This is a genomic window from Alteromonas sp. AWM4_230, assembly GCF_056158305.1.
On record NZ_JBSWTB010000001.1, the window covers coordinates 2,296,275 to 2,353,945 of the forward strand.

At 44.0% G+C, this 57,671-nt stretch carries 43 protein-coding genes and 2 pseudogenes (2 of these 45 cut by a window edge); 19 read left to right on the forward strand and 26 right to left on the reverse strand.

What is annotated here, in order from left to right:
• The 3 genes from ACXACS_RS09785 to ACXACS_RS09795 form a co-directional block, all read left to right on the forward strand.
• Positions 1 to 3,868, forward strand: partial view of an ExeM/NucH family extracellular endonuclease gene (locus ACXACS_RS09785; protein WP_474809245.1) — the 3' portion only. It extends 185 nt beyond the left edge of the window; the window shows 3,868 of its 4,053 coding nt (coding positions 186–4,053); the start codon falls outside the window, past its left edge; its stop codon occupies positions 3,866 to 3,868.
• Entirely contained in the window at positions 3,858 to 4,454 is a 597-nt protein-coding gene (locus tag ACXACS_RS09790; protein ID WP_474806149.1) for a PEP-CTERM sorting domain-containing protein, read from the forward strand. Before ACXACS_RS09785 ends, ACXACS_RS09790 begins: the two co-directional genes overlap by 11 nt.
• Positions 4,455 to 4,569: 115 nt before the next feature.
• Entirely contained in the window at positions 4,570 to 5,457 is an 888-nt protein-coding gene (locus ACXACS_RS09795) for a WYL domain-containing protein (RefSeq protein WP_269918113.1), read from the forward strand.
• 64 nt (positions 5,458 to 5,521) lie between these two features.
• Here the strand turns inward: ACXACS_RS09795 and ACXACS_RS09800 are convergent, their stop codons facing one another.
• From ACXACS_RS09800 to ACXACS_RS09815, 4 genes are all read right to left on the reverse strand, one after another.
• Positions 5,522 to 7,645 carry a response regulator gene (locus ACXACS_RS09800; protein WP_474806151.1) on the reverse strand — a complete coding sequence of 708 codons (2,124 nt, stop codon included), beginning with the start codon at positions 7,643 to 7,645 and terminating at the stop codon, positions 5,522 to 5,524.
• Positions 7,646 to 7,734: 89 nt separating this feature from the next.
• The gene (locus ACXACS_RS09805; protein ID WP_474806153.1) at positions 7,735 to 8,925 is read right to left on the reverse strand and encodes a pectinesterase family protein; all 1,191 of its coding nucleotides are present in this window, start codon (positions 8,923 to 8,925) and stop codon (positions 7,735 to 7,737) included.
• Between the two features lie 10 nt (positions 8,926 to 8,935).
• Positions 8,936 to 10,402, reverse strand: a complete 1,467-nt coding sequence (locus tag ACXACS_RS09810; protein ID WP_474806155.1) for a glycoside hydrolase family 28 protein — start codon at positions 10,400 to 10,402, stop codon at positions 8,936 to 8,938.
• A gap of 32 nt (positions 10,403 to 10,434) precedes the next feature.
• On the reverse strand, positions 10,435 to 11,640 hold the full coding sequence (locus tag ACXACS_RS09815; RefSeq protein ID WP_474806157.1) for a glycoside hydrolase family 88/105 protein: 1,206 nt from the start codon (positions 11,638 to 11,640) through the stop codon (positions 10,435 to 10,437).
• A gap of 678 nt (positions 11,641 to 12,318) precedes the next feature.
• On the opposite strand from ACXACS_RS09815, the gene ACXACS_RS09820 reads away from it, so the two are divergent.
• Both ACXACS_RS09820 and ACXACS_RS09825 read left to right on the forward strand, forming a co-directional pair.
• A complete protein-coding gene (locus ACXACS_RS09820) occupies positions 12,319 to 15,018 on the forward strand; it encodes a TonB-dependent receptor (RefSeq protein ID WP_474806158.1) in 2,700 nt (899 codons plus the stop codon).
• A 203-nt stretch (positions 15,019 to 15,221) separates the two neighbouring features.
• Positions 15,222 to 16,157 (forward strand): rhamnogalacturonan acetylesterase, encoded by a 936-nt coding sequence (locus ACXACS_RS09825; RefSeq protein ID WP_474806160.1) that lies wholly within the window; start codon positions 15,222 to 15,224, stop codon positions 16,155 to 16,157.
• A 174-nt stretch (positions 16,158 to 16,331) separates the two neighbouring features.
• Here ACXACS_RS09825 and ACXACS_RS09830 read toward each other — a convergent pair whose 3' ends face one another.
• The 11 genes and pseudogenes from ACXACS_RS09830 to ACXACS_RS09880 form a co-directional block, all read right to left on the reverse strand.
• Entirely contained in the window at positions 16,332 to 17,303 is a 972-nt protein-coding gene (locus tag ACXACS_RS09830) for a sugar kinase (RefSeq protein ID WP_474806162.1), read from the reverse strand.
• Positions 17,300 to 17,938, reverse strand: coding sequence for a bifunctional 4-hydroxy-2-oxoglutarate aldolase/2-dehydro-3-deoxy-phosphogluconate aldolase (gene eda, locus ACXACS_RS09835; protein ID WP_474806164.1), 639 nt, complete (start codon positions 17,936 to 17,938; stop codon positions 17,300 to 17,302). The genes ACXACS_RS09830 and eda overlap by 4 nt, the downstream gene beginning before the upstream one ends.
• Positions 17,938 to 19,479 carry a mannitol dehydrogenase family protein gene (locus tag ACXACS_RS09840; protein ID WP_474806166.1) on the reverse strand — a complete coding sequence of 514 codons (1,542 nt, stop codon included), beginning with the start codon at positions 19,477 to 19,479 and terminating at the stop codon, positions 17,938 to 17,940. Before ACXACS_RS09840 ends, eda begins: the two co-directional genes overlap by 1 nt.
• Before the next feature lie 2 nt (positions 19,480 to 19,481).
• Positions 19,482 to 20,897 carry a glucuronate isomerase gene (gene uxaC / locus ACXACS_RS09845; protein ID WP_474806168.1) on the reverse strand — a complete coding sequence of 472 codons (1,416 nt, stop codon included), beginning with the start codon at positions 20,895 to 20,897 and terminating at the stop codon, positions 19,482 to 19,484.
• An 11-nt stretch (positions 20,898 to 20,908) separates the two neighbouring features.
• The gene (locus tag ACXACS_RS09850) at positions 20,909 to 22,399 is read right to left on the reverse strand and encodes a UxaA family hydrolase (RefSeq protein WP_474806170.1); all 1,491 of its coding nucleotides are present in this window, start codon (positions 22,397 to 22,399) and stop codon (positions 20,909 to 20,911) included.
• A 195-nt stretch (positions 22,400 to 22,594) separates the two neighbouring features.
• On the reverse strand, positions 22,595 to 23,611 hold the full coding sequence (locus tag ACXACS_RS09855; protein WP_474806172.1) for a LacI family DNA-binding transcriptional regulator: 1,017 nt from the start codon (positions 23,609 to 23,611) through the stop codon (positions 22,595 to 22,597).
• Positions 23,612 to 23,758: 147 nt separating this feature from the next.
• A pseudogene (locus tag ACXACS_RS09860) lies at positions 23,759 to 25,053 on the reverse strand (TRAP transporter large permease).
• Positions 25,053 to 25,538: a TRAP transporter small permease gene (locus ACXACS_RS09865; protein ID WP_474806174.1), complete on the reverse strand. Its 486-nt coding sequence runs from the start codon at positions 25,536 to 25,538 to the stop codon at positions 25,053 to 25,055. The pseudogene ACXACS_RS09860 and the gene ACXACS_RS09865 overlap by 1 nt, the downstream one beginning before the upstream one ends.
• Positions 25,539 to 25,540: 2 nt before the next feature.
• Positions 25,541 to 26,524 carry a TRAP transporter substrate-binding protein gene (locus ACXACS_RS09870; RefSeq protein ID WP_474806176.1) on the reverse strand — a complete coding sequence of 328 codons (984 nt, stop codon included), beginning with the start codon at positions 26,522 to 26,524 and terminating at the stop codon, positions 25,541 to 25,543.
• A 31-nt stretch (positions 26,525 to 26,555) separates the two neighbouring features.
• Complete coding sequence (gene kduI / locus ACXACS_RS09875; RefSeq protein WP_474806178.1) at positions 26,556 to 27,401, reverse strand: 5-dehydro-4-deoxy-D-glucuronate isomerase; 846 nt, start codon at positions 27,399 to 27,401, stop codon at positions 26,556 to 26,558.
• Positions 27,402 to 27,530: 129 nt separating this feature from the next.
• Positions 27,531 to 28,289: a glucose 1-dehydrogenase gene (locus tag ACXACS_RS09880; RefSeq protein WP_474806180.1), complete on the reverse strand. Its 759-nt coding sequence runs from the start codon at positions 28,287 to 28,289 to the stop codon at positions 27,531 to 27,533.
• Between the two features lie 174 nt (positions 28,290 to 28,463).
• Here ACXACS_RS09880 and ACXACS_RS09885 point away from each other — a divergent pair, with 174 nt between their 5' ends.
• The 4 genes from ACXACS_RS09885 to ACXACS_RS09900 all read left to right on the forward strand — a co-directional run bounded on the left by ACXACS_RS09885 (position 28,464) and on the right by ACXACS_RS09900 (position 33,867).
• Positions 28,464 to 29,528, forward strand: a complete 1,065-nt coding sequence (locus ACXACS_RS09885) for a DUF4861 family protein (protein WP_474806182.1) — start codon at positions 28,464 to 28,466, stop codon at positions 29,526 to 29,528.
• A gap of 19 nt (positions 29,529 to 29,547) precedes the next feature.
• Positions 29,548 to 29,697 (forward strand): DUF4861 family protein, encoded by a 150-nt coding sequence (locus ACXACS_RS09890; RefSeq protein ID WP_474806184.1) that lies wholly within the window; start codon positions 29,548 to 29,550, stop codon positions 29,695 to 29,697.
• Between the two features lie 506 nt (positions 29,698 to 30,203).
• The gene (locus tag ACXACS_RS09895; RefSeq protein ID WP_474806186.1) at positions 30,204 to 32,060 is read left to right on the forward strand and encodes an alkaline phosphatase PhoX; all 1,857 of its coding nucleotides are present in this window, start codon (positions 30,204 to 30,206) and stop codon (positions 32,058 to 32,060) included.
• Positions 32,061 to 32,124: 64 nt separating this feature from the next.
• Entirely contained in the window at positions 32,125 to 33,867 is a 1,743-nt protein-coding gene (locus ACXACS_RS09900; RefSeq protein ID WP_474806188.1) for a hypothetical protein, read from the forward strand.
• A 34-nt stretch (positions 33,868 to 33,901) separates the two neighbouring features.
• Here the strand turns inward: ACXACS_RS09900 and ACXACS_RS09905 are convergent, their stop codons facing one another.
• The 5 genes from ACXACS_RS09905 to ACXACS_RS09925 all read right to left on the reverse strand — a co-directional run bounded on the left by ACXACS_RS09905 (position 33,902) and on the right by ACXACS_RS09925 (position 38,676).
• Positions 33,902 to 34,495: a DUF1989 domain-containing protein gene (locus tag ACXACS_RS09905; protein WP_474806189.1), complete on the reverse strand. Its 594-nt coding sequence runs from the start codon at positions 34,493 to 34,495 to the stop codon at positions 33,902 to 33,904.
• A gap of 24 nt (positions 34,496 to 34,519) precedes the next feature.
• Positions 34,520 to 35,185, reverse strand: a complete 666-nt coding sequence (gene gntA, locus ACXACS_RS09910) for a guanitoxin biosynthesis heme-dependent pre-guanitoxin N-hydroxylase GntA (RefSeq protein WP_474806191.1) — start codon at positions 35,183 to 35,185, stop codon at positions 34,520 to 34,522.
• A 47-nt stretch (positions 35,186 to 35,232) separates the two neighbouring features.
• Positions 35,233 to 36,213: a glycosyltransferase family 2 protein gene (locus ACXACS_RS09915; RefSeq protein ID WP_474806193.1), complete on the reverse strand. Its 981-nt coding sequence runs from the start codon at positions 36,211 to 36,213 to the stop codon at positions 35,233 to 35,235.
• A gap of 331 nt (positions 36,214 to 36,544) precedes the next feature.
• Positions 36,545 to 37,237 (reverse strand): response regulator, encoded by a 693-nt coding sequence (locus ACXACS_RS09920; protein WP_474806195.1) that lies wholly within the window; start codon positions 37,235 to 37,237, stop codon positions 36,545 to 36,547.
• Entirely contained in the window at positions 37,237 to 38,676 is a 1,440-nt protein-coding gene (locus ACXACS_RS09925) for an ATP-binding protein (protein ID WP_474806197.1), read from the reverse strand. The genes ACXACS_RS09920 and ACXACS_RS09925 overlap by 1 nt, the downstream gene beginning before the upstream one ends.
• A gap of 217 nt (positions 38,677 to 38,893) precedes the next feature.
• Here ACXACS_RS09925 and ACXACS_RS09930 point away from each other — a divergent pair, with 217 nt between their 5' ends.
• Positions 38,894 to 39,130 (forward strand): hypothetical protein, encoded by a 237-nt coding sequence (locus ACXACS_RS09930; RefSeq protein ID WP_474806199.1) that lies wholly within the window; start codon positions 38,894 to 38,896, stop codon positions 39,128 to 39,130.
• A 298-nt stretch (positions 39,131 to 39,428) separates the two neighbouring features.
• Positions 39,429 to 39,977, forward strand: a complete 549-nt coding sequence (locus ACXACS_RS09935; protein ID WP_474806201.1) for a hypothetical protein — start codon at positions 39,429 to 39,431, stop codon at positions 39,975 to 39,977.
• A 16-nt stretch (positions 39,978 to 39,993) separates the two neighbouring features.
• On the opposite strand, the gene ACXACS_RS09940 is transcribed toward ACXACS_RS09935, so the two are convergent.
• Positions 39,994 to 40,977: an endonuclease/exonuclease/phosphatase family protein gene (locus tag ACXACS_RS09940; protein ID WP_474806203.1), complete on the reverse strand. Its 984-nt coding sequence runs from the start codon at positions 40,975 to 40,977 to the stop codon at positions 39,994 to 39,996.
• A gap of 434 nt (positions 40,978 to 41,411) precedes the next feature.
• On the opposite strand from ACXACS_RS09940, the gene ACXACS_RS09945 reads away from it, so the two are divergent.
• Positions 41,412 to 42,011: a BON domain-containing protein gene (locus ACXACS_RS09945; protein WP_474806205.1), complete on the forward strand. Its 600-nt coding sequence runs from the start codon at positions 41,412 to 41,414 to the stop codon at positions 42,009 to 42,011.
• Positions 42,012 to 42,631: 620 nt separating this feature from the next.
• Here the strand turns inward: ACXACS_RS09945 and ACXACS_RS09950 are convergent.
• A pseudogene (locus tag ACXACS_RS09950) lies at positions 42,632 to 43,726 on the reverse strand (polysaccharide lyase family 7 protein); the annotation flags it as partial.
• Between the two features lie 669 nt (positions 43,727 to 44,395).
• On the opposite strand from ACXACS_RS09950, the gene ACXACS_RS09955 reads away from it, so the two are divergent.
• Positions 44,396 to 44,773 carry a hypothetical protein gene (locus tag ACXACS_RS09955; RefSeq protein WP_474806206.1) on the forward strand — a complete coding sequence of 126 codons (378 nt, stop codon included), beginning with the start codon at positions 44,396 to 44,398 and terminating at the stop codon, positions 44,771 to 44,773.
• A gap of 130 nt (positions 44,774 to 44,903) precedes the next feature.
• On the opposite strand, the gene pyk is transcribed toward ACXACS_RS09955, so the two are convergent.
• Together pyk and ACXACS_RS09965 are read right to left on the reverse strand one after the other, a co-directional pair.
• On the reverse strand, positions 44,904 to 46,340 hold the full coding sequence (gene pyk / locus ACXACS_RS09960) for a pyruvate kinase (RefSeq protein WP_474806208.1): 1,437 nt from the start codon (positions 46,338 to 46,340) through the stop codon (positions 44,904 to 44,906).
• 238 nt (positions 46,341 to 46,578) lie between these two features.
• On the reverse strand, positions 46,579 to 47,430 hold the full coding sequence (locus ACXACS_RS09965; protein WP_474806210.1) for a MurR/RpiR family transcriptional regulator: 852 nt from the start codon (positions 47,428 to 47,430) through the stop codon (positions 46,579 to 46,581).
• 284 nt (positions 47,431 to 47,714) lie between these two features.
• Here ACXACS_RS09965 and zwf point away from each other — a divergent pair, with 284 nt between their 5' ends.
• Genes zwf through ACXACS_RS09990 form a run of 5 tightly spaced genes read left to right on the forward strand, consistent with a single transcriptional unit; the run spans position 47,715 to position 53,339 of the window.
• Positions 47,715 to 49,208, forward strand: coding sequence for a glucose-6-phosphate dehydrogenase (gene zwf / locus ACXACS_RS09970; protein WP_458730979.1), 1,494 nt, complete (start codon positions 47,715 to 47,717; stop codon positions 49,206 to 49,208).
• Position 49,209: 1 nt separating this feature from the next.
• Positions 49,210 to 49,902: a 6-phosphogluconolactonase gene (pgl, locus tag ACXACS_RS09975; protein WP_474806212.1), complete on the forward strand. Its 693-nt coding sequence runs from the start codon at positions 49,210 to 49,212 to the stop codon at positions 49,900 to 49,902.
• 9 nt (positions 49,903 to 49,911) lie between these two features.
• On the forward strand, positions 49,912 to 51,738 hold the full coding sequence (gene edd / locus ACXACS_RS09980) for a phosphogluconate dehydratase (protein WP_474806214.1): 1,827 nt from the start codon (positions 49,912 to 49,914) through the stop codon (positions 51,736 to 51,738).
• A complete protein-coding gene (locus ACXACS_RS09985) occupies positions 51,738 to 52,691 on the forward strand; it encodes a glucokinase (RefSeq protein ID WP_269918098.1) in 954 nt (317 codons plus the stop codon). Before edd ends, ACXACS_RS09985 begins: the two co-directional genes overlap by 1 nt.
• A 3-nt stretch (positions 52,692 to 52,694) precedes the next feature.
• The gene (locus ACXACS_RS09990) at positions 52,695 to 53,339 is read left to right on the forward strand and encodes a bifunctional 4-hydroxy-2-oxoglutarate aldolase/2-dehydro-3-deoxy-phosphogluconate aldolase (protein ID WP_474806216.1); all 645 of its coding nucleotides are present in this window, start codon (positions 52,695 to 52,697) and stop codon (positions 53,337 to 53,339) included.
• Between the two features lie 125 nt (positions 53,340 to 53,464).
• Here the strand turns inward: ACXACS_RS09990 and ACXACS_RS09995 are convergent, their stop codons facing one another.
• Positions 53,465 to 54,316 (reverse strand): D-hexose-6-phosphate mutarotase, encoded by an 852-nt coding sequence (locus ACXACS_RS09995; RefSeq protein WP_474806218.1) that lies wholly within the window; start codon positions 54,314 to 54,316, stop codon positions 53,465 to 53,467.
• A 175-nt stretch (positions 54,317 to 54,491) separates the two neighbouring features.
• The gene (gene gap, locus ACXACS_RS10000; protein ID WP_179983752.1) at positions 54,492 to 55,487 is read right to left on the reverse strand and encodes a type I glyceraldehyde-3-phosphate dehydrogenase; all 996 of its coding nucleotides are present in this window, start codon (positions 55,485 to 55,487) and stop codon (positions 54,492 to 54,494) included.
• Positions 55,488 to 55,723: 236 nt separating this feature from the next.
• Here gap and malQ point away from each other — a divergent pair, with 236 nt between their 5' ends.
• A protein-coding gene (gene malQ, locus ACXACS_RS10005; protein WP_474806220.1) for a 4-alpha-glucanotransferase crosses the window boundary here: on the forward strand, positions 55,724 to 57,671 show its 5' portion. It continues 251 nt past the right edge of the window; only the first 1,948 of its 2,199 coding nucleotides appear in the window; its start codon is at positions 55,724 to 55,726; its stop codon lies off the right edge, out of view.

A 57,671-nucleotide genomic window follows, 5' to 3' on the forward strand; every position in this document is an offset into this window, starting at 1 on the left:
TGGGGCCGTTCTAAGCCTTGAAGGCGTAGAGCGTTGGTCAATTGACGTTTCCGCAGGTGCATTAACTGCAACTTCAGATTGGTTTCGTGTAGAAAATGGCGCTATGCAAGCCCGCGATGTGGATGGCGAAGTGGTTTGGTTGAGTGAATCAATCGATATCGCTAGTGCCGGTGAAGTCACAATTAATGCAGCACTTTCTCAAAGTGGAACGTTTGAAGCGTCAGACTACATCGATATATTTTACTCACTGGATGGCGGCGCGTTTGAGCTTATAACACTTACCGAAGGGGCATCGAATACCGTAGAAGATGACTTTGATAGTGCTACGGTAAATGAGACAATTGGCAGCGGAAGCTCGTTAGTATTAAAAGTAGCTATGGCTAATAATGCTGGTACTGAATACCTGAATTTAGACAGTATTTCAGTGAGCGGCTCAGATGCCACCGATGGTGGTGACAACGGCGATGGCGGCGATAACCCCGATAACGGTGGTGAACCTTCGAACGAACTTCTTTTCTTAAGCGGTACTTGCTTTAACTGCCCAGATTTAGAAGCAATTAATTTAGCGAGTGATTTTGTAGCATCGGACTACTATGCCGCTTTAGATGCCGCTATTGCTAACGGCGATAGTGCACAAACACTGAAAGAAACAGCGCATAACATCATTGAAAATGGTCATCGCACACTTTCATATTCTGAGGTGTGGACTGCGCTTACCTATACCGATGAAGACCCTGCAGATACCGACAATGTTATCCTATTTTATAAAGGGATATCACAAGGTAAGTTTACCAACGGAAGCGGTAGCCAAAGCTCTAACCAAGAAAATTGGAACCGCGAACATGTTTGGGCAAAAAGCCACGGTTTTTCAAGTACAAGCTTAACTGCATACAGCGATATTCTTCATCTGCGTCCCACAGATATTTCGGTTAATAGCTCTCGTGGCAATTTAGATTTTGACTTCAGCGATAGCGCACTTGCCGAAGCGCCTGAAAACCGTGTTGATAGCGATTCTTTCGAGCCGCGCGATGCAGTGAAGGGTGACGTAGCTCGCTCTATGCTTTATATGGATGTGCGTTACGACGGTAACACCGCAGGTGATACCGAAGAAGATTTAGTATTGTTAAACCGCTTAACGTCTACCGACGAAGCTGCATTTGGTAAGCTTTGTGTGCTGCTTCAGTGGCACGAGAGCGATCCAGTCGATGAATTTGAGCGCCGCCGTAACGAGCGTGTGTTTGAATTCCAAGGGAACCGTAACCCGTTTATTGATAAGCCTGAACTTGCTTCACTTATTTATAACGACAGCTGCGACGGTACAGGTGGTGATACCGGCGGTGACACAGGTGGTGATACAGGTGGTGATACCGGCGGTGACACAGGTGGTGATACAGGTGGTGATACCGGTGGTGATACAGGCGGCGATACAGGTGGTGATATTGGGCCGTCAACCAATAGTGTTTACATTTCAGAGTATATTGAGGGTGGTAGCTTTAATAAAGCGATAGAGCTTTTCAATAGCTCGACTCAACCTGTGAGCTTGTCTGGCTACGAGTTAGTTTTACTTTCAAACGGTGATACTGCCGACGCTGACCGTAAAGTACTAACGCTTGAGGGCGAAATTCCTGCAGGTGGCGTAGCAACATTCGCTCACGCCGACGCTGATGCCTTACTTACAACTGGCTCTACACTCAGCAGTTTCGTAATGAACTTCAACGGCGACGATTACGTTGAGCTTGTCTACAACGGTCAAGTTGTAGATGCATTAGGTACTTTTGGCGTTAAGACTAATTGGGGTAAAGATGTCACGTTAGTACGTAAGAGTTCAGTGACAGGCGGAAACCCTAATCGAAACCCTGCTTTTACTCTTGATGAGTGGGATAGCTTTGCAAAAGATACGCTAAGTAATTTTGGTTCTCACAACGGTTCAGTAAGCGAGCCAACAGACCCAACAGATCCGACGGACCCTACAGACCCAACCGATCCAATTGCTGAAGTAGTACTTATCAGCGCAATTCAAGGCGACGGTGAAGAATCAGCGCTTGTCGGCACGGATGTGATTGTTGAAGCAGTAGTCACCAAAGTTGTACCTGCCATGAGCGGTTTCTTTGTTCAGGAAGAAGCAAGTGATTCAGACGATAACCCGGCAACTTCTGAAGGTTTGTTCGTTTACGCAGGCTCATTTAACCTGCCAGAAGCAGGGGATGCGGTGCGTTTGCAAGGTACAGTAGGCGAGCGCTTTGGTGTAACCCAATTAACCCTGTCTGCAGAACTCGAGGTTACGGGTGTAGGTAGTAATGTGCTTTACACACCTGTTGCTATGCCATTTAGCCTTGATACTGATTTAGAAGCACTAGAGGGCATGCATATTAGTTTTGAGCAAACCCTTAAAGTTTCTGATATCTACAATCTTGGACGTTATGGTCAGTTCAACGTGTCTTCAGAACGCTTATTCATTCCTACTAATCAGTTTGTAGCGGGTTCACAAGAAGCGTTGGCACTAGCCGAAATCAATGCACGAAATACCTTATTGGTTGATGACGGAGAAACATCACAGAATTTGGATGATATTCCTTTCCCTGTAGGTGGTTTATCGCACAACAACCCTCTACGTTTGGGCAACAGTATCGAAGCTTTGGAAGGTGTTTTACATTACGCCTTTGGTGCTTACAACCTTATTCCTGTTGGTGATATTCAAACCGTAGGCACTAACCCACGAATTGCTGCACCACAGCTCAATGCTATCGGTGATGTAAAAGTGGCTAGCTTTAATGTGCTTAACTACTTCAATGGCCCGGAATTCCCCACATCTCGTGGCGCAGATTCAGTTGCTGAATTCGAGCGTCAGAAAGCGAAAACCATTGCAGCTATTGTAGCTATGAATGCTGACGTACTTGGCCTTGTTGAAATTGAAAACGATGGTTACAGCAGTGAATCGGCGATTGCGACATTGGTTGACAGCGTTAACGCTGAACTCGGCAGCGATGAGTACAGCTATGTTGCATTAGAGTCTCAACTAGGCGGTGATGAAATTGCTGTAGGTATTATCTATAAACCAGCAGTAGTTTCGCTACAGGGTAACCCTGTGACTTCATCTGACGCGCCATTTGACTATGGCAACCGTCAACCTTTACTACAAAGTTTTAGCGTGAACAGTAATGGCGAAGACTTTACCCTAGCGATAAACCACTTTAAGTCAAAAGGAAGCTGTGGCAGTGCTACAGGCAATAATGCTGATTTAGGTGACGGTCAAGGCTGTTGGAACGAACTTCGTACCCAAGCAGCACAAGGCCTAATTTCTCTTGTTGAACAAAACAGTGATGTCTTGTCTGACCGCGTTGTCGTAATGGGTGATTTGAATGCCTATGCGAAAGAGGAACCTATCCTTGCGCTTGAAGAGGCTGGCTACAGCAACTTGGTTAACTTCTTTGATGGCGATAGTGCATATTCGTATAGCTTCGGCGGCGAAGTAGGTTACTTAGATCACGCTTTATCAAGCCCTTCATTAACTGAATATGTGGTAGATGCAACGGTATGGCACATTAATGCCGATGAACCTCGCGTGTTCGACTATAACGTTGAATATAAGACTGAAACCCAGCTTTCTAGTTACTACGGCGCTGATGCGTATCGCTCGTCAGATCACGACCCAGTAGTGGTAGTGCTTAACTTTCCAGAAGAAGTAACAGTTGGAGATTTTGATGGTGATAACGATGTGGATTACAACGATATCATTGCTTTCTATCAACTGTTTTTACAAGGGCAAGCGACGGGTGAAAACTACGATTTTAACGGCGACGGCCAGATTAGCTTCTTCGATATTCAGGCATTAATGGCGATGTGTACACGCGCTAACTGTGCAATTTAATTTTAGGAAAATAACAATGAAAAAATTCTTTTTACTATTAATGGCTGCCGCTACTTTCAATGCAAATGCAGCACTAATTTCGATTACAACAGATAAAGATACTTATAACGTTGGCGAGACAATTACGGCAACTGTGAGAGCTTCAAAGTTGTCAGAAAGTGGCGCTCAGACATATTTCTTCGGGTATGATATAGCTGTTTTTTTTGATTCGCTGTTTGTTAGTTTTGACCCAACTACGGTTACGGATCTAGGTGCTATTGGGGTGCCACTTTTTGGTCCCTCAAATGATAGTTCATCTAATTCAGCGTCATTAAGTAGCGCTACTTTTGGCCCTGTGGAGCTTTTTCAAGCTGGCAAAACTGAGGTAGACATTTTCTCCTTTGTTTTAGTGGCGTTAAGTAGCGGAACGGTAGACCTTTCATTTGCTAAAGCTGAATTATCAAATAACATTGGGTTTAACCTTCTCCTCGAGGCCCCCAGAGGCACTAGCTTCGAAATCGCTCAAGTACCCGCACCAGGCACCTTTGCGCTATCGCTTCTTGCGTTAGGCGGTATATTTTTCACTCGTAAGCGTGCGAAATCATAGACCTTAAATACTAAAAGTTTGAGCCCAGCCAAGTGCTGGGCTTTTTTATGTCTTTTGCTATTTACATGCGGCTTTAAATAAACCACACTGAATAAAAATACAATAAGTTCGCACCATGTTAGAAACCATTTCTTTTTCTCAACGCCAACGACTGGCGTATATTGATTTCTGCCTTTTGTTTAAAGGGGCTATTCATCGCCAAGATTTAATTAATCGTTTTGAAGTGGGTTTGTCGGCCGGCTCTCGTGACTTTACGCTGTATAAAGAACTCGCGCCCGATAACTTAATTTACGATCCAAGGGAAAAGCGTTATTTTCAAACAGAAAGCTTCGTTCCGGTTTTCGAACACGATGCAAAACGTACCTTGGTAAAGCTTGCCAACGATATATCAGACGGGTTCGATGCTATTGGCGATGTACACTTTCCGGTAGAAAGTGCGTCTTCGCTGAACGTACCTGATATTTTTGTGGTAGCGAAAGTAGTACAAGCCATAGTAAACAAAAAGGCGATGAGCGTTATTTACACGTCGCTGTCTAGCGGCAGTGGCGCACGTGAACTCGTGCCTCATAGTATTGTTGATAACGGTCAGCGCTGGCATGTGCGCGCCTTCGATAGAAAATCACAAAGTTTTCGCGATTTTGTGCTTACAAGAATTAGTAAGGTAACGGTTAAAACAGAACCTGAAACTCACGAATGCATTGAGCACGATGAAGAGTGGGGAAGGCTTATCTCACTTGAAATTGTGCCCCACCCGAAAAATATTAAATACTCTACAGCTATAGAGCTCGACTACGCTATGGAAGAGGGCGTATTGACTTTAGAAGTGCGCGCAGCTATGGCAGGGTATTTGTTAAGGCGTTGGAACGTTGACTGTACGAAGCATGCCAGTTTACGCACCGGTGAATACCAGCTTTGGCTTAGAAATCAGCAGAGCCTAGCAGACACTGATAACCTTGCCATTGCCCCAGGCTATGTAGGCGAGCAAGAGGCTTATACCGCTTAGAGACCGTTTATTTTCGTTAATATTGATGTTTGGTAAACCTAGCCCATAAGTACAAGCGTCTTTATTAACTGATGTATCTTTTAATCGTAGCGAGTAGGGTGTCTTTATCCAATGGTTTCGCTAGGAAATCATCCATGCCCGCATCTAAGCACTCTTCTTTATCTTCTGCAAATGCATTTGCGGTCAGTGCGATTATAGGAGTGTTAGTTTCCAGTGTTTTTCTCAAAATAATTGAGGCTTCAATACCGCCCATAATCGGCATGTTACAATCCATAAGTATCAGGTCGAAGTTGTGTCGTTTACATATTTCAACGGCATCTTGGCCGTTCTTAACATGCAGATATTTGTACCCTTCAGTTTGCAATATAGCTTTGACAATCTCAGCGTTAATTTCGTTGTCTTCGGCCAATAGTATCCGTTTCTTTTTGTTGAGTTCTTGAATCTCTTGGCGGCTAACAGGCTTTGTTTCAATCAACTTACTTAAATCATTTTCCAGTTCACGTCGGTTGATTGGTTTTGCATGAGTTTTCCAAATACTTTCGAGTATTTCGTGTTCGTCTTCCAATCTTTCTAGCTCAGCCGAAATTAATATTACTTTAGGAAATTTGGGCGGTTTTAAATTTTTAAGATGGTGAAGTAAATCTACGCCGCTCATTCCTGGCATAGAAAGGTCAAGAATTATGACATCAAAACTAAAAGGTTCGTCATCTAAAAATGCTTTTGCACTTTCATAGCTACAGGGCTTAATCGACATAGACGCAACGATGTGCTCAAAGTATTCGCGACTGGTTTGTAAATCGTCAATGATCGCACAGCGTAAGTTAGCATTAGGAACAATATCAATGTCTGGTAGCAGTGCCTCTTTAGCCGGTAACGTAAAGCTGAAAGTACTGCCTTGACCTGAGAATGAGACCACATTTATGTCACCACCCATTAAGTTAGCTAGCTGTTTTGCGATACTTAGCCCTAGCCCTGTGCCACCAAATTCTCGTGTTGTAGATTGGTCAGCTTGTTCAAATTTTTTAAAAATGTTCTCTAGCTTAGAAGAGGGAATGCCAATGCCTGTATCGATAACATCAAAGATAAGGCGATTGCCATTTTCATGTTTAGCGTGTGTCACTTTTAGCGTTACCGAGCCTTCGGCCGTAAACTTAATCGCGTTGCTTAGCAGGTTGTGTAAGATTTGCGCTATTCGCGTTATATCACCTTGAATAACATGGGGAAGATTAGCGTCTTTTAAATAGTGAAATTCGAGCCCTTTACGCTGGCAATAAACCCGTTGTAACGACACCACATCGTCTAGTACTTGCAATAAATCAACAGGGGCCCGTTCTATTTTTATTTTGCCGGCTTCAATCTTTGATATGTCGAGAATGTCATTAATCAAAACTAACAGCTGCCGTCCGGCTGTTTTAGCCTTTCTTAAGTACAAGTTACTTTTTTCCGGATTATCGATCGCCAGCTCTATCATGCCAAATAAACCATTCATAGGCGTACGTAGCTCATGGCTCATGCTTGAAAGGAATTCTGATTTTGCTTTACTGGCTTTCTCGGCTTTTTCTGCGGCATTTTGTGCTAATTCTTTCGAGTGCTCTAGCGCGTTGATAGAGCGTTTAACCTGACGCTCCATAGGAAAGAAAATAAGCGCGGCTTCTATAATCAGTAGAGCAAGTGCCGCCAGCCACAGGTACATTTCAATAGTAAGGACGGTATCTACACGTGATGTTGCGTTCTGTTCGAATTGGTTCACAACATTGTCTAGCTGCTGTAGAAGCGACGTAAGCTCTCGAACTGGCATAAGGGGAGACGTTTCGCAACGTGCATTTGTTAACAAGGTCTCAGCTCTATCGACAAAGTTTTTGACTTTTGAATCAAGCTGTCCTTGTTGAAAATAAGTGTTAAACGTTTGAGTAGGCAGATGTTCCAACGAAACAAGATACTTATGATTTTGTTTGAATTTAGCAAGATCTTGTTTTAAGTAGCCTAATTCTTGATTGTCTTTACATAATGTCGATGAGGCAGCTAGCATCGCTATGCGTTGCGATAGCATACGCTGCTGGCCTGCAATATTAATAATTTCTCCATCTTGCTTTTGTTCTTTAATCAATCCTGAAAGAATTAAAAAAGACAAGGTAATTAGCGATGCGGTTAGCGCTAAAGCAACGATATATCGAAAACGTATGGACATAAGGTAAAGAAATGCACAGTGGTAACTAAAAGATAATAGATGCCAAGTGGTTACGCAATGTGCTGAGCAAATTACTTTTTTAAGTGACCCTATTCATCATCGCTTGGAAAATCGTTTGGCTCCCAGCCACGCAATACCGCGTCCTTAGTGTAAAACTCTGCTTCTTTATCGTTTAGAAAATGGGAGCCAATTGCAGGTGATGCGGCTTCTTTAGGTGCACCACCTCCAAAAGATTGGTATTCGGAAAACCGTGCTTCTGTGTGGGGACTAAATGGTCTCTTTGTACCTTTTGGTGTAGTCCCTCCCATAGTAGTCCATCGAGTTGGAGTAATATGAGTGTCCATATAGGTATTAATAAAGGTCGCTTTGCCTACAGCGAAAGGGTTTGCATAACGGCCATCTGAAAAGGTGGTTGTTGGGTGCCAAGGCCTTCCCAGTGCCACGCTTTCATCTGGAACATCGTTTTCTCTTTCAAGCCTACAGTTATTGAAAGTAAGTCCATATGGGCGCTGTAAATGGGTGCTTGGGGCGGTTATGTAGCCCGTTAGTCCTTCGCTGTCACCACCTGAATGACGTGCTCGTGAGACAATTGAAACGCTCTCAAAAAATGCTGTGCCCTCACCAAAAATGAAGTCAATATGTCCTGCTATTGTTCCGCCTTCAATCAAAGCGCGGTCACCTTTTAAATAGAGGGTGTCTTGATAACCCCAGAGTGCCACATTTTTAAGGTAAGTGCGATCTGAGTTCACATCTGTTTTAAGCGCTACTGCCTGCGTACCTGATAATCGAGTAGGGTCATCTTTTGCTTTGACCTCGTTACCGGGATAATCAAAGTCATTGGTGATTGTAATATTTTCGATAGTGATGTTATCACCTAAAATCTCTACCGTGGCAGTACGGCGGGTTCCCCATTTTTCTTCAGAGTTCTCTGCGACCTTTTGACCTGCATATCGATTGAAAACGACAGTCGTTGTTTCTTGCGACTGGCCTACCAAGTGGACATTATCAGCGTTAATGACGACACGCTCTCGATAAATGCCTTCGTTAATAAAGACGGTCCATACTTTATCTTTTTGTGGCTCGTGAGACTCGATATAAGCAACAGCTTGGGACACAGAGTTAAAATGAGGCAAAGCGTCCTTACTTACGTCCCTGTCATGTGATTTGGCGACCACTACATCCGTCGTTGCTGGCATTGCCGCGCTCAATCCACTGAAAAGTATACCTGTTAGCGACACAAAGGCTAAACTAAGACTGACACGTGCTTTATCAAATTCCATAGTATTTATTCTACAACCCACGCTCGTTAAACGGTTGATTATTAATAAACACATTATTTATAGAAAGGTGCGCCACATTTTCGATAACAGCATCTTTGAGCGCACGTTTTATCGTTATGTTATTTAACCTTAAGCCGGAAATGGGCGTATGGTCATACCCGCGAAGTACAAAGGCTCGGTTAGCAGAAGCAACGTTCAAGTTCTCTATGGTGATATCTTCTAACAGAGGAGGGAAGTTGCCTGCATCACCTTCTTCGTAAAAGAAATTCACGACAACGGCGTCTTTCACTGTCCCAATATCGATATTGCGATAGTTGAGGTTTTTTAGGTGACCACCCCGAATACTGTTGGTTTTAATTCTAATGCCGCGGTCTAAATCAGGACTACTCATGGTGCAATACTGCGCATAGAGATTCTCTACACCACCGGATATTTCACTGCCGATTACAACACCGCCATGGCCCGCCTTCATCTCGCAATGTTCTATGACAATATTACTGCAGGGAACATTGACCCTTCTGCCGTCTGCATTACGTCCAGATTTAATGGCGATGCAATCGTCGCCTGTATCAAACGTACAGTTAGATATAAGCACGTTTGTGCAGCTTTCAGGGTCACACCCGTCGGAATTTGGGCCGAAACTTTTACAGTACACGTCGTTAACGGTGACGTTCTTGCAAAGCACAGGGTTAACTAACCAAAATGGAGAGCGCAGCATGGTAACACCCTCAATAAGTACATTTTCACAGCGGTAAGGTTGTATAAACGGAGGGCGCAGGTAGTTATCTTCAAAAACGCGATCACTAACGGGTGTCCCATTTTCTACCATTTGCTGAAGCGTATCTCTGGTGTATCTTTGGTTTTCAACCGGATCATCACCCCATGTTGAAGCCTTCCACTTACCTTTCCACGGCCACCAGTTGTTTTTTGCTGCACTACCGTCAAGCGTACCTTTGCCGGTAATTGCGATATTGCTTTGCTCAAACGCATAAATAAGAGGGGAGTAACCCATCAACTCCATACCCTCCCAGCGAGTAAAAACGTAAGGTTTGTAGTCATCAGGATTGGTAGAAAATCGAATTGTTGCGCCTGACACAATATGCAAGTTTATATTCGACTGTAGGTGAATAGGGCCTTTGCATAGCCAGTTGCCTTTTGGCACAACCACTTTGCCACCACCTTGGCGTGCGACTTGGTCGATAGCTGCGTGTAACGCTTGCTTGAAGTCACTGTTATAGTCTTTTAGAAAATCAGCAATGTTAACTTTGCGCTTTGCAAAGGTGGGGCGCTTTATCATCTTTTTTATAAGGTTTGCTTCGGCGTCCCACTGGCGTTGAGTCCTTCCTGTTTCGGTCACACTTGCACATCCAGATAGAAATGTAGGAACACTTACAGCCATCCCAGAAGCTGCTACAGTGGTGGCGAGACCGGACTTTAAAAAATGTCGTCTGGTGCTCATTGACTTAGGTTGGGCCATCATAGACTCCTTGCATTACGATATAGTGCTTTCTACTTATTTAGGTAGTGTGCGGCCAGAATAAATGGGCCTACACCTTTCGCGTCGTTTGCTCTGATTGGTTCGCTCATGTAGTAGTCGAATGAACCATCTCTATATGGATTTCCACCAAGGCCAGCAACAGCGCAAACCTGTTCAAGGCTGATTACGTTAGTTTCCGGATTAACCGAAATCATTTGATCAAGAAGTCCAGCAAACCCTTTTTCTGCGTGAGCCTTGTATTCCTCAGGAAGATACTTGAGGCTTGCACCTTTAGCCATAGCGTAGGTCAGCATTGCTGTACCTGATGCTTCAAGATAGTTTCCTTCACGGCTGCCCAAGTCAGTAACCTGATACCAGGTGCCGGAATTATGTTGATAGGTAAGCGTGGCATCAATAAACGCTTTAAAGCGCGCCTGTAGCCACGGTGTTTTTGGGTGCTCTGCAGGAACAACTTCTAGCACATCCACCATGGCCATCGCATACCAACCTAGCGAACGTGACCAGTGATGTTGAGAAAGACCTGTTTCTTTGTCAGCCCACTTCTGCTTTTTAGAAGCGTCCCAGCCATGCAAGGGAAGGCCGGTAGTTTCATCGTAAAGGTGTTCTTCAATGAGTTCAAATTGCAAAAATACATCGTCTAGCTCTTTCATATCACCGTATTTAACAATGTACTCGGCATAAAAAGGTGCACCCATGTATAGGCCGTCAAGCCACATTTGGTCAGGATAGCGTTTCTTGTGCCAAAAACCGCCTTGCTCTGTACGCGGGTGGTCAGTGAGTTGAGTTCTTAAAAGATCGGCTGCCTTTTTGTATTTAGGGTTGCCAGTTTCTTCATAAAGAAAAAATAACACCTTACCCGGGTTAACCATATCAATATTGAACTTGTTGATATCGTATGTCTTAATACTTCCGTCATCTTGAACCAGCATGTCGTAGTAGCCTTTTACATAAGACAGAAGGCGAGGCTCTTTAGTATCTTGATACACTTCTGTTATCGCGAGAAGGTTGAGACCATGAACGTAATCCCATTGTGGCGTCTCGTCCCAATCGATTTGCCAAGCTTCAGGAAAGCGCACCATTTCAGACTCTATCATTCTCATAGACCACGATTGCGTGTTATCAAGAGGCATTTTCACCCAATCATTTGCATCAGCAGCCGAAGAAACAAACGCCGTGCAAGCTATAACGGAAGCGACGCGTAGAATACCTTTTAGCATAACAAACCCTTATTTTTATAACATTGTAAATACACTCTGTGCTACCGGTAGCATAATGATTTTTATTTGCCTGTATGTCAACGAAATTATTTATATTTTTTAACTTTTATTTTACGTCAAGTGGAAGCTGTGATTTTTAACTAAGTATATGTATATATGAGGTTAAATCTAATTTTCTCCCTTCATTTGGCTTAGGTCTAGATTGCCTTTTGCGATCAATATTATCTTCTGAACTTATACATATAATAAATTTTTTCAATAAAATAGTTGCCACCGGTAGCATAACTAATTAGGATGTAAATCAAATGTAAAGCTTGAGTGTTTTTTCGGGGTTTACATTATTGCCGAAGGGAAGTTTTTGCGTTGATAAAAAATAGAGCTGTACCCTGCAATGCTTCTTATTCATGGTTTTGGTGGTTACAAAACCACTGTAGAGAATTAATTAGAATTGACGCGTTTTCGCTTCCTTAACAGCCAAAGCGTGCTATTGGTTAATATAGATTATTGGCGGCAATGACCTCCAAAATGTTATCCGGTGGCATAAAGGGAAGTGAAATGGTTAAATACGGTAAATGTTGAATTTGTGTTAATTTGAAAGGTCCACACGCGTTTCAGAAGCATTTTCACTTTTTCTTAGTATGTGCGTCGCTTATAAATATAAAAACCGGAGAAACAACAATGTTACCAAAGAAAAAGCAACTCGCTGTTCTTGTCACGTTAGCGTTGTCAGGCGCGCATATTCATGCGCAAGAAGCCACAGACGAACAAGCCAGTGAAACCGAAGCGCAAAATATGGAAGTCATTGAAGTATCAGGCTTTCGTGGATCACTCAATAAATCACTGATGGAAAAGCGAACATCAGTTAACAGTAAAGAATCAATTGTTGCGCAAGACATTGGTAAATTCCCGGACTTAAATATTGCAGAGTCTATTCAGCGCGTTCCAGGCGTAGCGATTTCTCGTGAGGGTGGAGAAGGACGTCAAATTACCTTGCGCGGTTTAAGTCCATCATTTACCCGTACAACGCTTAATGGCATGGAAGTACCAGCAAGTACAGATGGAACAGATTCAGGCGGTGGCGTAAACGGTGGACGTGGCTTTGATTTTAATATTTTCGCTTCTGAACTGTTTAATCGTGTAGATATTCAGAAGTCGCCTACAGCTTCAATGGAAGAAGGCGGTATTGCAGGTACCGTTGATTTGTACTCCGCAAAACCGTTCGATTATGACGGCTTTAAATTCGTATCGTCCCTTCAGGGTGGCTATAACAGCATTACTGAAGAGACCGATCCTCGCGCAGCTTTCATGATCAGTAACCGTTTCGCTGACGATAAGGTGGGCGTGCTTTTCTCGGCCGCTTTCTCAGAGCGCACAGTAAGGCAAGAAGGCTTCGGTACCGTTCGTTGGACAACACCGGTTCGCGATGGCGGCGGTATTTTTGCAGATACGTCTGATACTGTGGTGAACGGCACGCCAGACGTGGGCAATTGCGAGTTTCAAGGCGAATCTGTTGATCCCATCAACTGCTTGTGGACGCCGCGCCTTCCACGACCTGATTACTTTGGTAATGACCAAGAGCGTACCGGTTTTACGGGTTCTATCCAGTGGGCTGCCACTGATAATTTCACTTTAACCTTAGACGGTTTGGTATCTAAACTAGATAACACCCGTACTATGTACAATTTCTTCCATATGTTTAGAAGTACGTTTTCAGAGATTACACCCACTTCTATTACAGTACATCCTAATGGCAAACAGGTTCTAGCCGGAAGTTACGACGGTATCAAGTCACGTATAGAGAGTCGTTTGCAGGAATCAACCACTGACTTTAGCCAATTTGTTATCTCAGGCGAGTGGTTTATTGGTGAAAATATTAAATTAGATATGATGGCCGGCACTGCAGAATCTGATGCTCGTTCAGAGCAGTATCGTTACAACATGACGCTGTTAGAAGAAACCAGCTACGGTTTTGATTTTAGTAATAACATTAACGCTCCGCAGCTCACTTATGGTTATGACGTTAACGATGCAAGTAACTATAATCTTTCAGATGGCCGTTTACGCGCTACTGATGTATTGCGCGAAAACGATACGGTTAAGTTTGATGCCACTTACCTTGGCGACGAAGTAACTATCAAGGCGGGCTTCGCCTACAACGACCGCGTGGTAACCTACAGTGAAGAGCAAATAAATGGCTTCCCAGATCAAGATTCGGCGGTCGGCTTTGCTGAAATGATGCCGGTAGACGATTTCGGTAGTGGCTTTGATGGTCCTCTAGACCCATTTCTTGTTGCTGACTTTGACGCAATAAATAGTCAGCTTCTAGACGTAGTTTGGACACCGCGCTCTGCACAAAGCTGGCAAGTAGGCGAAGAAACTTCTGCTGCTTATATTGAGATGGACACGAGTTATGAGATTGGCGATATGCTGCTTCGCGCTAACTACGGTGTACGCTATGTGAAAACAACCACCACCTCTGAAGGCTTTATTCAAGGCGAAACGGTACAAATTGAAAATGACTACAATAACTTTTTGCCGGCAGTTAACTTAGCACTTGAGGCCACTGATGACGTTGTTGTACGCCTTGGTCTAACCCAGTCAATGACGCGCCCAAGCTTGAACTCATTAAACCCTGGTAACCCTAGCTTTGATTATATTAACGGCTCGGTAAGCGTGGGTAACCCGTTCCTTGACCCGTTCACTTCAGACAACGTGGATTTTGGTGTTGAATGGTACTTCGACGACGAAGCGCTACTGGCAGCAACCGTGTTCTACAAGGACATTGATAACTGGATTGTTCGCGCATCTGAAGAGCGTCTAGTTGATAGTGCCTACTACGACTTTATCGATAACGATGCACAGTTTGACCCTGTAATTGCGCTAGACCCTCGTACTATTCCATATGAGCATAGTAGCCCAATTAACGCTGAGGACAGAAGTGTAAGCGGTTATGAGCTTATTTATCAGCAGCCGTTAAGTTTCTTACCAGGCCTGTTCGAAAACATGGGTATTGTGTCGAACTACACACACGTTAACGCAGACGACATCGAAGGTATGAGTGAAACATCGTACAACTTTACGGTGTATTACGAAACAGACCAATACGGCGCGCGTGTGTCAGTTAACAAACGTGACGATTACCTGACAGACTTTACTGGTAGCAATGGTAACGTTGCACACGGCACGACAGGGCCAACGCAGGTAGATTTCTCGTCATTTTATAACGTAAACGACGAACTCACGTTAACCTTTGAAGTAATTAACCTAACTGACGAGTACGAGCGTTTGTTTACCACGGGTGATGGCTCATTGGATTTGGTTCGTGAATACAACCATACGGGCCGTCAGTTCTTCTTGGGCGCGCGTTATACTATGTAAAATAACAGACTGGCCAAGCATATTGGTGAGCCTAAGATAATAATTAAATGTTGTGTTCCGTGAAGACGGGTGTGTTTGGCCATCGTAATGATGGCCTTTTTTATTTGTGACAAGGCGACATTGCGGATTGTTCCTGAATGCGTCTATCTGCTTTATCACTTAATTGGAGCGCAACTCTACTAATATTGAGAAGGAGAAAAGGTGTGAGAAATTCAAGTAACTCCACCACAGGAAAAATATTCAACGCGCTTCGCTACAGTTTTGCAAGCGTTATTTCTGTAGCCAGTAGTTTTGCATTGGCAGGCCAAGAAAGTACGACGGCTCTTCAAAACAGCTACGTGCCTCATTCGAGCACTTTTGTTCTCGCTAGCTCAAATGCCCACATTGCTAAGGAACAAAGTGCCGGAATTGTAGAGAACGAAGGAAGTGCAAAAGCTCCACCCCACAAAAAGCCAGTTACCCTGCATCTGGTCGGCGACTCAACCATGTCAGACAAGCCTATGTTGTCATATCCAGAACGTGGGTGGGGGCAATTACTTCCTGAATTCATGCTGCCAAATCTAAATATCAAAAACCACGCGGCTAACGGCAGGAGCACGAAGCGATTTGTTGACGAAGGGCGTTGGCAGCTTCTGTTATCTGAACTCTCTGAAGGTGACTTTGTGGTAGTTCAGTTTGGTCATAACGATCAAAAGCAGTCGGATCCTGCACGCTATGCCGACCCGGAAAATGCTTACCCAGCTTACTTGAATCAGTTTGTTCAGGATGTTGAAGCAAAAGGGGCATCAGTGATTATCGCAAGTAGTATTTGCAGGCGTCATTTCACTGAGGAAGGTGTATTAAAACGGACGTTGCTGGCGTATGCCGATGCAGCGAAGAAAGTGGCAGCACAAAATAACGTGCCATTTATCCCTATGAACGCTTTAACTTGCGATTTTCTTGCTCAGGTAGGCGAGCCTAACAGCAACCATTACTTCATTAAGGTGCCCGCCGACCTATATGCGCGCTACCCCGAAGGTAAAACTGATGATACTCACTTGAATGTAGTAGGCGCGGCTAAAATGGCGCAGATATTCGTTCGAGAGTTAAAAGCAACAGCACATCCATTAGCAAAATACGTTTATCGAGACACCCTATAAAATAATATAAACGAAGCGGCGCGCCAGTATACCTAGTATGCCGCGCCTATTTAAACTAACGCACTGCAACCTATCTTAGCTAACTTGCTGAGGCATCGTCATCAATTTTGTATGTGGCGAGTGATTAGTGAGGAGGAGGGAAGACAAAAGAGAAGAGGGAATGTCACATACCGACTATAGCGACGGTATGTGATTAGTAAAGGCATCACTTGATATAATGGCACCGGGGTAGGTTATTACGGTGGCTGCCACTTTTGCCCCGTAGCTCGCGCTCTCAACAGGCTTTCTACCTGCTAGTCGAGCCGCCATATAACCGCCATTAAATGCATCGCCAGCAGCCGTCGTATCAACCACCTGTTCAACACGCTCAACAGGCACAATACATTGTTCATGTTGACGGAGTATATGAACGCCAACTGCCCCGTTTTTCATAACGATTTCTTCAATCTGTTTGTTGGCTAAATAGCTAAATATTTCATCAGCATTAGTGTGGCCAAACAGCATTAAATGGTCGTCAGCACCTGGGAACGCTAAATCTGCTTCAGCATAAGCCTTACCCGTCCAGTACTTGGCATCTTCTTGAGATGACCAAAGGCGAGCTCGATAATTAGGATCAAAGGCAATCTTACTGCCTTTGGCCTTGAGGGATGAAATTAGTTCCAAAAGTGTAGCGCGCTGTTCGTCATCTAAAATAGCAATAGAGATACCGCTCAAGTAAAACCAGTCACACGTAAATTCAGCGCCGTTCATTATATTAAGCGTCTGTGTTGCTGCAGATTGGTTACGCCAATAGGCAAAGGTTCTTTCACCTTCATTGTCGTTGCGGATCATATACAAACCGAGATTACGCGACGACGAGCGAAATACTAAATCAGTGTTTATTTCGTGCTCACCCATTTTAAACAGCAGCTCATCGCTTAAAAAGTCTGCGCCTATAGCCGTTAAGTAACTAATGGAAGATGAAGGCAAGCAGCGTTTTAAATAAACCGCAGTGTTGTACGTGTCGCCAGCAAAGCTTTTCGCCATCAGATTATTATCTGCGTTTTCATCGCGCGTACTAACTGATGACTCACGCTGAGTGCTTCGAAGCTCTACCATGCACTCGCCAAAAATAACCATTCTTTGTTTGGTATCAACGATGCTCATGCCGCAGCCTCATCAAATAATGTGAGGCTTTGTTGGCATGCCAAAGTTATAGCTTGCCAATTTTTTGCTTCAATGGCTACCTTCGGTATCATCCATGTACCGCCTACAGCTCGAACATTGCCAAGCGCAAGATATTCATTGGCGTTGTCGCCATTAATGCCGCCGGTAGGGCAGAAGCAAACATCGCTAAATACGCTTGAAATAGCGTTAAGAAAAGGTGTTCCGCCGCTAAGACTCGCAGGAAAGAACTTCATCTCACGAATGCCTTTTTGATGCGCCAAAAGAATATCGGCAGGCGTAGCGACGCCCGGCAAAAAAGGGGCATTAGACGCAATCAGTGTATCGAGCAATGTCTCTGAGCTTGTGGGCGTTATCAAAAATTGCGCGCCTGCATCTAATGCCTCGAATACGTGGGTGCGATTTAACAATGTGCCCATACCCACAACGAGTTCAGGAAACTGTTTTCTAATGGCTGACAGGGCTTCAAATGCTGCGTCGCTGCGTTTCACTACTTCTATGTTGCACAGGCCGCTATTTGCAATTGCTTCTGCTAGGTGAAGCCCTTCGTCAACAGAATTAGGCTGAATAATAGGGAGCAATGGGGCGCCTTTAAGCATGGAAAAGGTACTTTTCATCACGCGGTTCCTTTTAGTGAATCTAGCGAACTTTCTGGTAACGTAGTGGGAGCAGAACTTTGCTGACTTTCGTTGCTGTTTTCGTGCGATAAAATGTTAAGCAGCTGATTAACTTTTTCGAGCACTTTTTCTTTGAACGTAGTGTTTACCGACAGTTCGGCGAACATGGTTTCAAGAGATAGCAATTTTTTTGCAAGTTCTATTGCCTGAAAGTCTACCGATTTTGCTGTAGCCCTTAACATACTATCTAGCGGGTCGGTGATAGTTTCGTTTAAACGTGCCTTGTTGTTTACAAATAGGCACCAGGCCGCAACGGCACTGCAGAGCAAATCAATATTTCGTTTTGCTTTTAGGTTATCGCGTACTGTGTCGAGAATTCGAAATGGGATTTTCTGTGACCCATCCCAAGCAATTTGCGACAACAGGTGGCGAATATGCTTATTCTCATAGCGCTTAACAATGTCTTGTGCGTAAGCGTTCAGATCGAAGTCTTGTGTTCCGCTATCGGCATTCTCGTTATCACTGGATAGAGACGGCACAATTTCTTCTTTCAACATGGTTTGAATCAGTTGCTTTATGGCTGGGGTACGCATTGCGTCGAATACGGTTTCCTTGCCAAGCAATAACCCTATGTAGGCCAGTGTTGAATGTGTGCCGTTTAGAATGCGAAGCTTAGCTTTTTCAAAGAAGCTCACATCATGAGTAAAAGTAACGCCAACTTTATCCCAAGCAGGTCGTGGGCCAGAAAAATTATCTTCAACCACCCATTGAGTAAATGCCTCTCGCTGAATAGGCCAGTTATCAGTTAAACCCAGTTCAGCGGCAACGTTGGCTTTAAAGCTGTCTTCAGTTGCTGGCGTAATACTGTCAACCATAGTGCAGGGGAAGGCGATGTTCTCGCTGATCCATTGGCCGAGTGATTCATCCGTTTTATTGGCGAACTCGGTCACCGCTTTTTGCAGCTTTTTACCGTTGTCTGACACGTTGTCACAGCTGATAATGGTAATATCTGCATAGCCTGCCTGCTTACGTTGTGCTAGCGCTTGCACAATTAGGCCAACTGCACTTACCGGTGTTTCTGGCGTGACTAAATCAGCTTTAATATCCGGGTGATCAGTATCTAGATGACCTTGCGCATTAAGGCAATAGCCCTTTTCTGTCACGGTAAGCGTCACAATTTTAGTTTGCTTGTTTACCAGCGCAGCAACAATGTCTTCACGATCATGTGCTAATGTTGAAAGGGTTTTTATTGCGCCGATAATGTGGGTTTCAGGCTCGTTATCAACAATACACAACGCATAGAGATTGTCTTGTGTACTCAACGCTTCTTTAAGTGATGCGCTGCGCATTGATACACCGTGAATGCGCCAGTCACCGCCATAAGCCAGCGCCTTTTCGGTATAATACGCTTGGTGCGCACGGTGAAAGGCGCCTGGACCAATATGCACAATGCCACAACCGGTTGCTTCCAGGTCGTAATTTGGTTTACTTACGCTGTCACTTAAAAGAGGTAGCGTTGAAATTGATAACGGCTTTGTCATGATTACCCCAGTTTGTACGCTTGTTTAGCAAAATCATAAGTGAGTTTTCTTGCAATGCTGGCCGCTTCTGTTTCACTAATGCGGTGTTCCACAACTAGCTGTGCAAGGAAGCGACAATCAATACGTCTGGCAACATCATGACGCGCAGGGATAGACAAGAACGCGCGTGTATCGTCGTTAAAACCAACTGTATTGAAGAAACCTGCGGTTTCTGTCACTTGCTGTCTAAAGCGCAACATGCCTTCAGGGCTATCATGGAACCACCAAGAAGGACCGAGTTTCAGGCAAGGGTAGTGGCCTGCAAGTGGCGCTAATTCGCGGCTGTACGTGGTTTCATCTAAGGTGAACAAAATTATGTCGAGGTTAGGCTCGTTACCGTATTTACCGAGTAACGGACGAAGCGCTTTAACAAAATCTGTTTGCATTGGAATGTCGTGGCCTTTATCGCGACCAAACTGTGTAAACAGCTGACTATTGTGGTTTCTAAACGAACCAGGGTGAATTTGCATCACCATGCCGTCTTCTACGCTCATTCCCGCTAATTCGGTAAGCATTTGCGCTCTAAATAGCTCTTGCTCTTCAGCGTTACTATTTCCACTTCTTACTTTATCGAATAAAGCAATACACTCAGCTTCACTTAAATCAGCTGTGTTCGCCGTTGGGTGTCCGTGATCAGTTGCTGTGGCGCCGTGCTCTCTAAAGACGGCGCGTCGTGCACGAATTGCATTCAGGTAGCCCTGCCAGCTTGCAGTATCTTCACCGGTTAATTCACCTAGTTTCTCAATATTTGAAGTAATATCTTCTCGTGATGCATCAACTACATCATCAGGCCTAAAGGTAGTAATAACCCGCTTTGCCCACGGTGTATCTTTAATCGCCGCGTGATGGGGAAGGGCATCAAGCGCACCTTCGGTGGTAGCAATCACTTCAATATTGAAGCGGTCCATCAGTGCACGGGGTTTAAAGTCATCCCCTTGAAGCTGCGCAGTGATGTGGTCGTAATAATGCGTTGCGTTGTCGCTACACAACATCTCTCGCAAACCAAATACATCGTGAAATACAGTGTCTAACCACAAACGGGACGGTGTGGCAGCAAATAGATGATAGTTATCTGCCAGAAGTTTCCAGATTTTACGTGGATCTTTTTCTGTTTCGCCGCCGTCCCAACGTGGCACACCGATATCGGTTAATTTAATACCTTGGCTATACAGCATTCTGAACACATAGTGATCAGGGGTGATAAACAGCTCGGTTGCATTGGTGAAATTATTGTTTTGTGCAAACCAACGTGGGTCAGTATGGCCATGTGGACTTATGATAGGGAGATTTCGAATTTCCTTATACAGCGCCTTTGCAACACTTCGGGTTGCCTCATCGGCAGGAAAAAGTCTATCTTCATGTAATAATATCGGTTCCATAACGCTCTCTTTTAGAGGGTGACGCCACGTTTCCAAATAGCAATCTCATGGCTGCCATTCTTCTCGTTGCAGGTTTGTTGACCAGATGCCACTGCCAAACAATGTTGGAGTAGCGCTTCGGCACACTTATCGATAGAGACGCCTTCTAGAACTTGTCCAGCGTTAAAATCTATCCAATGTGGCTTCTTATTAGCGATATCTGAATTTGACGATATCTTGACTGTGGGTACAGGAAAACCAAGGGGCGTGCCTCGGCCTGTGGTGAATAAAACGATATGTGCCCCCGATGCTGCCAACGCCGTTGAACTAACGGCATCGTTACCAGGTGCTTGTAATAAACTTAAGCCTTTATCTTGCTTGGGCTCGCCATACTGCAAAATGGACTGAATAGTAGACGTTCCACCTTTTTGAACTGCACCGAGAGACTTTTCCTCTAGCGTGGTTAAACCGCCTGCCTTATTACCTGGAGACGGGTTTTCGTAAATAGGTTGGTTGTGGGCGATAAAGTAGTTCTTAAACTCATCAATCAGCGAGTTAAACGCCTCGAATACGTCTTTGTTTTTAGCGCGATTCATTAAGAGCTGTTCGGCGCCAAACATTTCTGGCGTTTCGGTTAAAATGACCGAGCCACCTAGATTACACATTAAATCAGTAACACGCCCTACTGTTGGATTGGCAGTAATACCGCTAAAAGCGTCGCTACCACCGCACTTCATGCCCAACGTTAATTCGCTAGCGTCGATGGGCTCACGTTTGTCATTAGCCATTACTTTTAACAAGTCATAAACCGCATCGACGCCTTCTTCTAATTCATCTACCACTTCTTGTGCGTTATAGAAGCGAATGCGATTTTCAGGTTTATCAACGTGAGGCAGTAAACTCTTAAGCTGATTGTTTTCGCAACCCAAGCCTACAATTAACACCGCACCAGCGTTCGGGTGAGATGCGAGAGAGGATAAGATAGTGCGCGTGTCATCTAAATCATCGCCCAGCTGCGAACAGCCAAAAGGGTGGGTGAATGCGCGGAAGCCTTCGCATTCGCTGGCGAAACGACGGTTACATTCATCAGCAATTCGGTCCGCAGTACGGTTTACACAACCCACGGTATTTATGATCCACACCTCATTGCGAATACCCACTTTTCCATTTTCTCTTCTGTAGCCCATGAACTGTAACCCAGAAGTAAGATGGTTTTGTTTTGAAGCGGTATTTGACGGCGCGTAAACGTATTGTTCAGTGCCTTTTAACTTAGTCTTTGCGTTATGGCTGTGAACATGTTCACCAGCATTAATTCGGCTTGTTGCAGCACCAATGCTGAAACCATATTTTACGATGTCGCCACCGTCTGACAGGGTAACTAAGGCAACCTTATGGCCAGCAGGAATGTCTTGGCTAACTGTAATGTCATATTCAGCGATGTAAGTGCCAGCCACGATAGGGCAGGTTGCAACCGCAACGTTATCGTTATTATGCACTTTAACTAGTTGTGTTTTAACGTCCATCACATGTCCTGCTTTGTCATCTTGAGCTCTGTGAGTTTCTATCGAGCCGTTTAATACTGAATAGTCACTTGAGCAGCTTTTTAACGTTGAGCATTATCTTTATTAAATAGGCTCATTAACATTCTTATTTAATATGTGCCACCGGTGGCATAATAGGTCGAAAATGAAGTGTTAGCAACACTTCATTGCAAAAAGTTACAATTTTTTGATTGAGTCTCGGATAATTAAGTGGGGCTTTACTAAGTAGGTTTCAGTTTCACTCACTTCACTGCCTTCTATGTGTGCAATGATTTTACGCGCTGCGATAGCTGCCATATCACCAACCGGCCGTTGAACCGTAGTAAGGGCAGGGATCACGCGAGCGGCGAGCAAGTTGTCGTCAAACCCTGCGACGGAGAGCTCGTCTGGCACGGTAATGCCCATTTCATGAGCCACTTTCAATACGCCTGCTGCCATTTCATCGTTGTTCGCAAATATAGCTTTAACTCGCGGGGACTGGATGAGCAATTGGCGTGCGCACTCAATTCCGCTTTCGAAGCTGTTTTTACCCTCAATTACCCTGCTTTTAGGTACATCGACACCCAGGCCGTTAAGCGTTTCAACAAAGCCTTCCAAACGCTCTTTTGAGGAATAGTATTGTTGTGGACCGCTGATAATACCAATATCTTTATGGCCCAGTGATACCATATAACGGGCTAGGTCGCAAAGCGCAGCTCTGTCGTCACTGACTACGATATTTTGATGGTCATCTAAATCTACTGACGCCATTCGAACATAGTTAATGCTCTTTTGCTGCAGTGCGTCTGCTAAAAGCTTAGACTCGGATACCGGTGGCAGTATGATGACGCCATCAATGTTCGAACGACGTACAAAATTGACGCAGTCTTCTACAAAACCATCTGCGTTGTAGCGGCAAGGGTGAACGACTAATTCGTAGCCCTTTTGAGAACATATGCTTAACACGCCTCTTTGTACTTGGTCGATATACAAGGCATCGGGGTTGTCATAAATCAAGCCTATCAAATAAGAGCGGCTAGTACTTAAACCTCGCGCTTGCTTGTCGGGGGCAAAGCCCGTTTCTTGAATGACAGCTTCAATGCGCTCACGTGTTGCTTTACCTACATTGGTTGCGCCGTTAATCACACGCGACACGGTACGCTTTGATACCCCTGCAAGGGCTGCAACATCATTGATAGTCGGGCGCTTGTTCATAGTTCTCTATTCTTTCTGCGCTAAGTCGTTGTTATTTCCTATATTACCACACAATTTGTAGCAATATGTTCTTGTTATTTATTCTTGAAGGGTAGTGCGGTCATAATAAATGCAACCACATCTACCCAGTTTTATAATTTAACGTTACTAGAACCCTAACGCTCGTGGCAATGCTTCGCTAAACCAAGAAACATAGGTAACTAACATGAGAACCACGAACATAGCCACATACAAAGGAATGAGCGGTCTTATGATGTTCTCAAGTTTGGTTTTAGCAATAGCACAGGTAATAAAAAGTACCGCACCTACGGGGGGGAGCATAATCCAATAGATAGGTTGAGTACTAGCATGATGCCAAACTGCAACTCGCTCATACCAAGCTCTAGCGCCACTGGTAAAAATATGGGCGTAAAAATAAGTACGGCAGGTGTCATATCCAAGAATGCACCAACCACAATGAGTAACAAGTTGATAAGAAGAAGAATGAGTAATGGGTTATCGCTTATCGATAACAGTGCATTACTTAAAGTTTGCGGGATATTTTCAAACGATAAAAGCCATGACATCGCGGTTGAAGCCGCGATAAGCAGCATTACAATTGCTGTTGTTTCCGCTGCTTTTAAGAATATATCGGGTAAGGCTTTCGCTTCTACTTCTTTATAAAACACCACAGCTAACAGCAATGAGTAAACTACCGCAATGGCACCAGCTTCAGTAGCGGTAAAAACGCCGCCTACAATGCCGCCAATCACTAAGAATATAAGAAATAGAGAGGGAAGTGCGGCAACGGTTTTTTCGACAACTAGTTTAAAAGGAAGTCGTGGCGATAGCGGGTATCCCTTCATTTTTGCGTAGATAAAGCACACTAGCATTAGCGCTAAACCCACCATAATGCCTGGGATATAGCCAGCCATAAAAAGGGCGGCGATGGATACGCCACCGCTAGCGATTGCGTATACAATTAAGATATTACTTGGTGGAATTAACATGCCTGTGGTTGATGCAGCTGCAGTGACTGCGGCACTAAAATTCGGCTCGTAGCCCGCTTTTTTCATTTCGGGCAACATGAAGCTGCCAATAGCAGACGTAGTCGCTACTGCAGACCCTGAAATTGCACCAAAAAGCATGCAAGAAACAACATTCACCAAGGCTAAACCACCGGGAAGCGCACCAATAAGCGCCATTGCACATTCAATTAATCGCTTGGCTATCCCGCCGCGTCCCATGATAAGGCCAGATAAAACAAAAAATGGGATTGCCAATAGTGCAAAGCTATTCAGGCCACCTGCCATACGCTGCGCAATGGTGATAGTAGCAGGGGCGATATCCATGCTCATTACCATAGCAAGCAACGTGGCGACACCAATACTGATTGAAATTGGCACATTTAAAAGAAGAAGTACGAAAAAAGCGACGACTAAGATAATACCGGTCAGTTCCATTACGCTGTTCCCTTATTGTTGTTTCGCCAAAGCGTTGTAATGTTGACCAGTGCGTAGGCAATAATGAGGCCACCAGACAGGGGAAGCACGCTATAAATAAGGCCCATTTTAATGCCAAGTGCCGCCGAGATTTGTTCCAATTCTAAGGTGAGAGATACAAGCTCAGAGCCGCCGTATACCATCACTAAAACACAAAAAATAATGACGATAATTTCAACGCAGGTAAGTAAAAGGCGTTTCACTTTACGTGATTGACGCTCAACAATCAGGTTGAAACCTAAATGCGCGTTTTGACGATACGCATAAGCCGCACCTAAAATACCGATCCAAATAAGTATGAACCTAGATAATTCTTCGGTGATTGAAGCGGGGTCTTTAAGTACGTAACGAGAGACCACTTGCCAAATCACGGTAAGTAAAATACTTACCATGGCAACTATAAGTGTGCCGGCTAAGGCTTTATCGATAAGGCGTATTATTGTCATTGTTACATCGCTTTTATTTGCGTAATTAAGTCGCCAATAGGCGTGTCTTCAAAGCTCTTATGAAAAGGCTTTACCGCTTCAACGAAAGGCGCTTTGTCAGGCGTAATAACTGTGACGCCTTCGGCTTTTACCTTTTCTAAAGATTCTTGCGTAGATGTTTTCCAAAGTTCGCGTTGGTATTCAACAGAGTCTTCCATTGCTTTGGTTAGCCACGTTTGCTGCTGTTCATTCAAACTTTCCCATACCGGCAGCGATGCCAGCATGACATCTGGCACGCTCGTATGCTCATCAAGGCTGTAATACCGAGCAATTTCATAATGACGAGAAAGGTAGTAGCTAGGTGGGTTATTCTCAGCACCATCCACAACGCCTTGCTGAAGCGCTGTGTACAGCTCTCCCCAAGAGACGGGCGTTGCTGCTCCACCCAGTGCGCGAACTGTTGCTACTGCAGTAGGGCTGTTCAACACGCGAATTTTTAGCCCGTTCAGATCGTTTGGTGTTTCTATAGGTCTGTCGTTGGTGTAAAAGCTACGGCTTCCCGCATCGTAATAGCCGAGGCCTTTTAGTCGAAAATCTTCAATACCGGATAGCAACTCATTGCCTAAGTCGCTGTTCAACACTCGCCAAAAATGATCATTATCGCGAAAAATGTAGGGAATACTGAATATCTTCATTTCAGGAGCAAACCCTTCTAGGGGGCTTGCAGACACCTTCGTCATAGCGAGTGAGCCAATCTGCAACAGTTCTACCATTTCTCGCTCGGTTCCCAGCTGGCTGCTCGGATAAATAACCACACTCATTGTACCGTCAGAATAGTAATCGAGTCGCTCTCCAAGGTATTCCATTGCCTTATGCACAGAGTGTTGCGTGTCCAACGTATGCCCCAAACGCAATACGGTGACCTCGCCTTGCAATTCATTTTGCGAACACGCCCCTGTTAGCAATAACGCAGTAGCAGACAGTGTGAGTTTTATATACCGCAACATAATTATTACACCTAATTTAGAGCAGGGCTGCTTAGCGCAACTGTGATGGCGGAAACTTATCCATATCATCGTAATCCAGGTTTTCTCCCGCCATTCCCCAGATAAACGCATAGCTTCCAGTACCCACACCACAGTGAATTGACCAAGGTGGCGATACCACAGCTTCTTCATTCGCAATGAAAATGTGGCGGGTCTCCTGTGGTTCACCCATGAAGTGACATACTCTGCTTTCGCTATCCATATCGAAGTAAAAGTACACTTCATTGCGTCTGTCGTGTTGATGAGCTGGCATGGTGTTCCAGACAGAACCGGTATGCAGTCGCGTCAGTCCCATCTGTAGCTGACAGGTTTCAACAACAGTATTGATAAGCAATTGTTTAATATCGCGCTGATTTGACGTTTCTTGGCTACCTAAATGGAGAACATTTGCGTCTGCACTACCTATTTTTTTGCATGGATAGGCGTGATGAGCTGGCGCTGAATTCAAATAGTATTTGGCGGGATTAGAGGCGTTGTCTGACTCAAATATCACTTCTTCATTGCCTTGGCCGATATATAGGGCTTCTTCGTTATCTAAATGGTAAGTCGTGCCTGAAACGGTAATGGTGCCCGGACCGCCGATGTTTATTACACCTACTTCGCGACGAGCGGTAAAGAAGGGCATTTTTAACTGATCTTCAATGGTTTCTAGCGTCAATGGACTCGTTGTAGGTACGGCGCTTCCAAGCATAAAGCGTTCGTAATGGGTGTATATCCATACGACTTTGCCCTGTGTCATTAGGGTGTCGACCAAAAAAGCGTCGCGCAGTTCTTGCGTATTGTAAGCGTTGGCCTCTTTACGGCCTATGGCGTATCGTGTGTCTATTTTTTCGTTCATGACTTTTTTCCCATTCATCGTTGTTTTGCTGCTCAAGGCTATTTGTTTACTCAGGGCTATCTTATCGCTCAGGGCTATTTGTTTGCTCAAGGCTGTTTTATCGCTCAGGGCTGTGACCCTTGTTAGTCACTAGCGTGCTAAAAAGCCGCCGTCGACCGCAAGGATATGGCCGTTAACATAGTTGCTTGCTGCGCTCGCAAGAAATACTGCTGCCCCTGCTAAATCGTCGCTTTCTCCCCAGCGGTTAGCTGGAATGCGTGCACAAATTTCAGCACTGCGTTTTTCATCATCTTGCAGCGCTTGGGTGTTATCAGTTTTGATATAACCTGGGGCAATAGCGTTTACCTGGACATTGTGCTGTCCCCATTCATTCGCCAGCGCTTTTGTTAATCCGGCAATGGCATGTTTGCTCGCAGTGTAGGCAGGAACAGTAATACCGCCCGTATAACTCAACATTGAGGCAATGTTGATGATCTTGCCTTGCTCGCGCTCTACCATCTTCTTGCCAATAGCTTGGCTAAGTAGGAAAGCTGAATCGATGTTGACCGCAAGTACGTTTCTCCATTCGTCTAAAGGAAAGTCGGTGGCGGGCGCTCTGAAAATAGTGCCACCGTTATTGAGCAGGATGTCGATATGACCTTTAACGCTCAACGCATCTTCGGCAAGTTTAACCACATCGTTGGCATCGGCGAGGTCACCATCTAATGCCATTGCTTGCCCGCCTTTACTTTGAATTTTACGTAATGTCTCATCACAGCCACCTGGTCGAGAGCTCGCGCAGATGACAAAGGCACCTGAAGTGGCGAGTGCTAAGGCAAGCGCTTGACCTATACCTCTGCTTGCGCCTGTCACTAATGCTGTCTTACCTTCTAGGCTGAAATTGACCATGTAATTCACCTCTACCATCTGCGTTATCAAATGCCTGACTTTCATCGACATACTAAGTTGAAATATCTCGTTAACAAAATTTAAAATAATTGCCACCGGTGGCATTTGTCAATATATTGTTTACAAATATCGTAAATTAGTTCAGCGCGTAAACAACCAATGGAGAGCATAAAAGTGATTAAATTGAGAAAGATAGGTCTAATTTTGGTGCCATTATTGGCAAGTTGCTCACAAGGGGATTTAAATTCTGCTTTGTCTGTTAAGGTGAAAAATCCAGCAAACGGTGGTGACGGGAAGCAAGTTTTCGAAATTTCACTGCCTCCGCAATATTCAGGCTGGAAGTTAAAGCAACACCCTTCAGAATGGATAGAAAATGATGAAGGGAAAGCGGTGCTTTTAGGTGCGGCATCTATAGTGCCAGGCAAGAGCATATCGTTGGAACTTTTACCACCCAAGCAAAATTCAAATTATAATGTTCAAGACAGAGCGCACTCGGAACTTTCAGTAAGAACGGGAGGAGAGTGGCAAGATACAGCGTATAGCGCTGAAGGCTTTTCGTTTAAAGAAGTCACTTCGTTTACGTCACCACCTCAGTTAACCGATCATTCTTACTTTTTGCGTTACGAAGGGCCTGGTTGGGAGTCTGATCAAATGGGCTATCGCCTTTATCTAGATTGGCGCAACGCAATAGATGTCTTTGTGAAAACTGATGACAGTGTAGTGTTACCCGAAGTTGGGCAAGACGGCTATGATAGCTATCACACTTTATCTTCGTGGGGCGGAGACGCGCTTAAAGTTGGCAAATCGTTGGGAGTGGGTGCACTAGGTCGAGTAATAGAACAAGAAACCCAAGACTACTCAGCGCTGACAGTCATGCATTTTCAGCATGTAGAGAATACACAATACCAATTGGTATCGAATTCTCAGTTGCGGGCTGAGTTCGAGGTTGGCTACGAAGGGTGGACATCGTCTGATGCGAAAGCGGACAGCATCGACGTTACCACGCACTATCGAATTGATGCGTTCGACCCAACGACCCATATCAGTGTTTCTGTATCAGAGCCTTCGGATAATATTGTCGCAGGTTTAGTGGCGCATGATGGAATGCAGGTGATTAAAGCCGAGCACGGCGATTGGGGCGTGATAGCTACTTGGGGGGCTCAAAGTATCTTGGCAGATAATGACGACTTAGGATTGGCCCTTGTTTACCGGCTGAGATCAGGCCAAAAAGGTATTTGAGGGTGAACATGACCACCTTGTGTTGTTTAAACCTTCAACCGCTTTTGACTATAAAATTCTTGCGGTTTGGCCCAAGCGAAGCACCGATATACAAACTGCCAAGCAATTCGAAGATTATTTGGTTAATAAATTAAAAATGTATAGTCATCCGCTTACCATTTTAAATTGAGCGGCATTGCTCAATTTGGCGAGTAGAATATTGTTTTATGCTGTGGCCTGATGATCTTTGATGCAGGGCAAAGATCAACAGGCTCTAGGTCCGTTTAATCGTTATGGTGTATTTTTGTGTTTTTGCCTTCTTCGTACATTTCTTTTTAATATCTTCCGTAACGTTCTTTAACTATCTCGACATTGATTTTTCAAGTATTGAGTCGAGTTAAACCTCTTAGATAGCCCCATGAAACAAATAATTCATAAACTGACTAAGTGGACCAGTCTTTCTTAATTGAACATTCAATAACCCTAAGCACTGCGCCGCCTTCGTGTACGTTTACTCTCCTTTCCCTTTTACTTTCAGGTTGTTGTGTCAAAAATCTTTCATGTTGGAGTCAATAACTTGTCACCCAAGTGTCATAAATCTTATCCACACTCTTTGTCCGCTAAGACCATTTAACGAGGTAAGCCATCTGCTCTCCTCATCTCTAATTATAAAACAAGTATAAGCAAGGAACCGTAATGAAAAGCGAAACTCTTCGTGGAATTAAGTATTCAGCGATTGCACTAGCAGTAACACTTGGCATGTCTGCCTGCTCACTAGAGGGTGATGATGGTGAAGACGGCGTTCAGGGTCCAGTGGGTGAACAGGGCCCAACAGGCGAACAAGGACCTGTGGGTGAGCAGGGCCCAGAAGGTACTACAGCAGGCACGCTTACTCGTATTGCGACTGTTCCTCTTGGCGCAGAAGTAACGGGTATTTTCCTCACTGATGAAGGCGACCTGTTTTTCAATGTACAGCATCCATCTGGTACGAATGCAGCAACGACAAGTGTTAACGACATGCCTATCAATACAGGTACTGTAGGTGTACTTGCAGGCGCTAACTTTAATAACTTGCCTGTTACTTTGCCAAATTCTCCAGTACCTAGCTCTGACGAAGAGAAAGAGCTGGTTGTTTCTGCTATCGGTCAGTATCAAGTGCTAGGTCAAACCGGTGATACCTTTGGTTCTGACCTACCAGAAGGTTTAGGCCACATCTACACACTCGATGGCGAAGAGCTAGTTCTTGAAAACGATATGCCTGATTTTAACGGCTTTATTTCAACTGCCGAAGGCGAAGGGTATCTTTTCTCTAACTGGGAAGAACTACCTGGCGGTATGAGCCGCATGAAAGTAGAAAAAGACGAATTTGGCATGTGGGAAGTAACAGAAGCTATGATGCTCGACTTCTCACCAGTGTGGGGTACGGCAGCAAACTGTTTCGGCTCAATGTCACCTTGGGGTACGCCGCTTACCTCTGAAGAATGGGTAGTGGATTCGGAAGTGGATACCACAACGTCACCTAACTGGAATAACCCAGAAGCAGTATCTACAGATGCACGCTTGGGTCGCATGTGGCAAATGACGGCACCTGATGCGCCAAACCCTTATAACTATGGTTATATTGCAGAAGTAACAGAGCCGTTGGCTGATGAGCCGGTAATTGTTAAGCACTTCACTATGGGTCGTTACGAGCACGAAAATTCAACAGTAATGCCTGATGGAAAAACCGTTTATCTTTCTCAAGATGACACCGGCGGCGTGCTATTTAAATTTGTTGCAGACACGGCAGAAGACTTATCTGCAGGTACGCTTTACGGCGCTAAACTAACTCAGGATGCAGGGCAAAATGACCCAGCAACTACAGGGTTTGCTGTTGAGTGGGTTGAGCTAGCTAGTGGTGACAATATGACTATTCGCGCTTGGATTGACGAGTACAACGGTATTGGTACCGACGATTACGTAGATGGCCAAAGTTCTTACATCACAATGGCAGACGTTCAAGCGTGGGCAGATGGTGATGCAACTTACCCAACGGTTGAAGAGGGCGGTTCAAGCGTTACAGCCGGTGAGCCAATGGATGACCGCGTTGCATTCCTAGAAAGTCGTGCGGCTGCTCGTCTTAAAGGCGCAACGGCAGAGTGGAGAAAGCTAGAAGGTATCTCTATTAACCAGAAGCGTGCGCAAGAAGCTGTTGAGGGTGTTGATACGATTGAAGGTGAAGTTGTCGAAAATGCATACCTTTACATCGGCATTGCTGATATCGATAACACAATGATTGATGATGAAGGCGATATGCAGCTTTCTGCCCGCGTTAAAGATTGTGGTGGTGTTTATCGCGCCAAGCTCGAAGAAGGCTACAACATTTCTCGTATCGAACCTGTAGTGATGGGCGGTACGTACCGTTCAAGCCTCACAGGTGCTGAGCGTTGTGATGTTGAGCAGCTTTCTCAACCAGACAACGTTGTAGTTATGAACGACGGCCGTATTCTTATCGGTGAAGACGGTTTCCAAGAGAACAACACGCTGTGGATGTATGAACCAGCAGATAAGTAAGTTTTCTCTTTAATTTAAAATACGCCGGGTGTTTACACACCCGGCTTTTTCCGTTGTGACCATTATGAAAATACTAAAAATAACTTCAGGTGTAGGCATTCTGCTTTCACTACTTATCAGTGCAGGGTGTACTGAAAGCACAAATGCTGATTTAAACAATCAATCAAATACCGGCATGAGCACAAGTACTCACTCTGTGAATGGGAAAGGGCCTTCATCAGAGCAGACAAACGCCGGCAATGTGCACTCTTACCCTTATCAAGAAGGGGACGATATTCCTGCTCTGGCATATATCGAACACAATGAAGTATATAACCCAGAATCGGTGATCCCTCCCCAGTGCTATACCAAAACAGAAGGCGTAAATAACCCTTGTTACGCATGTCACCAAAGTTACGATTCGATAGAAAAGCGCCCTAACCAAATGGGTGATGGTACCTTGCAAGGTAACTATGAATTTTCCGATGTGGGGCTAACAAACAGCTGGAAGAATCTGTTTATTGACCGCACATCACTTATAGCGGGTATTGACGATGCCACAATAAAAAAATACGTAGAGCAAGATAACTACACCGCTTCACTTAAAAAACACGCAATGCCAGAGTACATGCGTATTGAAAACTTGAGCGCCGCTGACAAAGCCTTTGATGGCGACGGTTTTGCTAAAGATGGCAGCGGATGGGTGTCATATAACTACAAACCTTTCCCAAGTACTTTCTGGCCGACCAACGGGTCGACGGGCGATGCTATGATTCGCCTTCCAGAAAACTTTCAAACGCTAAATGGCGACTACAACAAAGCTATTTACACATTGAACCTAAGCCTAGTTGAAATGACGCTAAAGGAGCTTAATAAACTAAGCGTAGCGCCAGTAGATGAGACTGCCATTAAAGTAGACGTTAACCAAGACGGTGAGTTGTCGCCATCTGTAACTGAAATTGTTCGCACCTCACATTATGTGGGTGATGCGAGTGCTGTACCTCTGGCTCATATGCTTTACCCTGAAGGCACCGAGTTTTTGCATACCGTACGCTACATTGGCGTGGATGATAACGGGAATATTTATAATGCGCCGCGCATGAAAGAAGTGCGTTATATGAAAAAGCATATGTTTAGAAGCCGAGAAAGCCTAGCTTCTGCCTATTATGCTGAGGCAAAAGATAAACATTTTGAAAAGCTGCCTCAAACTCGCTACCTAGGCGAAAAGGGGATAGACAACGGCTTTGGTTGGACAATCAATGGCTTCATTGAAGATGAGCAGGGTGAACTGCGTGCGCAACACGATCAAGAGCTAGCGTTTTGTAACGGCTGTCATAAAACAGTAGGGTCAACCTTTGACCAGACATTTTCATTTGCCCGTAAAGTTCCTGGCGAGGCAGGGTGGGGGTATATTGATTTGCGTGCCATCGAAGATGTGCCAAATATCAATGAAGAAAAAGGCGAATTCCTTACCTACATGGAGCGTGTAGGCGGTGGCGACGAGTTTCGTCAAAACGGCGAAATGCTAGCAAAGTGGTTTGACGAAAAAGGTATGGTTAAAGCGGAAGAAGTGCAGCGCGCCAAATCAGTGTACGAAATCATCACGCCTTCGCCAGAACGCGCTTACGCGTTAAATAAGGCCTACTTAACCATAGTGAAAGAGCAAAGCTATTTGTTTGGTCGCGATGCTACGCTTACCGAGGCAACCAATGTCTTAAGTAATATTAATGCAGCGCAACCACCATTAAAGCCTGAACACCGGTTTAAGTGGGATATGCGGCTTAACTGGCAACAAGGCAAGCCGAGCGCTATCGCAGAAGCACAATAACGCTCGCTCCATTTGCTAAAATAATGCTCGCGAATTACAACGGGTTCGCGGGCATTATTTCAAATTGTACTGGTTTATATCGAAAGTTGTTAGATTCACCAGCAGAGCAAGCCGTTAACCCTACAATCATATCCATTTTAGCTTCAAATATCGTGTAATCGCCGGCTTTTGACTTCGGCGGCAAAACAGCGATTTTACCCGTACTGTCTACTTCAACATTCATAAATGTATTGAAGGTCGTGCATACATGATGCTCTGGAATATCAAACTCAGCAAAAGCGGCAACTAAGTTACCGTGACAACCAGGAACTGGCTCTTCATTGGGGTAGAAGTGTTTGAAGGTATCTACGCTACAAGGCGTTAGTAAAAAATCATGATCCTCTACCTTATCTTCGATAATTTCGAACATGATGTTGCTTTGATTTGAATATAGCAAACTACCTTCTTTGAATTTAAGGCTCTCGTTATAGTCCAAACTTCTGCCCGAGGAAATGAACTCATCCTTATCATGCTCGTTAAAGGCATAAAGGTCGGCCACTTGTTCCCCTTCAGGGTCAATGACTTTAAGGCGTTCACCTTTTTTGATAGTAAATGCAGTACCGCTTCTTGGCTGTATTGTTTGTCTCATACTGTGCCTTTTATATTTTAAGAGTTAATTTTCTACTTGTTTAAAGGGGCACTCCCAGCTTTCTGAGTGCTTTTTACCACTGTATTGATAAACTTCAGAACTTTCACCATGGTTAGCAAGCAATGGGTTTTTACTGCCGCAATAGGCGGCATCACGCTTCCTGATATGATCTCTAAATGCTTCAAACTTCTGTTGTTTACGAAGCAGTTCAAACTGTTCGTGTAAATTAAATACAATTGCGGGATGAGAAAAACGGCGGCTCTTTCTAGAGGCATTTGGGTGCAATCCAATTACGAAAAAGCCTTTCCCACCAAGGCTTAAACTGAATTGCGCACTATGCGGATCGCTTGATACTTTGCTATCCCAACTTTTTAAGCATGCGTCTACTTCATGAAGACGTTGAAGTTTTTCCCATAAAATCTTATCAAACTCAGTTTCGGTAATGGTATCGGGCTGTTCGAAGGTAACCACAAGTGAGGAGTACATATCACGGTTCAGCTTGAATGCTTCCACGAATTTGTGAATTGAAGCCAAGATATCAGGTTCATTACTTTCGCAGTAGATATCGTCAAATTGCAGAACGTGTATTTGCTTCTTAGTTAGCGCCGATTTAGCGCCTACACAGGGGAAGTCACCTTCCCCTACAAATGATAAAAAACGGTGTGTTAGATCGGGTTTAAGTAAAGACATTCCATATCTCCCTATTCAAACAGTGCCGCTCATTCCTTTTAAAGAAATTAAGCCGTGTTGCTTAAACGCTCTTGATTTTTAGCTGGCGAATGAAACGAAGTGAATTCGTATCCCGTAGAAGCCGGGGCAGCGCTTGAACCGCTCGTATCTATTTTGATTGAGTCATCTTCCTGCTCGGGCAACTGAATAATCTTCAATCCCTTTTCTTCATAGTTTGACTCGATGAAGCCTTTACCCGCGTAAGCTTTGAGTACTTCAGTGCAAGGGTAGAAGCCCCATTTAGCGTGAAAGCGCTGTGCATTATGTACAAAGTCTAATAAGTGATTGACTGGGCATTGATAATTAGGGCGCTGTGGAGCGAAAGTGCGGGTAGGCAACTGTTCCAATGAGTAGCCAAGTGCACGGCAGTTGGTGAAAAAGTCTTCGTCGTTTAGTCCGAAACCCGCGTAGCCTTCATCGAAGCCGCCGGTTTTCTGAAAGTCTGTCTTACGAATAAAAAACACTGTAGAACAAATACTATCGTCACTAAACTTTCCATGATTATTTTCCTGATCTCTTGAAGGTATTTCGTTGTTATCCTCTTTTGGTAACGTTTCGTCGTTACTTGCTAGATAACCTATTTGCTGTTCATTTTTTGAAATGTCTGAATACGGCTTGTTGCAGCGTTCGTTGGGTAAAAAGACGACCGAAGTAAACACCACTGTGTTGTCTTTCAACGCCAAAAGTCCATCTTTACAAAGGGTAGGTGATATAACCGCATCAACATTTAAGTAAACAAGGTTTTCATGCTTAGCCGCCAGCATTCCCTTATTTCGCGCTTTCGCAATTGGTAGTTCTTCTTGGGTAGTAAACTTGTGCACAATATCGAATTTTTCGCTTTGAATGAGGGACAAATCAGAAGGAGGTGCCATCCACACAATAACAAGTTCATCTGGCGTTGGTGAGCATTGCTCCAACTGCGAAATCAAATTGCAAAGCTTCTCGGTTCTATTTTTAACAATAGTTACTGCACTTACTGGTGAACGCATACTCAACCTCCTTTGCTAACCTTTCTAAAGCCATAGGCTTAAACGGTGTACCTTGTACGTTATACTTTCGTATAAAGCAAAGAGTGCTCCAAAGTTGCAAGTTGTTGAAGATACGTGGTTTTTTTGTTTTTATTTTCCAGTTCAGCAGTGGCAAGGCTTTAAAAGCGAGCAAGAGCTGCAAAGAAAGAGAAAAATTTACAAACCAAAAAAGTGGGCAGGTTTTTTAGTGAAGTAACTTTGAAAACAGGTTATTTTCACCATTCTTGAAGTGGGTGCCTAGTGTCCGTGCCCGCTATGTGCAAAGCTGAGTCAGATAAAAGATAAAGAAAAGCTAACTCAGTTTATAACCTATACCGTATACAGCCTGAAGCGGCGAGATTTCGTCATCCTGCATTAGCTTGTGGCGCAAGTTTTTCATGTGGCTATCAATAGTGCGATTGCTAACGATGCGACCGTCCACATAGCCTTTGTCCATAAGCTGTTCTCTGGAAAATACATGTCCTGGCTTTTCTATAAATGCTTTAAGCAATCTAAACTCAACTGGAGTGAGCTCTATGGTTTGGTTTCTTCGTTCACAGACATAAGCGTCTAAATCTAACGAAATATCTTTGAATACTAGTTGTCTCGAGCCTTCACCACTTATGTTATTAGTGGTTTGCGTTCTTCTTAAAATAACTTGTACCCGAGCTACAACCTCGCGTGGAGAAAAGGGCTTGCATATGTAATCGTCGGCTCCTGCATCTAACCCAATAAGCCTGTCTATTTCATCAATTCGAGCGGTTAGCATCAAAAGAGGCACATTTGAAAACTGCCTAATTTGTTTGCATAAGGTTAGTCCATCTACCGCAGGCAACATGCGATCGAGAATGACTGCGCTAAAGGTGTTTTCTCTCATTTCAGAAATAACCTGTTCACCGCTATGCAGTACTTTTGTGTTGAAACCCTCAAGAGTAAAGAAATCTACAAGTATTTGGGCAATTTTCTCTTCGTCTTCAACAATTAGGACAGGATATTGAGTAGACATTAGATAACATTTCCCCTAATCGGTAGCTCGATTGATATTTTAACGCCTCCAAGCTCAGAACTCGCAGCGTTTATCGTACCTTTGTGCGCTTTAATAATTGACTGACTTATCGATAAACCTAAGCCAGCGCCTTCAGTTCGCCGTTTTCGAGATGAATCCTCTCTATAGAGAGGGTCAAATACTTGCTTTTCATTGCCCGTGGTTATGCCAGGTGCACTGTCTTCTATGTCGATGGTGGCTTTATTTCCGGTTTCAACTAATGTGACCCGAACTTGGCCTGGAGGATCTGTGTATTCAACACTGTTGCTCAAAATATTCGAAAACACTTGGCGCAGCCGTTGAGCGTCCGCATGAACTTTTATATTGCTAGGAATATAAGTACTAACGGTAATGCTTTTGGCGTCTAAAGCTAGATTAAATTGTGCCAAACTATCATTTAATAAGCCGCCGATATCAACCATCTCGAAATCGAAGTGCATGCCTCCTATATCCGATAAAGACAACTGATATAAATCATTAACCAAGCGTGTTAAACGGCTAACCTCGTCTTGGAATGAAGCGAGTTGTACTTTATCGAACTGCCTGACACCTGCTTCAACTAATTCCATTTCACCAGCAAGTATTGATAGCGGCGTGCGCAATTCGTGAGAAATATCTGCCAACCATTGTTTTTGCGTAGCCTCATGTTTTTGTAAAGCCTCTGAAAGAGAGTTAATGTCTTTCATCAACACGCCAAACTCATCGCTGGGCGGCTGCCTAAATTTCACATCGTACTCGCGTCTAGCTAGTTGTTCGACAGCTTTTACTATCTTTTTAAATGGCGATAAAAGTTTAGGCACAATGATCACCGCAGTAATCAATGAAACCAGTAATGCTAATGCGCCTACAGCGATAAATGATGTGCGTTGCTGTCGCATAAAATCTTGCGCCATTGTAGAGCTTGGTGAAGGGGGGAGAGAGCTTTCCAACGCGCCAATCTTGCGACCTTCGCTAACAATAGAGACAGATACTTTAATATCTTGGTTAGTCGCAGCGTCGCTAGGCATACTGCCAGCTATAACGTTACTTTGTGAGTCAAGTAATGTAGTAGGAGGGCCTATGTGCTGTTGGTCCCGACTAGGTAGCTGATTGGCGCGCCTTTGTGGAGGATGCTGATTGATACCTCTATGTTCTTGGGCTCCAAACTTGCGCCCAGGCGGAGGGGGGCGATTACTTTGGCGAGAAAATGCATAGGGCGATATACCTTCCCAACTTCGCTCATTCAGTGCGTACTCTAACGCGAGCATTTCTCCAAGCTGACTGAGCCGCTCTTTTTCCTGAGCTATAATAAATTTGTTGAAACCTTGTTCAAAACTCCAACGGGCAGTAGCGAGCGCAAGCATTAAAGACATGCAAGAGAACGCGAGCAAAATGATAGTAAGTTTATGAGATAACTTCATATTTCGAGTATAGCGACCTAGGGGCCATCTCTACAATATCCACAGCCTGATTAACCCGCAAATCATGGGTTAATACTCATGTTCTGCACTATTTCTGCACATTTAAATTCTATGATTGGAACGATAGAGCCGGCGCCATTTGCGGTCACTGCATTTGGCACCGATTACAGTTGATTTTGTATATATTTTGGATACAGAAGTAAGGAGTAGTAGCAATATGAATAAGACGGCAATGTTAATTGGTCTACTTAGTTTGAGTACCGCCGGTTGCTTCGCGAAAGGCGATAGAGAACATCCAAGACAACCACCTCCAGAGGCTATAGAAGCTTGTGAAGGAAAAGCTGAAGGCGAAACCGTATCTTTTGAAACACCAAGAGGTGAAACCGTTGAGGGTACGTGCACGCTAAAAGATGAAACCCTTGTTGCGATGCCAGAGCGCCGCCCGCAAAGGTAATTTTAAATTCTTCATATAGCGCGGTGTTGTACGATGTTTGTTATGTCGTTTTTCACCGCGTATTTAGTACGTAATAGCTTTGCCCTCGATATAAATTTTGATATGCTTACCTAGTAGGTTAAGCATTACATTTCAATAGTTTGCATATTCCTACAATTATTACTTAACACGTTTCCTTTCGAGTAGAATTCGTCTTTTAAAATCGGTGTTTACTCATTCAGAGTGTAGGTAAATCTTCAGCCTTACTTGTAACGTATTAATTTCTGTATTTCGTATTTTTCTTTGGTGGACAAAGGCTGTGGAATCACAATCGTCTGTAATTATTCGAAACTATGACAAGCAATCTCTAAAATTGGTTGATGTTATTTCAGGCATCTCACCAAACGCTATGCGTAGAGTCTTCGGTGGTTGGATATTTTTTGCGGCTGTTGTTGGGGTTATTGTAAGTGTGGCCCCTGATTTAAGCGCGCAGTTTATTGGTTTAACACTTTTTGTGCTTGTTGCTTTTACACTTATCATGTTCGGGCAAAGTAGAATAACGGAAGGCTGGCCTGCTATCATTTGTGACAATGACTATATCGGTGTAGTACGCGACCCTGTAAAGCGAGAGTATATTTGTGTTCGCTCTGCTTTGGTTAAAGACGCTAAGCCTACGCTGATAAAACCCAATAAAAAAGCCATTGAGATTATGCTAGATAGCGAGCAACTTCTTGCAAAGGATAAAGAGCTTCTTAACCAAGCTGTTTGGCCAAGAGAGCATAGTTTAATTGGTTTGGCGCACTTCAAAAAGCGTGAAGAGGCTTGCGACAGCCTCATGTGGTGTGTAAAACATCGTGGGGCGCGTTAAACATCATTGAACCGCTTTATCCTTTGTCGGTCATTAACGCAAGTTCGGTATAAAGAGGGTAGTGATCAGATCCCACACCCTCTAACTTCTCAATGTTTACTAAACCAAAGTGTTTAGAGTGAAAAACGTGATCTAGCGGCCACTTCACTAATGGGTACTTTGCGTGGAACGTATTAAAAAAGCCTCGGCCTTCTCTAGGGTCTAATAGGCCGCTTATTTTCTTAAAGTTCCTGGTAGTAGGTGACCACGCGACGTCATTTAGATCGCCAGCGACTATGATTGGACCTTCTGTTTTAGCAATTTCCTCTCCGACAACGGTCAACTCGATATCCCTAGGTTTAGCATAGGTATTTTCCGTAGGGCTTGGCGGTTTTGGATGAAGAAAATACAGCAGCACATCTTGACCATGATGATTAATTTTTACCCTCATAGATGGCACATCGTCTTCTATCATAAAACGAAGTGTAGCCTCTTCAAATGGGATTTTGCTGTATAGATGCATGCCGTAAAGGTTTTCTAGAGGGCAGAATTTGCGGTAAGGATATTCTGACTCTATTTCGCTAATGCCCTTCTGCCACTTTTCATTAGATTCAAGAGTAACCAGAAAGTCGGGGTGTTTATTGCGCACATGCTCGATGAGCTTGCGAAAATCGTTGTTTGGCATATATACGTTACTGGAAAGCACGCTAAGTTTACGGTTCGTGTCCTCACTACCCACGCGTTGTACTTCACGCTTGTACAGGGGAGTGTAGGGGATTATCCAGACAACTTGGTAAATCAGGCTAACAATTAAGCCTACTACCAAAATTAGCGAAAGGCTATTTAATGGGGCGTAGTACGATGCTTTAAAAGCGTACCCAATAAGTAATAAAGAAATAATAGCTGCTATTTGAAGTCGTGGAAACTCCCATACTCTTACCAACCAGTGTGAAGAGGGTAAAAGGGGAGCCCAGCTTACAGCGATAAAAAAGACTGAAGCAGCAGTGAGTGCAGTATCCATGTCTAGATGGTCCTTGAGTAAAACTGACAAAACACATCTTACCTAAACCAAAAAAGTTAGTTGGCATGTCAAAGGCGATGTAGATGATGTGAAAACAATAGTTATAATTACGACGGTTTTCTAAAATAAGTTTAACCTTACCTTTCTATTGAGCGTCAGTATCTGTGCATGGTTCTATGGATCTTTTCAATGTTAATTCCACCGTGTTATTTCCACAGGGGCATTAAGTGGCAAATTATAAATAGAGCACTTTCCATAGGGCGTACGCTGTTTGCTTGTGTTAAGTAAAAAATTCTCGAAATAAGGCAAAGTTTGCAAATTCCAGAAGTCCGACATAATCGAAAATCAATAATTAATGTATATAAAACAATAGGATATTATGTTGGCAAGGTTTTAGCACCTGTAGTTGTGAGTTTCGACAAAGGAGAAATGTTATGAAACGTTCAATTATTTCTATGATTGTTGCTACAACATTAACTACAGCTGCTTATGCTGGTGATATGGACACAGACAATAAGTGGGAAAAAGGTGCTAAAGACGCATGGATTGACGGTAAAGCAGAAGCTACGCTGTTGTTCAATGGCAATCTAGATTCATTCGACATCAACACCGATGTGAAAGATGGCAATGTCGTTCTTACAGGCAAAGTTGAAAACTCTGTCGATAAAAAATTAGCTGAAGAGTTGGTAGCTAACATCGACGGTGTATCCTCTGTAGATAACAAGCTTACTGTTGTTAACGACAACGATATGCATAAAGAGATGTCTGACGACATGGAAGACACTGTAGATGAAGGCACAAGCGAATTAACTGACGCCAAAATTGCTACAGTAATTAAGACTCGCCTTCTCATGGACACAGATATTTCAGGCTTTGACATTGACGTTGACGTAGAAAATGGCGTGGTAACACTGACTGGCGAAGTCGATTCTGACGCTGAGCGTGACCTAGCAGTAGAAATTGCTAAAAATGCTTCTGATGTTAAAGACGTAGAGAGTGACCTACGTGTTGTTACTGAAACTGCAATGAACTAAAGTTTCTTCATCCGACATTATGAAAAAGGGGCATGCGCCCCTTTTTTCTTGCCTAACGAAAGTAAGGTAAAATGGTTAGCAAATCGACATAACTAATGTTTCCACTCTTCATCCAATAGGACAACTTCACCGTTTTCAGATTTAATTTCTTTTCGGGATTCAGTGCCATTTTCTTTCACAAGATAAAATTCATAAATCGTAATATCAGTTCCGTATTGTTTACTTTCAATGATACGCCTAACTTGGTCAGAGTTTTCCTGCTTATTGATAAGTGTTTTTACAGCGGAAGGTAAATCTTCCATAGTTAAATCCCGCTGTACTTCAACAATTTTCCACTGCTCTCCATCTTGCAGCATATCGAATTCTATTTCATTTCCGTTAGCGTCTTCACCTTCAACATCAAGATATACATGATCGTGTTTGTATTCTTTCTCAACTTCTTGTATCGCAAAATTAGGCGCAACGCTTTTTATTGCCGTTAACGCGGAAGTAGGAATAGCATCTATGGATATCGCTTCTTTTTTGTTTAGCGTAGCGCCAATCTTAACATTGTTGCTTTTCGCCACAGGTCTTTGCGCCCCAGGTTTTTGCGTAATTAGGTTCGCTTTGAAGGTTTCAGTAGGTTCGCTGCTTTCACCTACCGTTAAGTTGGAAAACGCAACCTGTACATAGTCACCATTTTTCCTATCTTCTTCCCAGTTTCCTGTACCCATACATGCAGCGTACCAAAAGCCGTCATCATCTTTAGTACTGCACTGGTTATAAGCGCCAGCTTTAAAATAATTCCAATCTAGCGTATAGCCGTAGGGGTGATCGTGTTGGTCCAACTCTCCATAAGCATTTACCCCATTGGCAAGATTAATAGCATAATTAACGGTTTTGTGTCCGTCTGATTTAAAGCTTAGGTACATCACGTCACCGTGAACGTTCACTTCATAACTAAAGCTCTCGTTAAGTTTAATACCTTCGCTACCCGGGTTTTCTGGGTCGGTCCATAAATTTCCCCAAACTGGATAAGCAATATCAGTACGGTTTTTATCATTCTTGGACAAGTTGCGCTCGTAAGTCCAGAATACAGAACCAGTTTCATGCTGTGGCCACTTTTTATAATAAATCTTGAGTGGTTCATTACCCCAACCAAATCCTTTGACCTTTTTCTTCCATTTACTGGCGTGTATTTGGCCTACTACCACTGAAAAAGCCGGCGCTTTGTCGGGATATTTAGCTCTGGTAGCGACGTGCTGCACTTTAAGCGTGGCATTTAATTTTCCGCCGACTTGCGCAAAGCGATCTGAAATAGGGTTGCTGGCAACAGTAAAGTTATTCTTTGGGGAGTGAGTTTTTATGCGTGTGTTAGAGCCGCGAAGCATGTGTCGAAGTTCGCTACGAGTATTAGATGAATTTTGAGTGGTTAGCGCTTTATTAGGCGCAGCAAATACCATATTGCCGTCATCGTCAACATAGAAAAAATCTTTGTGCTCAAAGCTCTGAATATCCTTTACGGATATTTCGTCAACTTTCCCATTGTTGTCTTTATCTGTAGGAATTGTAATTTTCCATTCGCTTAAATCAAACTTCTCAGATGGAAGTGCCTCAGCATTAGTAAGACCTGAAGCGAAGAGTAGTGGAAGGCACGTCAACAGGGGCTTTGTCCATGGGGAAACAGAGACGGTAAATAACGAAAAGGCAGTAGGGATTGTTTTTATTTTAGACATTTAAACCTCTTAGTAGACAATCGCTTACCAATACAACTCATACTTAAGTTAATATTATTGGTAAGTCCAGTTTTGGGTTGAAGTTTTGCTTTGTAATGCCAATTTATCATTCTTGTAAACCAATTGCAAAATGTTATCAAGTCGTTAACGTTAAAGAGGTCTGAAGGGAAGAGTGATTATATAACCTTCACTTTTATCGTTGATTTCGATGTTTTTTTATACTTATGTCTATGCGCGTTGCGATATTTAGCGCGAGAAATAAACTTTTTGGTAATACCAAATATGCATTAGACACTATATTCTTTATTTACTGTTTGTTTGAGCCTGTTTCACAAACTTAAGTTTAGAAACGCTTAAATTAAACCTGAAGGAAAGACACGGAAAATTTCTCTTAAAGTGTGTAGAAAGTTCTTTATATACATTTTGCAGTAGCAGTCTTGTTTCATATCTTCCTGATATTCAAAGAAATATATTGTGGTATAGAAGCTGCAATCTCAAATTATAAATTAAATTTAGCAAATTAATATTAGCGCGCTGTTTGGCATACGATAACTTTTCATCGCCGAAGAAGTCGTTAACCAAATAGAAGTAGTTAACCAAATAGAAGTCGTTAACCAAATAATTGCTATCCAAATTATGAGCAGTTCACAGTTGGTCAAGGAGTGAGGCATGAACATTTTAAAGTGGGTTTATTCAGCTATTGTTGTTTCAGTTGTCATAGCATTAATCGGCATGTTTGGGCAGGGTAAGCTTTCAGTTAGTCAAGCAACGGCCGATGACGCAGAACGCACTGTTCACGCCGATATTGTTAAGGTTGAACAGACCTTATCACTGGTAGAGTTTGATTTATCCAAAAAGGCGCATTTGCTTAGAAAAACACGCTTAGATTTTTATGTTAAGCAGGCAAAACAAGCCGATTTAAGAGGTTGGAAGTTTAAACGTGATGAGTTCGTTGAACGGGCTGAAAACATCATAAGCCACCATCTTACACAATATGCGAACGATATAACTCAAGAGACAGAGACCTACACTGCACAGGCAATCTAGCCTAAACAGTATTAACAAAAACGCCCCTTAAATCATAAAGGTGTAAGGGGCGTTTTTAGTTTCCAAACCCATTAAAATTTCAGGCAAAAAAAAGCGAAGCTTAAGCTTCGCTTTCAATATTCGTTTCAGGCTATTCAACTTCTACAATTTTCAAAGTGTTAGTTGCGCCTACTTTTTCCATTTCATCGCCATAAGTAAGGATGATGCTGTCACCGCTTTTCACTAAGCCTTTGTCTTTTAGCGAAGCAATAACATCGTACTTTAATTTGCCTGGTTCGCTGTTAGATGAGTCAAAGTAAACTGGCTTCACACCACGACACAACGCCATCGTATTAAGCGTGGATTCGTGACGAGACATGGCAATTATTGGTAGTGACGTAGTAATACGAGACATCAAGGTTGGCGTAGTTCCACTTTCTGTCAAACCGACAATCGCCTTAACGCTTGGCAGGTGGTTCGCTGCATACACAGCTGAAAGTGCAATTGATTCGCTCGTTGATGAAAACTTCTGATCCATGCGGTGCTTAGAAATTTTAACGCTTGGATGAGTTTCTGCACCTTCACAAACACGGGCCATTGCTGCAACCGTCTCGATAGGGAAGTTACCCGCAGCGGTTTCAGCTGAAAGCATAACCGCGTCCGTGCCGTCTAGTACAGCGTTTGCTACGTCCATAACTTCAGCACGTGTCGGCATTGGGCTATCAATCATCGACTCCATCATTTGAGTCGCTGTGATAACAACTTTGTTCAGTTGACGAGAGCGGGCAATTAACTTCTTCTGAACGCCAACAAGTTCTGCGTCGCCAATTTCTACACCCAAATCACCACGAGCTACCATTACAGCATCAGAGGCTACGATAATATCGTCCATGGCTTCATCAGAAGCTACAGTTTCAGCACGTTCAACCTTTGCACAAATTTTGGCGTAGCAGCCTGCTGCTTCAGCAAGTTCTCGCGCGTAGTTTAAATCTGCGCCGCTTCGTGGGAATGACACTGCAAGGTAATCGACACCGATTTTTGCTGCAGTTTTAATGTCTTCTTTGTCTTTGTCAGTAAGTGCATCTGCTGAAAGGCCACCGCCTTGACGATTAATGCCTTTGTTGTTTGAAAGTTTACCACCAACGGTGACTTCAGTAACAACTTTGCGTCCTTCAACACCTGTCACACGAAGCTGAATACGACCATCGTCCAGAAGAAGGATATCGCCAGCAGATACGTCGTCAGGAAGTGCTTTGTAATCAATGCCTACTTGGTTGATATCGCCTTCGTCACGACCTAACTCAGCGTCTAAGACGAATTTAGCACCGATATCTAGATGAACAGCACCCTCGGCGAAACGGGCAACACGAATTTTAGGGCCTTGAAGGTCACCTAATATAGCTACGTATTTGCCTAAGTTCTTTGCAGCCTGGCGAACGCGCTTAGCTCGCTCGATGTGGTCTTCAGCCTGCCCGTGTGAAAAGTTCATTCGCACTGTATTCGCACCTGCGGCTATTAGCGCCTGAATTTTCTCAAGTGAGTCTGTTGAAGGTCCTAGGGTGGCAAGAATTTTAGTTCTTCTGGTCATGTGATTCCGTCGCTGTTTCTAAGTTAGAAAAGACAAAGAGTGATAGGCGTTGGCTATTATATGAACGCCTGTAATCGCTTTACGTAATTTTATTACAGAATAATAGTTGAATTTGACAATAATGTGAATGAAATAAACAAAAACGCCCAACTGGCTCGACCAGTTAGGCGCTCTTCTGGTTTCATCAGTCGCTAATTGCTACGGCAATAAAGGCGACTATGATCAGAGTAGTGGTGATTTAATCGCCACGTTTTTCGTATCGTGAACCACGCAATGTGTCTTTTACGCGCTTAAGGTTTTCTCTGAACTTATTACCGCGGCGCAATGTAAACCCTGTTGCCAACACGTCAATAAGGGTCAATTGCGCTATACGTGAAGCCATCGGCATATACATGTCGGTATCTTCTGGCACTTCCAATGACAACACATAGGTACACTCTTGAGCGAGAGGGCTTTCTGCCGATGTAATACCAACAACTGTTGCATCGTTCATTCGAGCGATTTGAGCGATTTCAACTAAGCTTTTAGTACGACCAGTATGGCTTATCAAAACCACGACATCACCGGCCGAACAATTCATACAGCTCATGCGCTGCATTAGGATATCTTCAAAGTACACAACAGGCACGTTGAATCGGAAAAACTTGTTAAGTGCATCGTGAGCCACAGATGCCGACGCACCTAAACCGAAAAATGAAATTTTCTGAGCCTGGGTGAGTAGATCAACTACGCGATTTACCACATTGACGTTAACCGACTGACGGGCAACTTCAAGCGATGCCATAGTAGACTCAAATATCTTGTTCGTATATTCGTCAGGGCTGTCATTTTCATCGACGTGACGATTAACATATGGCGTGCCGTTAGCTAAGCTTTGCGCCAAATGAAGTTTAAAATCTGGAAAGCCCTTCGTATCCAGTCTTCGACAGAATCGGTTAACAGTGGGCTCACTAACATCCGACATTTTAGCGAGGGTTGCTATACTCGAATGAATAGCTGTTTGTGGGTTAGCTAAAATAACTTCAGCTACCTTTTTTTCAGATTTACTGAATGCCGCTTGGTTTTGTGTGATTTTTTCTAAAATGTTCATACAGATATAGCAATTGGTTAGCACAAATTATTGTAAGGTACATCTGTAATAGTACCCAATGTGACGTCTGTGACAAGAAAAATGTAATTTTTTGACAAAATTTGTTGTTTCAAACAGGTTAAATCAGGGTAAACTGAGGGAAATAGTAAAGATTCAGATCCTATAGTTGGTTCAAGTTGTAATTTTACTACATTTGGTGTTAACTATACGGTAAAAATAGTCGTTAGTGTTGTAAATAACTGTACAATACGCCGCGCACACATATATTTAAAAGGTCGACGAATATGGTATTGGATAATTCCTACGAGCCCTGTGATTTTGTACTTTTTGGTACGCTGGGAGATCTTTCACGACGCAAGTTATTGCCTTCTTTATATCAGTTAGAAAAAGCTAACTTGATGCACCCAGACACTACCATTGTTGGTGTGGCGCGTCAGGAAATGGAGCTTGAAGCGTATATCGAAGAAGTTCACGCTAACCTTATTAAGTTTGGTGAAAAGAACTTATGTGAAGAAACTTGGGAGCGCATGAAAGCACGTTTGCATTACGCATGCGTAGACATGAAAGATGTGGAAAGTTACTGCGTTTTAGACGACCACGTTGACCCAACTCGCACCATGGTGTGTTACTTAGCTACACCCCCTGCTATTTATGGCGACATTTGTCGCGGCCTGCATAGCTGCAAAATTATCGATTCAAGCGTTCGCGTAGTGCTTGAAAAGCCAATTGGTCATGATTTGGAATCGTCAAAAGTTATCAACGAACAAGTTGCTGAATACTTCGACGAAAAACAAATATATCGTATTGACCATTACCTAGGTAAAGAAACCGTTCTTAACTTAGTGTCGCTTCGTTTTGCCAACTCTATTTTTGCCACAAACTGGGATCACAACTGTATTGACCATGTTCAAATTTCAGTTGCTGAGTCAGTAGGTATTGAGGGGCGTTGGGGTTATTTCGACGATGCGGGACAAATGCGTGACATGGTACAAAACCACCTGTTACAAATTTTAAGCTTGGTCGCGATGGAACCGCCAACAACGTTAGATGCCGATAGCATTCGTGATGAAAAGCTTAAAGTGCTTAAAGCGCTTCGCCCTATCAACTCGTTTAATATCAACGAAAGCACGGTACGTGGTCAGTACACGTCTGGTTTTGTTAAAGGCGAGGAAGTACCTGGGTACCTTGAAGAAGAAGGTGCAAACACGCAGAGCAAAACCGAAACCTTTATTGCTATTAAAGCGGAAATTGATAACTGGCGTTGGGCCGGCGTGCCATTTTACCTGCGCACAGGTAAACGTATGCCAACTAAGGTGAGTGAAGTTGTTATTTACTTCAAGCGCCAGCCGCACAATTTATTTGGCGATAGCTTCAAAAACCTTCCGCCTAACAAGCTTGTAATACGTCTACAGCCTGATGAAGGTGTAGAAATCACTGTAATGAATAAAGTTCCAGGTTTAACTAGCTCAGGCTCGATGGATCTTCAAAAATCTAAGCTTAACCTAAGCTTCTCGGAAGCGTTTGCTGACGAGCGTATTCCTGATGCTTACGAAAAACTACTGCTTGAAGTGATGCTTGGTAACCAGGCGCTATTTGTTCGCCGAGACGAAATTGAACAAGCCTGGACATGGGTAGATTCAATTCTTGAAGCGTGGAAGCAATCAAGTGAGCCACCTGAGCCGTATCAGGCAGGTACGTGGGGCCCGGTAGATTCTATTGGTCTTTTAGCCCGCGAGAATCGCAGCTGGTACGAAAGCAAAACAGGGAAGAAAAAGTAATATGGCGTTAACAACTCTATCATTTGAAACACCTGACGCGCTTACCGATGCATTTGCACAAGATTTGGTAAGCATTCTTAAAACAGGTATTAAAACTCGTGGCCGCGCATCTCTTGTAGTTAGTGGTGGACGTACACCGCTAGCGCTTTTCAAGCAGTTAAGCGAGACCGACCTTGAGTGGGATAAGGTTGATATTACCCTTGCTGACGAACGCTGGGTTGAAGAGGCCCATGAAGCCAGCAATACTAGCCTAGTTAAAAATAATCTAATTCAAAATAAAGCCGCAGCAGCACGTTTTATCGAACTGAAAAGCGATGTTGACGATGCAAACGAAGGTGTAAATGCAGCCGAGTCTAATCTGGCTAGCATGTCACAGCCTTTTGACGCATTAATTCTTGGTATGGGGGAAGACGGGCACACTGCATCGCTTTTCCCTTGTTCTGAGCAAGTACTTGACGGCTTAGATATGAGCAGCGGCAGAACCTGCATTGCTGTTCAACCTACAACAGCACCTCATCAACGTATTTCATTAACGCTACCTGCGTTACTCAATAGCCGAAATATCTTTTTACACCTAACAGGTGAAAAGAAAAAGCAAGTGCTTTTAGACGCTATTGAAAATGCTACCGAAGCGCAAAAGCCCATCACTGCCGTTGTAAATAGAGCACCGGTGACTCTGATGTGGGCGCCATAGGAGACAAGAATGAATCCAAAAATTGCTGAAGTTACGCAACGAATTATCGAGCGTAGTAGAGAAACGCGTAAAGCGTATCTAGAAAAAATTGAAGACGCGCGCCGTCAAGGCCCACATCGTGGTGTACTATCATGCGGTAACTTGGCCCACGGCTTTGCCGCATGTGGTACAAGTGAAAAGGCTGACCTTCGTTCCATGACCAAAGCCAATGTGGCTATTGTGTCAGCATACAATGACATGCTTTCTGCTCACCAGCCTTATGAGACTTATCCTGCGCTTATCCGCGAAGCGGTAAAAGAAGTAGGCAGTGTAGCGCAGTTCGCGGGTGGTGTACCTGCAATGTGTGATGGTGTGACGCAAGGCCAGTCTGGTATGGACTTGAGCCTTATGAGCCGTGACAACATTGCTCAGGGCGCAGCTATTGCGCTTTCACATAATATGTTTGATAGCACCTTGATGCTGGGTATCTGCGATAAAATCGTACCTGGACTTCTGATGGGCGCACTTACGTTTGGCCACTTGCCAACTGTTTTTGTCCCAGCCGGTCCTATGCCATCAGGCTTACCGAACAAAGAAAAAGCGCGCGTTCGCCAAGAATTTGCTGAAGGTAAGGTTGGTCGCGACGCACTTCTTGAAGCTGAGTCTCAGTCTTATCATTCTGCTGGTACTTGTACTTTCTACGGTACAGCAAACTCAAACCAGCTTGTGGTTGAGATGATGGGTTTACACTTGCCGGGTTCTTCGTTTGTAAACCCAGGTACGCCACTACGTGATGCGTTAACAAAAGCAGCTGCGGTTCAAGCGACTCGTCTAACTGACCTTGGCGACAACTACACACCAATTGGGCACATTGTAGATGCTAAAGCCATTGTAAATGGTCTTGTAGGTCTACTTGCAACGGGTGGTTCTACTAACCACACCATGCACCTTATCGCTGTTGCGCGCGCTGCTGGCTACATTGTTAACTGGGACGATTTCTCAGATATTTCAAATGCGGTTCCACTACTTACCCGTATTTACCCTAACGGTTCAGCAGACATTAACCACTTTGTTGCCGCTGGCGGTATGTCATTGCTTATCAAGCAACTGCTTGACGCAGGATTACTGCACAACGATGTGAAAACTATCGTTGGCGATGGCTTAGAGCTATACACCAAAGAGCCTGTGCTAAAAGACGGCGAGCTAGAGTGGCGCGACGGCCCAACAGAATCTCTGGATAAAGAGGTACTAGCAACAGTTGATGCACCATTTAAACCTGATGGTGGTTTAAGCGTGCTCGACGGTAACCTAGGCCGCGGCGTAATCAAAACGTCTGCGCTTCGTACTCCGCATTGCACTATTAAAGCGCCAGCGGTTGTATTTGAAGATCAGTTTGAACTAGATGACGCGTTTAAATCTGGCAAGCTAGATAAAGACTGTATCGTGGTTGTTCGCTTCCAAGGGCCATCGGCCATTGGTATGCCAGAGCTTCACCGCCTAACGCCGCCGCTTGGTGTAATTCAAGACCGTGGCTTTAAAGTAGCCCTTGTTACTGACGGTCGTATGTCGGGTGCATCAGGTAAAGTACCTGCTGCTATCCACGTGACTCCAGAGGCTTATAAAGGTGGCCTACTTGCTAAGGTACAGGAAGGCGACATTATTGAGCTCAACACCGAAACCGGTGCCCTAACTTTGCACGTTGATGACGAAACCCTTGCTGCTCGTGAAGCTGCGCCGGCAAGCTTGGCGAAGCATCATGTGGGAATGGGACGTGAAATGTTTGCGGGTATGCGTGCCATCCTTACTGGTGCAGAGGAAGGAGCGTGTTCACTGTTTTATACGCAGGAGCAAGCATAATGAGCCAAAAGTTTGTGGCTGATGTCGGCGGTACCAATATTCGCGTTGCGAGAGTAACCGAGTCGGGCGTCACTGACATCAAAAAATACATGTGTAATGACTTTGCTAGCATCGATTTAGCTATTACACAGTATTTTACTGATATGCCAGAGCACAACTTTACCCAAGGTTGTATTGCAATTGCCTGCCCAGTGCTAGGTGACCAAGTTGTAATGACTAACCACAGCTGGGCTTTTTCTCAAAACGCTTTGCGTTCGCAGCTTAAGCTAGACGCGCTGTTTGTCATTAACGACTTCACTGCAGTGGCACATTCATTACCTGTGCTAAGCGAAGACCAAGTTGTTCAAATTGGTGAGGGCACACCAAAAGAGAACGGCAATATTGCTGTTTTTGGCCCAGGTACTGGCCTTGGCGTTGAGCATATCACTATGACTTCGACAGGTTGGCAAACATTAGACGGTGAGGGGGGTCATGTTGACTTCGCTCCTGTTGATGAAACCGATGTTGTGGTTTGGCGTCATTTGCAATCAACATTGGGGCGTGCTTCTGCTGAAGAAGTGATGTCCGGACGTGGCTTGCACAATATCTACACTGCGTTAGCTAACGATGCGTCTGCCCCTGTAGCCTTTACTGAGCCAGCGCAAATTACAGAAGCGGCGTTAAACGGAACTTGTGAGTTAGCTGAAGCAACACTGACTCAGTTTTGTCGAATCATGGGAAGCTTCGCGGGTAATATAGCGCTGAATATGGCGACTACTGGCGGTATCTTTATTGGTGGAGGTATTGCAAATCGTTTCCCTGAGTTTATTCAAAACAGCGACTTCAGAGCGCGTTTTGAAGCGAAAGGGCAAATGAAGCATTACGTTAAAGACATTCCCACCTATCTTATTGCAGAACCTGATCACGGTTTATTGGGTGCGGCTGCATATCTGAATCAAAATACAGCGAGCTAAATTATGACATCAAAATGGAAAACCTCTCCAGAGGAAATTTTTGCGGCGGGCCCAGTTGTACCTGTATTGGTTATCAACGACGTAGAAAAAGCGGTACCTCTGGCAAAAGCGCTAATGGAAGGTGGAATTAAAGTACTAGAAGTTACTTTACGTACACCTGCAGCAATTGACGTAATTAAGCGAATTGCAGAAGAAGTACCTGATTCTTTGATCGGTGCGGGTACGGTAACCAACGCACAACAGCTAAAAGCAGTTGTTGAAGCCGGCGCTAAGTTTGCTATTAGCCCAGGCATGACCGCTGACTTGCTTAAAGCAGGTATGGATGCTGATATTCCACTTATTCCAGGTATTTCTTCAACGTCTGACCTAATGAAGGGTAAAGATGCGGGTTATACCCACATGAAATTCTTCCCTGCGGAAGCGTCAGGTGGCGCTAAAGCTATCAAGTCTATCAGCGGTCCTTTCCCTGATGTAACCTTCTGTCCAACAGGCGGAATTGGCCCGAATAACTACAACGATTACTTAGCGCTTAAGAATGTTAAGTGCGTAGGTGGTTCGTGGTTAGCACCAGATGACGCGATTGAGTCAGGTGATTGGGCGCGCATCACCCAGTTGGCTAAAGAAGCCGTTGCAGGTGCTAAGCAGTAAAATTCGCTAAGCTCTACGTTTTAAAAAACCTGCCAATTGGCAGGTTTTTTTATAAGATACTTTCGCTACTCGATATTGCTAGCAAGCACGACTCATCGCGAAAGACCATCGATATAGCCACACGTTTACTTAGGAGCAATAGTCTGTCTAAGAGTGTGACTTTCACCAGTTGCTAATGTTCTGCCTTGTGTTAACGACGTCTCCACGCATAGCATGTGCTTATAGCCAAATGGGTCCATATCTGAAATGGACGCAGCACCTTGCCACGGGTTCCACACAACAAGTGAATCATTGCCCTGTGAGACAACTTCCGTAAATGAATTGCCGCCTACTTCAATATCAACGTTTTTAATGGGCGCAAGATGGATTCGGTCGGTTTCTCCGGTAATGGTGTAAGGCGTTGGCGTATGCTTTATCGCCCAATCGTCAAGCTTGTCTTTATATTCGCCCTTAATTCCTTTTATAACTGCTTGCTGAATATCATCAACATGAAAATAAGTGTGCAAAGCACAGTTAAAGTCGAATGCTACCACCCCTGTGTTTTCAGTGACCAGAGATACCTCCATAGTTTCACCAATAGCGATAACCATGGCGACAGTGCAGTCATTTTCAAATCCCTCAGCCCGAGTAAAGCTTGGTGAAAGGGTTATAGTGGTGCAGTTTGCTGTTTCTTCTGAGTTAACCAGCTTCCACACCTGGGTTCTTAAAAAGCCGTGAGAGGGAAGGGCCCCTTTTTCGCGACCATGGTCATCACTAAACCACGGCCAACATACTGGAATACCCCCGCGAATTGGACGTTCGCCGTTTAAATAGGCATGTGGACTTACCCAAAGTCGCTCTTTGTTATCGCTTTTAGGAACAAAAGATAAAATATGGCCGCCAAATAAGCTTATGCGCGCTGTGGCGAAAGCGTTATCCACGTCTAAAAAGGTAAGACCATTAGACTCGCTAACGGTAACTGAATTCACAGATGGCATACGTCCCCCTTGGACTGAATACTAAACTTACAAATAGGCGACGGGAAAATGTGTGTCGCTGAAAAACCGTCTTTATTTTTGAGACAACAAAAAAGGTGCAAACATAATGTTTGCACCTTTAGATTAACTCAACTTTAGAACAAATAGTTTAACTATTTGTTCTATATTTTATTTATTACTTAGAAATATGAGCTACTAAGTCTAGAACCTTATTTGAGTAACCCCATTCGTTGTCGTACCAAGATACAAGCTTAACGAATGTGTCAGTAAGCGCGATACCTGCAGTAGCGTCGAATACAGAAGTGCGTGCGTCGCCTAAGAAATCGTTTGATACAACTGCATCTTCAGTGTAACCCATGATACCTTTTAGCTCGCCTTCTGAAGCTTCTTTCATTGCAGCACAGATTTCGTCGTAGCTAGCAGCCTTCGCAAGGTTAACCGTAAGGTCAACAACTGAAACGTTAGGGGTAGGTACACGGAAAGCCATACCTGTTAGTTTACCGTTAAGCTCAGGAATTACTTTACCTACTGCTTTGGCAGCACCCGTTGATGATGGGATGATGTTTTGACCCGCGCCGCGGCCGCCACGCCAGTCTTTCATTGAAGGACCATCTACAGTTTTCTGTGTAGCAGTTGTAGCGTGAACGGTTGTCATTAGACCGTCTACAATACCAAACTTGTCGTTAAGCACTTTTGCAAGTGGAGCAAGACAGTTAGTGGTGCAAGACGCATTTGAAACGATCGTTTCGCCAGCATAGCTTTCTTGGTTAACGCCCATTACGAACATTGGCGTGTCGTCTTTAGACGGCGCAGACATAACCACTTTCTTCGCGCCAGCTTCAATGTGCTTCGCTGCAGTTTCTTTAGTTAGGAATAGACCTGTTGATTCAACAACAACATCTACGTTTACTTCATCCCACTTAAGCGCTGCTGGGTCTCTTTCAGAAGTAATACGGATAGTTTTGCCGTTTACAACTAGACTGTTGTTATCAACTGATACTTCACCGTCAAATAAACCGTGCGTCGAGTCGTATTTCAAAAGATAAGCAATGTAGTCTGTGTCTAGCAAGTCGTTAATAGCTACAACTTCAATGTCGTTGCGCTCAGCTGCTGCACGCATTACTAGGCGACCAATACGGCCAAAACCATTGATACCGATGCGGATTGTCATAACGTACCCCGATTGTTCAAATAAAATGAAAATAAATTACGTAAAGTATGGATCAAAATGCCATAATTAGCAAAATAAAAAGCTAAAGTGTTGCAAAATTACGAATAAGTGCTATTGCAATCGTATTCACATATCGCGAAGCCTTTGTTTCTAGAATAATGTTAAAAATTTGTTTGCAGACGCACTTTGCACCTTTGGCCTATGCGTCTTTCACCGAATAACAGGAATGACACACCATGACACAACAACTTCTGCAACAACTGGTTGAAATGCGGGGAATTGAAACCCAATACGTCGACGCATGGGGAAAACCAGCAACCATCGCAGAATCAAGCAAAGCGAAATTGCTAAACACGCTTGGCTATGACACCAGCAGTGATGAAAAAATTCAGTCACAAATTACACAAGATATTAAATCGGTATGGTTGTCGCCTTTAAATCCTGTTCAAGTTGTACGAAACACCCAAGAAATAAATTTAGCCGTTCGCTTACCCATCGAGTTGGTCAACGACGACCATACACTTACTGTTACGTGTGAAAATGGTGACGTACAGACCCATCAATTTACGCCTGTTGATCAAGAAATGACGACAATGGCGCACATTGATGATGTTGAATTCCATGAATACGTAGTAACCCTACCTTTGGATTTACCACTTGGATATCACGATGTAGCATTAAGTGCAGATGATGATGAATTCGCACGCTCTCGCTTAATTGTGGCACCAGAGGCATGCTATACACCGAAAGAGATTAAAGAAGGCAAAAAAATCTGGGGCCTAAGTGTTCAGCTTTACTGCGTTCGCAGCGAAAAGAACTGGGGCATTGGTGACTTCTCAGACCTTGCACTACTTATCGAAAAAGCCGCGGGCGTTGGCGCAGATTTTATCGGGCTTAACCCAATTCACGCGCTTTACCCAGCTAACCCTAACGCGTGCTCTCCTTATGGGCCGAGCTCACGTCGCTGGTTAAACTATTTATATATCGATGTAACTGCCATTGACGGCTATGACGATGCATCAGTACAAACGGTAGTTAACAGTGATGAGTTTAGAGCTACGCTAGAACATGCCCGTAATGTTGAGCATGTAGACTACGAAGCAGTAGCCCATGTGAAGTTAGCAGCGCTTAAAGCGGTATTTGATGTTTACGATGCCAAATACCTTCGTAAAAGCACCAAACAAAATAAAGCGTTTAAAGCCTTCGTAGAAGCGGGCGGTGAAAGCTTAGATATGTTAGCGGTGTACGACGCCTTGCAATCGCACCTAAAAGCTAAAGGTAAGGAAAGTTGGGGTTGGCCGGTATTCCCACAAGAATATAAAGACTATCACAATCCAGCAGTGGCTAAGTTTAAAAATGCTAACAAGCAAGAAGTTAAGTTTTACCTGTTCCTTCAATGGATTGCTGCCCAGCAACTTGAAGTGGCAAGCAATAAAGCAACCTATGCCGGCATGACCATTGGTCTTTATCGCGACCTAGCGGTGGGTGTTAGCGAAGGCAGTGCCGAGATTTGGGGTAATAAGGACCTTTACTGCACAGGTGCAAGTGTGGGTGCTCCACCGGATATCTTGGGGCCGCTTGGTCAGAACTGGGGCTTGCCGCCTATGGACCCTCGCAAACTTTATGAACAAGCCTATCAACCAATTATTGACTTGTTTTCTTCGAACATGGCGTCTTCTGGGTCGTTGCGAATCGACCACGTTATGGCGTTACTTCGCTTGTGGTGGGTAGTAAAAGGCGACCACGCAAAAGACGGTGGATATGTTTATTATCCTGTCGATGACTTGCTCGGTATTCTAGCGCTAGAAAGTCATCGTAATGAAAGTTTGGTTATAGGTGAAGACTTAGGCACCGTACCCGAAGAAATTCGCAGCAAACTCGCCGACAACGGTGTGTACTCATACCGCGTATTTTTCTTCGAACAAGCAGAAGACGGTGGTTTCTTCTCGCCTAGTCATTATCCAGTTCAGTCGATGTCAACCTTGACTACTCACGATATGCCGACGTTGATTGGTTACTGGCACTGTTTAGATTTAGAGTTGGGTAAAGAAATAGGTCTGTATCCGACAGAAGAAATTCTTCAAACGCTTTATGCAGATCGCCATGAAAATAAACAAGCGATACTTGATACGCTGCATGGACACGGTTCAATTGGCGACAATGTAGGTCGCGATGTAAATCACA

Bases quoted from the DNA above. Each gene is read 5' to 3' on its own strand.
- ACXACS_RS09795 (WP_269918113.1), top strand. From the start codon at position 4,570: ATGTTAGAAACCATTTCTTTTTCTCAACGCCAACGACTGGCGTATATT.
- ACXACS_RS09800 (WP_474806151.1), bottom strand. From the start codon at position 7,645: ATGTCCATACGTTTTCGATATATCGTTGCTTTAGCGCTAACCGCATCG.
- ACXACS_RS09805 (WP_474806153.1), bottom strand. From the start codon at position 8,925: ATGGAATTTGATAAAGCACGTGTCAGTCTTAGTTTAGCCTTTGTGTCG.
- ACXACS_RS09810 (WP_474806155.1), bottom strand. From the start codon at position 10,402: ATGGCCCAACCTAAGTCAATGAGCACCAGACGACATTTTTTAAAGTCC.
- ACXACS_RS09815 (WP_474806157.1), bottom strand. From the start codon at position 11,640: ATGCTAAAAGGTATTCTACGCGTCGCTTCCGTTATAGCTTGCACGGCG.
- ACXACS_RS09820 (WP_474806158.1), top strand. From the start codon at position 12,319: ATGTTACCAAAGAAAAAGCAACTCGCTGTTCTTGTCACGTTAGCGTTG.
- ACXACS_RS09830 (WP_474806162.1), bottom strand. From the start codon at position 17,303: ATGAGCATCGTTGATACCAAACAAAGAATGGTTATTTTTGGCGAGTGC.
- eda (WP_474806164.1), bottom strand. From the start codon at position 17,938: ATGAAAAGTACCTTTTCCATGCTTAAAGGCGCCCCATTGCTCCCTATT.
- ACXACS_RS09840 (WP_474806166.1), bottom strand. From the start codon at position 19,479: ATGACAAAGCCGTTATCAATTTCAACGCTACCTCTTTTAAGTGACAGC.
- uxaC (WP_474806168.1), bottom strand. From the start codon at position 20,897: ATGGAACCGATATTATTACATGAAGATAGACTTTTTCCTGCCGATGAG.
- ACXACS_RS09850 (WP_474806170.1), bottom strand. From the start codon at position 22,399: ATGGACGTTAAAACACAACTAGTTAAAGTGCATAATAACGATAACGTT.
- ACXACS_RS09855 (WP_474806172.1), bottom strand. From the start codon at position 23,611: ATGAACAAGCGCCCGACTATCAATGATGTTGCAGCCCTTGCAGGGGTA.
- ACXACS_RS09865 (WP_474806174.1), bottom strand. From the start codon at position 25,538: ATGACAATAATACGCCTTATCGATAAAGCCTTAGCCGGCACACTTATA.
- ACXACS_RS09870 (WP_474806176.1), bottom strand. From the start codon at position 26,524: ATGTTGCGGTATATAAAACTCACACTGTCTGCTACTGCGTTATTGCTA.
- kduI (WP_474806178.1), bottom strand. From the start codon at position 27,401: ATGAACGAAAAAATAGACACACGATACGCCATAGGCCGTAAAGAGGCC.
- ACXACS_RS09880 (WP_474806180.1), bottom strand. From the start codon at position 28,289: ATGGTCAATTTCAGCCTAGAAGGTAAGACAGCATTAGTGACAGGCGCA.
- ACXACS_RS09895 (WP_474806186.1), top strand. From the start codon at position 30,204: ATGAAAAGCGAAACTCTTCGTGGAATTAAGTATTCAGCGATTGCACTA.
- ACXACS_RS09900 (WP_474806188.1), top strand. From the start codon at position 32,125: ATGAAAATACTAAAAATAACTTCAGGTGTAGGCATTCTGCTTTCACTA.
- ACXACS_RS09905 (WP_474806189.1), bottom strand. From the start codon at position 34,495: ATGAGACAAACAATACAGCCAAGAAGCGGTACTGCATTTACTATCAAA.
- gntA (WP_474806191.1), bottom strand. From the start codon at position 35,185: ATGTCTTTACTTAAACCCGATCTAACACACCGTTTTTTATCATTTGTA.
- ACXACS_RS09915 (WP_474806193.1), bottom strand. From the start codon at position 36,213: ATGCGTTCACCAGTAAGTGCAGTAACTATTGTTAAAAATAGAACCGAG.
- ACXACS_RS09920 (WP_474806195.1), bottom strand. From the start codon at position 37,237: ATGTCTACTCAATATCCTGTCCTAATTGTTGAAGACGAAGAGAAAATT.
- ACXACS_RS09925 (WP_474806197.1), bottom strand. From the start codon at position 38,676: ATGAAGTTATCTCATAAACTTACTATCATTTTGCTCGCGTTCTCTTGC.
- ACXACS_RS09930 (WP_474806199.1), top strand. From the start codon at position 38,894: ATGAATAAGACGGCAATGTTAATTGGTCTACTTAGTTTGAGTACCGCC.
- ACXACS_RS09940 (WP_474806203.1), bottom strand. From the start codon at position 40,977: ATGGATACTGCACTCACTGCTGCTTCAGTCTTTTTTATCGCTGTAAGC.
- ACXACS_RS09945 (WP_474806205.1), top strand. From the start codon at position 41,412: ATGAAACGTTCAATTATTTCTATGATTGTTGCTACAACATTAACTACA.
- ACXACS_RS09955 (WP_474806206.1), top strand. From the start codon at position 44,396: ATGAACATTTTAAAGTGGGTTTATTCAGCTATTGTTGTTTCAGTTGTC.
- pyk (WP_474806208.1), bottom strand. From the start codon at position 46,340: ATGACCAGAAGAACTAAAATTCTTGCCACCCTAGGACCTTCAACAGAC.
- ACXACS_RS09965 (WP_474806210.1), bottom strand. From the start codon at position 47,430: ATGAACATTTTAGAAAAAATCACACAAAACCAAGCGGCATTCAGTAAA.
- zwf (WP_458730979.1), top strand. From the start codon at position 47,715: ATGGTATTGGATAATTCCTACGAGCCCTGTGATTTTGTACTTTTTGGT.
- pgl (WP_474806212.1), top strand. From the start codon at position 49,210: ATGGCGTTAACAACTCTATCATTTGAAACACCTGACGCGCTTACCGAT.
- edd (WP_474806214.1), top strand. From the start codon at position 49,912: ATGAATCCAAAAATTGCTGAAGTTACGCAACGAATTATCGAGCGTAGT.
- ACXACS_RS09985 (WP_269918098.1), top strand. From the start codon at position 51,738: ATGAGCCAAAAGTTTGTGGCTGATGTCGGCGGTACCAATATTCGCGTT.
- ACXACS_RS09990 (WP_474806216.1), top strand. From the start codon at position 52,695: ATGACATCAAAATGGAAAACCTCTCCAGAGGAAATTTTTGCGGCGGGC.
- ACXACS_RS09995 (WP_474806218.1), bottom strand. From the start codon at position 54,316: ATGCCATCTGTGAATTCAGTTACCGTTAGCGAGTCTAATGGTCTTACC.
- gap (WP_179983752.1), bottom strand. From the start codon at position 55,487: ATGACAATCCGCATCGGTATCAATGGTTTTGGCCGTATTGGTCGCCTA.